Below are 54982 nucleotides of genomic sequence, written 5' to 3'. Positions count from 1 at the left end.
ATATCGCGCACATCACCGGGCTGGTCGCCGCCGGCGTCCACCCCTCGCCGGTCGGCGTCGCCGACTTCGTCACCGGCTCGACCCACAAGACGATCCGCGCCGGCCGCGGCGGGATCGTGATGTGTGACGAGGAGTTCGCCGACGACGTCGACAAGGCCGTCTTCCCCGGCGGGCAGGGCGGGCCCCTGATGCACAACGTCGCGGGGAAGGCCGTCGGGTTCAAGGAGGCGCTCGAACCCGAGTTCGAGGCGTACGCGCAGGCAGTCGTCGACAACGCCGAGGTCCTCGCGGAGACGCTCCAGGGCCACGGCCTCTCGCTCGTCTCCGGCGGCACCGACAACCACCTCGTGTTGGTCGACCTCCGCGAGTCGCACCCGGACCTCTCGGGCGGCGACGCCGAGGACGCGCTCGCGGCCGCGGGTATCGTGCTCAACGGGAACACGGTGCCCGACGAGACCCGCTCGCCGTTCGACCCCTCCGGGATCCGCGCCGGGACCGCCGGCCTCACGACGCGCGGCTTCGACGCGGACGCGATCGAGGAAGTCGGCGACCTCATCTACCGCGTGATCGACGACGCCGAGAGCGAGGACGTGATCTACGAAGTCGGCGAACGCGTCGTCGAACTCTGCCGGGAGTACCCGCTGTACGAATAGCACCCGCCGGATCGTTCCCCGCCGTCCTCCGTCGGCGCGGATCCGTACGTACAAAGTAGGGGCGGTTCCGACGGGGGCGTATGGACGACCAGTCGTTTCTGGCCCGACGTCTCGACCGCGCGGCCGTCCCGCTCGCGGTCGGCGACGTCCTCGTGTTGATGGCGTTCCTGACCGTCGGAACGCTCAGTCATACGACGACCGAGTTCCTCGCGAACGAGCCGACGTACCTGCTCGGCGTGTGGGCTCCCTTCCTGATCGGCTGGGTCCTCGTCGCGCCGCTCGTGGGCGCGTACTCCGCCGGCGCGGTCGAGACGGCGAAGTCCTCGGTCCCGCTCGTCGTGCGCTCGTGGGTCCCCGCGGCCGCCGTCGGGTTCGTCCTCCGCGCGTTCGTGTTCCGCGGCGGCGTCGCCCCGGTCTTCGTCGCGGTTATCCTCGTCACCGGCGCAGTCGCGCTCGGCGGCTGGCGGGCACTCTACTTCCGGGTTCGGTAGTCACGCCGGAGCCGGTAGTCACGCCGGAGCCGGTCGTCGCGCCGGAGCCGGTCGTCCCGTTTTCGGGTCCCGGTCATCCTCCATCGAGCCCGGCCGTCACCTCCATCCATTCTACGGTACTCCCCGGAACCACCCCGTGGTTTCGCCCGTCGTCGGCCGAACGTATCTCCTGTTCGTTTCAATTTCCTACGTTCGCACGAAACTCATAACTTATGGAAACGTTTCGTGTGTTCACGACAGCTACCACCTCGGAGGTACGCGAAAATATTATATGTGGAGATGGTATATGATCGCATGGATTATGAGTAGGTATTACGACTACGTCCTCGGACTCATTCCGGCCGGCCTGATCGGTGTGACTGCCTTCCTGAACCTGGTCGGGCTGTCGTTGACGGCGGCCGTCCCCGTGGGCGCGGGCGTCGCGCTGGCGCTCATGTGCCACGCGATGTTCGTTCGGGCACCCCTCGACGACGCGGACCGGACCGCGGCCGGCCCCACACCCGGTTCCGCCTCCCCGCCGAGCGGCGGCCCGGCGTCCGGCTCCGGACCCTTCGCCGGTTCGGGCTCGGACTGATCGCCGCAGCCTGTACCGTTTAGTCACCCCCGCCCGATGGGCGAGGTATGACCGACACGCTGTTCCTCACGAGCGCCGACGTCGACGACCTGGCGGAACCGGCCGACTACGTCACAGCGGTCCGCGAGGGGTACCGACAGATCGGCGAGGGCGCGCCCGCGGAGCCGCGGACGAAACTCGGCCGCGAGGACCCGCGGGGGATGCTCACCACGTACGTCGCGCTCCTCCCGGAGACCGGCGCGATGGGCGGGTACACCTACTCGTCCGGCTTCGGCGCGGGCGACGCGTGGTTCATGACGCCGCTCTTCGACGCCGAGTCCGGCGAGCCGCTGGCGGTGATCGACGGCGCGTCGATGAACCCGTTCAAGACCGGCGCGGCGGGCGGGGTCGCCGTCGACGCGCTCGCCCGCGAGGACGCGACCGAGGTCGCGGTGATCGGTAGCGGGTCGCAGGCGCGTGGCCAGCTACGGGCGACGGCGACCGTCCGTCCGTTCGAGGCGGTCCGCGTCTTCTCGCCGACCGCCGAGAACCGCGAGTCGTTCGCGACGGAGTTCGACGAGCGCCTCGACGCCGACGTGCGCGCGGTCGGGAGCGCGAGCGAGGCGCTCGCGGACGCGGACATCGTCATCACGGCGACGACCGCGAGCGATCCAGTGATCGACGACGCCGACGTGGAGCCCGGCACCCACGTCACGGCGATGGGCCAGTACGCGCCAGGGAGAAACGAGCTCCCGCCCGAGCTGGTGGCTCGCGCGACGTACGTCCCCGACCTGACCGCCCGCGCGACGCGCGACGCCGGCTCGTACCTCGCAGCGGTCGACGCGGGGCTCGTCGACGCGGAGGCGGGGATCGCCGCCGACCTCGGCGAGGTCGTCGCCGGGGCACACCCAGGCCGGACGAGCGACGAGGAGGTGACCGTCTTCGACTCCGGCGGGACGGGGATCGAGACGGTCGCGGCCGCCCACCTGCTCTACGAGCGCGCCAGCGAGGCGGGGATCGGCGAGACGATCGACTTCGCGCCCGCGAGCGAGGCGCTGACGGGACGCTGAGACCGTCTCGGTGTCGACACCGGCCGCACGCGGTCGCCGGGCGGATCAGTCGTTCACGGCAGTGGAGTCCGGCCGATACCGCCGACTGATCGCCTTCCACCGGCCGGTGGAGAACCGGTGCCGGTTGACGACCGCCGGGACGATCGACTGGCCGAAATACGAGACGTAAAGCCCCCACAGCCCCAGCGTCGTCGTCGCACCCAGGTACGTCAGCGGCAGGGCGACCCCGAACATGCCGGCAACACGGCTGTAGAACGGCCAGCGGGTGTCGCCCGTGGCGTCGAGCGCGCCGGCGTACGTGCCCCCGACCCCGCGGGCGATCACGGCGACGGCCGCCGCGCGAACGAGCGCGGCCGTGACCGGGACGGTCTCGCTCGTCGGGTCGTCGACGAACTGGACGGCGATGGGGTCGGCGAGGAGGAACACGACGGCGGCGCCGACCGCGTACGTCACCACCGAGATCCGCATTATCTCGTGGCCGTACGCCTCCGCGAGGCCCTCGTCGTTCTCGCCGAGCGACTGTCCCACGAGGCTGCTCGCTGCGAGCGCGAACCCCCATCCTGGGGTGTTGATCAGCCCCCAGACCTGCCGACTGATCACGTAGGCGGCGACGACGTGGGAGCCGAACAGCGCGACGAACGCGAGAAGCGGAAAGCGGGCCCCGGTCCACACCGATCGTCGCCCGACTGCCGGGATGCTGATGCGGACCACGTCCCGGATCGTCGCCGTATCGACGTACCGCCCGCGAAGGGAGAAGGAGACGGGAAACGGGCCGAGTCCCGGAAGCCGCCCGACGGCGAACCCGAGCCCGAACACGGCGGTGACGAGCACGTTCGACGCGACCGTGCCGACCGCGGCTCCGACGACCCCCATCCCCGCTCCGAATATCAACGCCGCGTTGATCCCGATGTTGGCGACGGCACCGCCCCCGCGGATGAGCATCGGCGTCCGGGCGTCGTCGGCTCCGATGAGGGCCCGCCCGCCGACGAGGTTGAGCCCGGCGAACGGGATCCCGAGGGCGACGATCCGGAGGTACGCACCACCGAGGTCGATCGCCCGGGCGTCGTCGGTGAGCAGGCCGATCAGTTCGGTCGGGAACGCGAACAGCGCCGCCGTGAGAGGGAGCGTCGTCGCGACGACGAGCAACGCGCTCGTCCGGACCGCCTGGCCGATCCGGTCGAACGCCTCCGCACCGTAGCGTTGGGAGACGAGCGCGATCGTCCCGGTCGCGAGGCCGCCGCCGACGGTGAACGCCAGCCCCCAGAACGGCCCGGCGAACCCGATCCCGGCGATCGCGGCCGGGCCGACGGCGATCCCCACCATCGCGATGTCGACGGCGGTCTTCGACTTCCGAGCCACTCCGGTGAGGATGCGGGGCCACGCGAGGTCGGTCGTTCGCCGAACCCGGCCCTCGTCGGCCAGCCCGACCCGGGCAAGCAGGAGCCCGATGCCCAGAATGAGACGGTGGACGGGGTTCGGAAGCCGGGAGAGGAGTTCCCGAAGCGGGTGGTCGCCTGACACCACCTCTCACCGTGAGCCGGGTCTACGCATAAGGCCACGGGAACCGGCGGACGTGGAGGGATCGCTCACGCCGGAGGTCGGGTGGCCGGACGCCGGCCACGGGACGGGTCACGTCCTCACTGGAGCCGGTACCGAAGGATCGCGGCGATCCCGCCGAGGTTCGAGAGCTGTTCGCCGGGGGCGAAGTCGGCGGAGAAGACGACCACGTCCCCGCCCTGTCGCTCGACCGACTCGATCACCTCGTTGACGTCGATCTCCCAGTCGCCGTCGCCCTGTCGTTCCGTGCGGAGGCGATCGTCGACGACGAGCAGGGTCTCGACCGCGCCGAACTCGGCCGCCTCGGCGACGTCCTCGGGGCCGTAGGTGGCCTTCGCGCCCTGCGCGATGTTCTCGGTCAGCTCGTCGATGAGGTTCGCCTCCTTCGCGATGCGCGTCTCCTTTTGTACCTCGTCGACCGCACCGCGTTTGAGCACCTCGTGGACGCCGCGGTCGCCCGCAGCGGACGTGTCGACCGTGGAGATCCGGTCGTCGAGGTCGCGGTACTCCTCGGCGATGTAGTCGCGGGCGTCCTGCTTCGTGAACCCCGGCCCCGCGAGGATCACCGCGTCGGCGTCGAGGTGGGAGAGCGCCTCGCCGAGGTCGGCGAACAGCTCCTCTCGCGGCCGGGAGTACTCCCCCTTCCCGGTCGGCTTGGTGAAGGAGGCGTACTCCTCGGTGCCGTACTGTTGGACCGTGTGGACGTACGCCGCACCCTCCTCGACGGTCGCGATGGCGACGTCGGGGTTCTCCGCGGCCTCCGTCGCCTCCTCGAGCCGCTCGGTCTGGTCGGGCTTGAAGTGCTTCTCGATCGTGATCTCGTCGTGCTCCTCGACGTTGACCGTATGGTGGGCGTTGAGCTGGTCCTCCCGGGAGCACGCGACGATGACGCCCGAGACGCGGAGCCGGTTGGCGAAGCGCGCGAACTCGACGTCGTCGACCTCCAGCGTGACGAAGATGTGCTCGCGCTGTCCACCCGTGTCCCGCATCCGGTCGTCGTCCCGCTGGATCCGACGGGTGGTGTCGGCCTCGACGCGGTCGCCCGGTTCGAGGACGTGCGCCAGGTGCCAGAGGTCGTCGACGTTCTCGGGGACGAGCGTGAGCCGCTCGCGACCCTCCTCGCCGTACCCCCGCTCGGAGATTCGCATATCGGGGGTTCGATCGGGAGGGTATCAACTCTTGGCTTCCGTCCTCGCCGACCCTACCCGGTATCGAGGACGAGGACGGCTCACGGTTCCACGACGACGGCAGTCCACGGTTCCACGACGACGGCAGTCCACGGTTCCACGACGACGGCCGCTCACGGTCCCCAGTCGAACTCGTCGGCCCCGCCTGCCCCCGATCGGTCGCCGTCGGTGGCGTCGCCGTCAGCGGCGTCGCCGTCGCTGTCGCCGGCGCGGTCGTCCTCACGTTCACCGTCGGCGTCCTCGCCGGAGCCCTCGACGAGGGAGTCGAGATCGACGGTTCCGACTCCCTCGGGGACCGCGGTCGTGGAGTCGACGGGGACGGACCGTCCGGTCTGGACCGCCGGGTCCGGCTCCGGACCGACGGAGCCCGACCCCGAAGCCGAGCCGACGGTTCCGACCCTCGCCCCGTCCGGGGGTTCCGGCTCGGCGTCGACGGCGCGATCGATATCGTCGGACGCGAGCGAGTCGGCGTGCTCGACCGCGTGGCTCGCGCCGAGGCCGTACAGCGTGTGAACGACGACGCGAACCGCGAAGACGCCGGCGACCCCGACGAGGAGCGGGAGGAACGGCCCCGCGAGGACGTAGCCCGTGAGCAACGTGACCATCGCCAGCGACCACGCCACCGCGTACTCGCCCGAGAGCGCGATGCGGCCGACCGCGGTCGGTCGGAGCCCGTCACGGAGCCGGCCGCTCGCGGCGAGCGCGGAGAGCGCCGCCGGCCTGACGTACGCGAACGCGACGAGGTACGCGAGCGAGACGACGACGAGGAACGCGCCGACGATCCCGTAGACGGGCGCCGCGGGCGGTACGGCCGCGTCGACGCCCGCGACTCCCTCCGGGTCGATCCCCGCGACCGACTCCGCGAACGGCGTCGGGTCCACCCGACCGAGCTCGACGAACGCGCCGGCGACCCCGACGGCGGCCAGTCCGACGACGAGCGGGAGGAGGTACGCCACGGTGATCAGCGCGGACGCGAGGCCGTCCCGGTAGAGCCGTCCCCAACGAACGAAGGGTGGCGCCTCCGGGGAGGCGTTCCGCACGTCCCCGGGACCGTCCGCGGTCTCGATCCCGACGGCGATCATCCGCAGGAGGTAGCCGCGGGCGACGAGCGCCGGCGCGAGCGCGAGCGGCGCGGCCACGAGGAGGGCGGGCACGGTGAGCGTCCCGACCAGCCAGAGCGGCGTGACGGTCCACGCGAGGAGCGTCAGGACCGTCCCGATGATCAGCGTACCGGCCGCGTCCTCGGAACGGAGCGGCGTCGCCAGCGCGGCCCGGAGCATACCGAACACTCCGTCGGCGGGAGCATAAATGCTGTCGAGGACGGACGTTCGTCGGGGAACGCCGAAAGAGACGGGGAGGCGATGGAGGCACAATTTATAGGACTACTAACAGAAAACTCGTTCACCGAGCGTTTATCACTCGGGATGGAGTATCCGTTCCTGGCCGCACGGGACAATCGTGTGCCTCTGACAGACTCGATGTCGGCCGTCGGACCCGACGGCCCCCGTCAGCGGCTTTCCGCTCGACAGCTCGGAGAAACCGATCCCGAAGCGGCGCGCCGGTACCGATTTATCCCGTCCCGCCGACCGTCCGGTATGAGCGAGGACGAACCGACGGGCGGGGTCGAACCGACGCTCCGGAGCTACGGGATAAGTGTCGAGTCGATAGACGCCGGCGACCCCCTCGAGGTGACGTACATGACTGCGTTTCCGGGGCGCGAGGTCCATCGTCGCGAGGTCGGACGGGCGCTCAACGCGCTCATCGACCGCGCGGAAGCGGACGCGTGGGACCCCGTCCGCGTCGAGGCGACCGTGATACGGTCGCCGGGCGACCCGCTCGGGACGTGGACGGCCGAACCCGCGTGGTTCGAGGGGCTCCTCGACGACGAGTTGACCGAGACCGAGTTCTCGACGCGCGTGCTGGAGACGCTCACGCACGTCGGGGACGGCGACGAACCAGGCGAGGGGGACGAATCCGGAGACGAACCGAACGGCGGGGAGACCGCGGGGGGCCGGACGCCGTGACTCGACGCGACCCGGTGAACCGCGCCCAGCGGTTGCTCGCCCGGCCGCCGCGCGAGTCCTTCTCGACGCGTGACCTCGCGTTCGACGTCGACGGGGAGACCTGCCGGGGGACGCTCTACCTCCCGGGCGGCGACGACGACGACCCGCCCGCCGTCGTCATGGCCCCCGGGCTCGGGGCCGAACGGAGCTTCGGCTACCCCGCGATCGCCGAACGGTTCGCCGACGCCGGCTACGCCGCGTTCTGTTTCGATTACCGCGGGTTCGGCGACTCCGAGGGCGACTCCCAGCTGGTCCATCCCGGCCGCCAGCGCGACGACTACGCGGGCGCGATCGACCGGCTCTCCCGCGTCGACGCGGTCGGACGCGACCGGGTCCTCTGGGGCGCGTCGCTGTCGGCGGGCCACGTCCTGACGCTGGCCGCGGAGCGCCGGGACGTCGACGCCGTCGTCGCGGTGACCCCCGTGCTCGACGCCCGGTCGATCGTCGTCGATCGCGGCGGTCGGTACGTCGCCCGCGCCGGCCTCGCGGGACTCCACGACCTGCTCGGCCACCGGGTCGGTCGCGGCCGGACGGTCCCGATCGTCGGCGGAACGGACGAACTCGCGGCGGTCACCGAGCCGGGAACGAAGCGGGGCTACCTCGACCTCGTCGACCGGGAGTCGTCCTGGCGGAACGAGACGCCCGCCCGGTCGCTCCTACGGATCGTCACCTACCGACCCGGTGAACGGCTCGCGGAGGTCCGCGCGCCGACGCTGCTTCTGGCCGGCACCGACGACCCGATCGTTTCGGCCGAGTCGGTCGTCGACGCGGCCGCGGACCTCCGGCGAGGAACCGTCGTCTCCATGCCCGCCGACCACTTCTCCCCGTTCGGGACGGACTTCGAGCCGGCCGTCGGCCACCAGCTCTCGTTCCTGCGGGACGCGCTCGACGGCTAGCCGACCGCAACGCCGACCGGGTGCGCCATTTATCCCGTCGACGCGCGTATCCTCGACCATGACCGTCGTCGCCCTGTTGAGCGTCGCACCGGTGATCGAAGGGAGCATGGCCGGGGAGGTCGCGAAGGCGGTGGCCGCCCTCGACGACTTCGACGTGAGCTACGAGACGAACCCGATGGGGACCGTGATCGAGGCCGACGACGTCGACACGCTGCTCGACGCCGTCGGAGCCGCCCACCGGGCGGTCGACGGCGACCGAGTCTCGACGGTCCTGAAGATCGACGACAAGCGGACCGTCGAGACCACCGCCGATCGGAAGGTCGAGGCTGTGGAGGAGCACCTCGGTCGGGAGGCGAAGCGGGAGCGGTGAGACCCAGTCGACCGGCTCAAAGCGGCCGGCGGGCGGCCCCGGCGGCGTCGCCGCGCCCCCGCCCGTCGTCGACGAGGGCGGACCGCACACACCAGCGGCAGTAGCGGTATCCCCGACGGTTCCTCGCGCCGCAGTGCCCGCAGACGACCGTCTCGCCGTCCACGTCGAGCAGCGGCGGGCCGTCGGGCGCGTCGCTGGCCGTCGTGGCGTCGTCGACCGGCGTGGCGTCGTCGTCCGTCGGGACCGCTTCGTCCTCCGACGCGTCTCGGTCCCGTCGCTTGGCGAGTACCGCGTCGAACCCGGTCGGGTCGTCGTCCGCCGACGTCCCCGCGGTGCCGAACGGACCACCGGAACCGCGGTTCCGACGGGCGAGCGCCCACGCGATCGCCACGTTGATCAGGAGCATCCCCGCCAGCAACACAGCGAGCAGTGCCACCGACATGTGTGTAACGTTAGCACTCGACGCTAATATGCCCGGCGGTCGAAGCGGCGGCGTCTCCGGCCGAGGCGGCCGCGTCCCCGACACACTTAGTGGTCCGGGTCGAAGGGGCCGACGCATGACGGACATCATCCACACGAACGCGGCCCCGGAGGCGGTCGGCGCGTACAGCCAGGCGACGACGAACGGCGATCTGGTGTTCACCGCCGGCCAGATCCCGTTGACGCCGGAGGGCGAACTCCTCGCCGACGCCCCGATCGCCGAGCAGACCGAACGGGCGCTCGACAACCTGCTCGCGGTCCTCGCCGAGGCCGGCGCGGAGCCGGAGGACGTGCTGAAGACGACCGTCTTCCTCGCCGACATCGACGACTTCGAGGAGATGAACGAGGTGTACGCCGGCTACTTCGGGGGGGCACCCCCGGCGCGGTCGGCGGTCCAGGCCGGCGCGCTCCCGAAGGGCATCGGCGTGGAGATCGAGGCGGTCGCGAGCGTGGAGTGAGATGAGCGGAGGCGGCGAGGACAGCGAGCACGACGCACCCGGCGTCCCCGCCACGCGGCGGAACCGGCGCCGTTCAGCGGCGTTGTGGGGGGCGATCGGCGGGTTCGCGTTCCTCGTCGCTATACAGGGATACCTCCTCGCCGGCGGGTCGTTCCCCGTCGGCTACGCGTGGCTGTTCGGACTGGCCGTGATCGTCGCCGTCGTCGCCGGCACGCTGGCGTACCTCACCGAACACCGGATCGCGCGACGGGGGGCGAAAAGAAGGACTTAACAGTCCCACCGGGTTACTTCCGGACGAGCCAGGATGGCCGAGTGGTAAGGCGCACGCCTGGAAAGCGTGTTCCCTTGCGGGATCGGGGGTTCAAATCCCTCTCCTGGCGTTTTCGACGAACAACATGGCGAGCGGAGCGAGTAGTTCGTCGAAAACCCAAATGGAGGGATTTGAACCAGGGAGTGGAGCGAGCGGTGCGAGCGAAGCGAGCACCTCGATTGCGAGCGAAACGACTGAGGTTCAAATCCCTCTCCTGGCGTTCTCCGTCGACGCCGACCACGAGCGAGTCCGGCGTCGACGCGGCGAGCGTTTCGGCACTCCGACGTAACCTTGATATGTGTGGGAAGTATTGACACGGGTGACGATGCCAGACACGAAATCGGGTCGCGAACGGAAAGGGAGGGGAAAGCGTCAGCAGCTCGAAGACCACCTCGCCCGACGGGAGCTCGAAGCCGACGAGAAGCCGCCGGAGCCGACGTTCGACGCGACCGACGCGGAGTATCTCGACGAGGGTGGCGAGTCGATCGCGGAGTAGCCACCCGGCGATCCGATCGGACGGTCCTTTTCAATGCTCGCCGAGTATCGATTCGATCTCGCTCAGTCCCGCCCTCGGGTCGTCCGTGATCGCCTCCCGGAGCACCTCGTTGATCCTCGACCGCTCGCGGTGCCACGCCGCCGTCGGCGGCTCGACGACCCCGTTCTCGGCCATGAACCGGATCACCCGCGCGTACGGTTCGTACGGTGACGACGATGCAGCCGAGATCGAGAACGGGTCACCGTCCATCGTAGGGAGCTCTCCCTCGTCGAAGAGAAGCGCTCCGACGGCGGGGGAGCGGAACCCACGGGCGACCGCGAGCGCGTCGCCGAGCAGTTCCGTATTGGGGTTGACGACGACGTACTGGCCGAACACCGTCGTCCGCGAACCCGCCGAACCCGCGGGCACCGGCATCATCCCGATCTCCTCGGCGTCGTCCTGTTCCTGTACGTCGATCGCGATCGACGGCGGAAGCATCGCGGCGATCGCGTCGCCGTCGCGGAACGCGTCCAGAAACTCGGGGAACTCGTACTCGAGCACGTCCTCTGAGGACGCCTGCGCGACCGGCGGGTCCGCGCGGTCGCCGCCGAGCGCGAGGTCGTGGAGGACGTTCGCTGCCCGGATCCCCGGCGTGTCCGCGATCGTCACGGTCGCGTCGTTCGCCGGCGCCGTCTCCCCGGTCTCGTAGTACGACCCGCCGAACCCGGCCAACACGCCGGTGAACGTCGACGAGGGCCGCCTTCCCCACCAGACGAACCCGTCGTTCTGGCGGACGCTAGCGACCGTCTCCGACCACTCCGACCACGTCGGCGGGTCGGTCGTCCATTCGTCGACGTCGAACCCGGCTTCCTCGAACGGCGCCTTCCGATAGACGACGGGGAAGGGAGAGAACGAGTACGGTAGCGCGTGGACCTCGCCGTCCTCGGGGTGACGCGCCGCGACGTCGAGGGCGGGGAACGTCCCGTCCAACACCTCCCCGATCCGGTGGCCGTCCGCGTACCGCGAGAGCGGCTCGGTCGCGCCCCCAGCGAAGAGCAGGCCGAGTTCCTGGACGCTCACGACCAGGAGGTCCGGTTTCGGCTCGCCCGCGTCGACCGCGTCGACGAACGTTTCGACCCGATCGGTTCCGGTGTCCGAGAGCACCTCCACGTCGATCTCGTCGGGGACGTCCGAGTCGGCGATCGCCTCCGGGAGGCCCTCCAGCCAATCGTAGTATCGGGCGTCGACGGTGACGGTCCCGCCCGTGATCTCGGTGGCTTCGCCCCCGTCGTCCGGACTCACGACGTCGTCGTCGACGTCGCCGACCGCGACCGATCCCTTCATTTCGACCGCCTCGTGGGGGACACAGAGGTAATTGAAGACGTCCCTCTCGCCCGCGTCCTCGAAGGTGTACTCGAAGGTGTATCCACCCTCGTCGACCGTCTCGCCGTGCTCGAACGTCCCGTCGTCCGCGACCACGTTGTGTGCGCCACCCCGACCGGTCCACTCCCACACGACGGTCGTCCCGGGGTCGATCAGGACCGCGGCGGGAGCGAACGCCAGGCCGTCGTCACCCGCACCGACCTCGACGCCGACTACCGACCGGCCACGATAGTCGTGGGTCCCGTCGTAGTTGTCGACGCCGTCCAGCCACCCGCCGTACGGGGTCGCCTCGGTTCCGTCGCCGGAGCCGTCGGTCGAGGTCGTCTCGGTCACCGAAAGATCGCCAGTCGAGTCCTCCCGATCGAGTGCGAGGAGGCCGCCGTAGCCGATCCCGGCGACCGTGAACGCGCCGACGCCGGCCTTGAGGAGCGACCGCCGGGACCCGCCCCCGTCCGAGCCGGCCGGGTCCTCGTCGCGCGGTTCTTCGCTGGAGTCGTCCACGCCGGCCGTGGCGGCGGCCGCGGGGCTCGCGTCCTCCCCGTCGTCTCTCGTCGCCGTCCCGGTTCCGGCGGATCCGCCCTCCGACCCGGTGGCTCCCGACTCCGACCCGGTGGCTCCCGACTCCGACCCGGTGGCTCCGGACTCCGACGCCCCGGGTGTCGGCGCGACGGTCACGGCGAGCGCGTCCGCGCGACGGTCCGCCGTGTCGACGAGCGGGACAGCATCGAGCAGGTCCCGCCCGAGTGGGTACGTCGTCGCGTAGCGGTCGGCCGGGTCGACCGCGGTCGCGCGACGTATCGGCCGTATCGCCCCGTCCGGGAGGTCCTCTCCGAGGGCGTCGACATCGACCCCCTCGCGGATCGCGTCGGCCAACGCGGCCGGGTCGTCGGGGTCGACGTCGGGGAACGGGGTGCCGTTTCCGAGGGTGGCGACAGCGAGCGCGCCGATCCGGTAGACGTCGGTCCGCTTCGAGGCGTGGTCACCCTCGAGCTGTTCGGGCGCCGTGTAGGGGGTCGTCGGCGGGTCCTCGACGAGCCGGCTGAGCCCCCAGTCGTCGACGACCGCGACCGGGCCGTCGGCGTCGACGCGGAAGGAGAGACAGTCCGGGTGGAGCGCGAGGTGACACGGCGTCGAACCGTACCGCGAGTAGGTCCGGAGGACCTCACAGACGTCGAAGAGCAGTTCCGCCCGCGTCCGCGGGTCACACGCCCGCGCCGTCTCGAGGGTGGCTCCCGTCGCCCAGGCCTCGAGCTCGTCCGGGACGTACTCGACGGCGACCCACGGCTCCGGGTCCGTCCCCCAGTCGAGGAGGGTCCGGACGGTCCGCCGTTCGTCGACGGTCCCCCACTGACGGGCGAGCGCGTCGAACCGGTCGTAGCGGTCGTCGGGGACCGTCCCCGTCGGCGTCCTGATCGCGACGGGCGTTCCCTCCCCGTCGGTCCCGCGATACGTCGTCCACCGTGCCGTCCTCCCGACGCGGTCGCCGACCGACCACGTTCCACGTGAGCCCTCCACTGGACCCTCGAACCCATCCATGTGTCGACGTTTTCGGCGGACCCTAATATGTGTCGACGTTTTCGGCGGACCCTAATAACGGATTAGCATCGACCTCACGGCCGAGAGTCGAATATAAAAGGTGTTCTCGAGGGCGATATCACACGAGGAGACCCATGAGAATAGTCAACACAATACTCGATCGGTAGCCCTTCCGTCCGGGGGTTTTCCCCACCGACAGCTCGTCACTGCCGATCCGTCCGGGGAACACGGTTGCGATACGTTTATATAGAATCACAATCAATCAAACGCTGTATGAGCCAGCGAATGCAGCAGGGGCAGCCGATGATCATCATGGGCGACGACGCCCAGCGCGTCAAGGACAAGGACGCACAGGAGTACAACATCTCCGCGGCGCGCGCCGTCGCGGAGGCGGTACGCTCGACGCTCGGGCCGAAGGGGATGGACAAGATGCTCGTCGACTCGATGGGCGACGTCACCATCACGAACGACGGCGTCACCATCCTTCAGGAGATGGACATCGACAACCCGACCGCCGAGATGATCGTCGAGGTCGCCCAGACCCAGGAGGACGAGGCCGGCGACGGCACGACGAGTGCGGTCGCCGTCGCGGGCGAGCTGTTGAAGAACGCCGAGGAGCTCCTCGAGCAGGACATCCACCCCACCGCGGTGATCAAGGGGTTCAACCTCGCGAGCGAGTACGCCCGCGAGCAGGTCGACGACGTCGCCACGGCCGTCGACCCCGACGACACGGAGACGCTGAAGAACGTCGCCGAGACGTCGATGACGGGTAAGGGTGCGGAGCTCGAAAAGGACGTCCTCGCGGACCTCGTCGTCCGCGCGGTCCAGGGCGTCACCGTCGAGGCCGAGGACGGCTCGCACGTCGTCGACCTACAGAACCTGAACATCGAGACGCGAACCGGGCGCTCGGCCGGCGAGTCCCGACTGCTCTCCGGCGCGGTCGTCGACAAGGACCCCGTCCACGACGACATGCCCACGGACTTCGAGGAGGCGAAGGTCGTCCTCCTCAACGACCCCATCGAGGTCGAGGAGGCCGACGTCGACACCGCGGTCAACGTCGACTCGCCCGACCAGCTCCAGAAGTTCCTCGACCAGGAGGAGAAACAGCTCCGCGAGAAGGTCGACACGATCGTCGAGAGCGGCGCGAACGTCGTCTTCTGTCAGAAGGGGATCGACGACCTCGCCCAGCACTACCTCGCGAAGGAGGGTATCCTCGCGGTCCGTCGGACCAAGAAGTCCGACATGAAGTTCCTCAAGAACGTCCTCGACACGACGATCGTCACCGACGTCGACTCGCTGTCGGCCGACGACGTCGCGGCCGGGTCGGTCACCCGTGACGCCGAGGAGGAGCTGTTCTACGTCGAGGGCGAGAACCCCCACGGCGCGACGCTGTTGCTGTACGGCTCCACCGAGCACGTCGTCGACGAGCTCGAGCGCGGCATCAACGACGCGATCGACGTGGTCGCGACGACCGTCTCCGACGGGCGCATCCTCCCTGGCGGCGGCGCGATCGAGGTCGAGCTCGCGAGCCGGCTCCGCGACTACGCGGACTCCGTCTCCGGGCGCGAACAGCTCGCCGTCGAGGCGTTCGCCGACGCGCTGGAGCTGATCCCCCGCGTGCTCGCCGAGAACGCCGGACTCGACTCCATCGACCTGCTGGTCGACCTGCGCGCGGCCCACGAGGGCGGCGACGCCCACGCCGGGCTCGACGTCTTCGAGGGCGAGGTCGAGGACACCCTCGAGGCGGGCGTCGTCGAGACCGCCCACGCGAAAGAGCAGGCGATCGCCTCCGCCGCCGAGGCAGCGAACCTCGTGTTGAAGATCGACGACATCATCGCGGCCGGCGACCTCTCCACCTCCGGCGACGACGACGAGGGTGGCGCCGGCGGCATGGGAGGCATGGGCGGTATGGGCGGCATGGGCGGCGCGATGTAACGTCCCGGAAGGACACACCACTCCGCCGACCGTTCCCCCCGCACGAACCGTCCGTCGACCGTCCCGACCGCGCGAGACGCGTTTTTTCAGCCACGTTCGCCGAGCCGTAGGCGTGCTCTCGGAGACGATCGCGCGTCGGGACGTGGGCCGTTCACGCGGAGACGTGGAGACGCCACGGCCACTTCGCGTGAAATAAGTACCCCTCCGGCAAGAGTTGCGGCATGCAGACGTTGCTCCTCAACGGCGACGACGTCGACGAGAACGCACGGATGGATCGCGTCATCGAGGCGGTCGAGGGCGCGTTCGCCGCCTACGAGCGCGGCGACGCCCAGATGCCGCCGAAGTCGTACATCGACCTCCCCGAGTACAACGGCGACTTCCGGTCGATGCCCGCGTACATGGACGCGGGCGACTGGGACGCCGCCGGGATCAAGTGGGTGAACGTCCACACGGACAACCCCGCCGACCACGGCCTCCCGACCGTGATGGGGACGATGGTCTACTCGGACCCCGAGACCGCCTTCCCGCTCGCGATCATGGACGGGACCGCGCTCACGATGAAGCGGACGGGTGCGGCCGCCGCCGTCGCCACCGACCACCTCGCGGTCCCGGACGCGACCTCGATGGGGATCGTCGGCGCGGGCGTCCAGTCGTACACCCAGCTCGAGGCGATCGCCGCGGTGCGCGACGTCGAGGAGGTGGTCGTGAGCGACCTCGACGAGGAGCGGGTGGCGACGTTCATCGACGCCTTCGAGGACCGCTTCGACGTGCGCGCGGGTTCGATCTCGGAGGCGGGCCACTGCGACGTGCTCTCGACGGTGACGCCCGTCGAGGACCCGATCGTCGGCCCCGACGACGTGGGCGACCACACCCACGTCAACGCCATGGGGGCGGACGCCGAGGGCAAACACGAACTGGCCGACGAGCTGTTGCTCGACGCGACGATCGTCATCGACGACCACGCGCAGTGTACCCACTCCGGCGAGATCAACGTCCCGTACGCCCTGGGCGTCCTCGACGACGACGACATCTACGGCGAGATCGGCGAGATCGTCGTCGGGAACCGCGCCGGGCGGGCGGGAGCCAGGGGCACGGGCGAGGACGGCGTCACCGGCGTCACCGTCTTCGACTCGACCGGCCTCGCGATCCAGGACGTCGCGGCCGCCCGCGTCGTCTTCGAGGAGGCCGACGACAACGACAACGGCTACCCGTTCGATCTGCTCGGGCTCGCGGAGTAGGGGGCGGTCGAACCGACGCGGTGTTTTATATCACCGAGCCCGACCGACCGGTATGCGACTCGTCAGCGTCGCGGCGCTCGCGGAGAACCGGGTCATCGGCAGGGACGGCGAGGTGCCCTGGCCGCACATCGAGGCCGACGTCCGGCAGTACCGCGAGCGCGTCGCGGGCTCGCCGGTGATCCTCGGGCGGCGCACCTTCGACTCGATGCGCGACGACCTGCCGGGGAGCCGCCAGATCGTCGTGAGCCGGAGCGTGGACGCCGTCGACGTCTCGAGCGCGGTCGTCGCCGACGGTGTCGAGGCGGCCCTGGACCTGGCCCGCGAGACGGCCGACGAGGAGGGGGTAGAGACGGTCTACGTCCTCGGCGGCGGGGCGATCTACGAGCTGTTCCAGCCACACGTCGACGGGATGGCGCTCAGCCACGTCGAGGGGAGCTACGAGGGGGACACGCGATATCCCGAGTGGGACGAAAGAGCCTGGGAGGTAGTCGAGGAGACCGACCACGACCGGTTTACCCTCCGGGAGTGGCGGCGGTGGGCGAGCGACTGACCCGCCTCACGCCTCGACCCGCCTCACGCCTCGACCCGCTCGGCGAAGCCGAATCGCGGTTTGACGTCCGTGACCTCGATCGTGACGGTCTCGCCGGGGTCGGTGCCGGGAACGAACAGCGTGTAGCCGTCGACGTAGGCGATGCCGTCGCCCTCGTCGCCGCGCTCCTCGACGGTCACCTCGAGCCGGTCGCCCACGGCGACGGTGGCGGTCATCCGGCCCTTCGCGACCAGGTACACCTCCGAGGAGGCGTCCCGCGAGGCCGGCGGCGACGTCGTCTTCACGTACTCGAACGCGTCGGCGACCTCGTCGCGAAACGCGTCGAGGTCCTGGCCCTGGAACACCTTCACGACGAAGTCGCCGCCGGGCGCGAGTAGCTCCTCGGCGACGTCGAACGCCTGCCGGGCGAGGTGGACCGACCGGGCGTGGTCCAGCGAGTACTCGCCGGTCATGTTGGGGGCCATGTCACTCACGACGACGTCCGCGCCGCCCTCGCCGACCGCCTCCCGCAGGTAGTGGCGGGTGCGCTCGTCGGTCATGTCGCCGCGGATCGTCTCGACGTCGTGCTCCTCGACGTCGTCGATGCGCTGGAGATCGACGCCGATCACGGTCCCGCCCGCCCCGACCTCCTCGGCGGCCACCTGGAGCCAGCCGCCGGGCGCAGCCCCGAGGTCGACGACGGTGTCGCCGGGTTCGAAGAGGTCGGCGTCCTCGTCGAGCTGTTTCAGCTTGTAGGAGGCGCGGCTCCGGTAGCCCTGCTGTTTCGACCGGTTGTAGTAGTCGTCCTTTCCGCTCATGTTTCCTGTAGGCCCGCGCCCGGTTTATCGGCGTCGTTCGGGAGCGCTCGGCCGGATCGGCGGGCCGGCTGTACTACCCGAGCGGTTCCGGCGGGTTCCGGACGCTCCCGAGCCGCCGTTAGAGTCAAACGGTCACGCGTGCCAGATCCGGGTATGAGCGTCGAAGGGGAGGAACGGACCGTCCGGTGTCTGGTCGCGAAGGTCGGGCTCGACGGCCACGACCGGGGGGCACACGTGATCGCGCGGGCGTTCCGCGACGCCGGCTTCGAGGTGGTCTACTCCGGGCTCCACCGCGCGCCCGAGGAGATCGTCCAGGCGGCGGTCCAGGAGGACGTCGACGTCCTCGGCATCTCGATCCTCTCGGGGGCCCACAACACCCTCGTCCCCAAGGTGATAGCGGGGTTAAAGGAGTACGACGCGTTCGAGGACACCCTGATCCTCGTCGGCGGGATCGTGCCCGACGACGACGTGGCGGAGCTGAAGGAGCTCGGCGTCGCGGAGGTGTTCGGCCCGGGAACGCCGATGGCGGAGACGGTCGAGTTCGTCCGGAACAACGTCCCGGAGCGCGAATAGATGAACGGACGGGACACAAACGACGGACGGGACCCGAACGACGGACGGGACCCGAACGAGAGGGCGGACTCGACCCGTGAACGGCCGGCCTCCCGCGAACGGGCGGTCGAGCTCCGCGGCCGCGACGCCGAACTGATCGAGGAGTTGCTCGCGGGGAGCCACCGGGCGCTCGCACGGGTCATCACCAAGATCGAGGAGCGGACGCCGGGGTACCGCGGGCTCGTCTCGAGGCTCTACGACCACGCCGGCGACGCGGCCGTGATCGGGGTGACGGGCGCGCCCGGCGCCGGGAAGTCAACGCTCGTCGACAAGTTGGCATCGGCCTACCGCGAGCGCGGCGACACGGTCGGGGTCGTCGCCGTCGACCCCTCCTCGCCGTACACGGGCGGCGCGGTGCTCGGCGACCGGATCCGGATGGCCTCGAACGTCGGCGACATGGACGTGTTCTTCAGGTCGATGAGCGCGCGAGGACGGCTCGGGGGGCTCTCGACCGCGACCGCGGACGCGGTGACGGCGCTCGACGCGTTCGGGAAGGACGTGGTACTGATCGAGACCGTCGGGGCCGGACAGAGCGAGGTCGACGTCGTCCGCACCGCCGACACGGTCGCGGTGCTCGTCCAGCCCGGGTCCGGGGACGACGTCCAGACGCTGAAGGCGGGCATCCTCGAGATCGGCGACGTGTTCGTGGTCAACAAAGCCGACATGGACGGCGCGGAGCGGACCCTCGCCGAGTTGGAGGAGATGGTCCATCGACGCGAGGGACCCACCGCCGGGCTCGACGCGGGCCACCACGGGGTCGGGATACCGAACCACCCGAACGACGGCAGCGAGGACGGCGGATCCGACGCGGCCAGAGACGACGCGTCCGGAGGCGACGCGGCCGGAGACGACGTGTCCGGAGACGACGCGTCCGGAGACGACACCGGCGACGCGTGGACCCCCGAGGTGCTGGCGACCGTCGCGAAGACCGGCGAGGGCGTCGGCGAGCTGATCGACGCGTTCGACGCGCACGGGGGGTTCCTCCGGGAGTCCGGCGAACTGACGCGGACGCGTCGCCAGCGGTACGCCGAAGAGATCCGGACGCTGGTCCGCGCGGACGTCGGCGCGCTCGCGACCGACGCGATCGAGCGTCACGGCGGGATCGAGGCGCTCGCCGACCGGGTGAGACGGAAGGAGGCGGACCCGTACGGCCTCGCAACCGAGATCGTCGACCCGATCGCGGCGTGCGTCGAGGAGCGCGACGGGCCGAGTGAGCCGGACGGGTCGGTGGAGTAGCTGACAGCACGAGGTACGGACCGGGACGGGAGTCCACGAACGCCGACGGCGAGGTCACGTGATATAAGTCGCCAGCGAACCAACGGGATACCATGAGACTCAGGAACCTCGCCGGAACGGCCCTCCTCGGGATCGGCGCGATCGCGGCGACGAACGCCGGCCTCCGCTACGAGGGCGATCTCGAATCGCCGCTCGTCGGCGACGACGGCACCCTCCGCTGGCGCGGGATGGACGTCGCCTACACCGAAGGCGGCGATCCGGACGACCCCGACCTCGTGTTGCTCCACGGGATCAACGCCGCGGGCTCGGCCGGCGAGTGGCGCGAGGTCTTCGGCGACCTCACCGCCGACTACCACGTCGTCGCGCCCGACCTCCCGGGGTACGGTCGCTCCGACCGCCCGCCGCTGCGGTACTCCGCAGCGCTGTACGAGGACTTCGTTCACGACTTCCTCGCCGAGTTCGACGAGCCCGCAGTGGTCGCCTCGTCGCTGTCGGCGGCGTACGCGGCTGTGGCGGCCGCCGGCGACGGATCGGCGGGTAACGACGTCGAGATCGGCGGCTTCGTCGGCGTCTGTCCCACGACCGTCGCCGGACCGACCCCGCCGAAGCCCTGGCTCCGGGAGCTGCTACGGTCGCCACTTCTCGGTTCGACGCTCTTCAACCTGATCGCCTCGAAGCCCTCGATACGCTATTTCAACGCCGACCACGGCTACTACGACCCCGAGAACCCCGGCGAGGAGTGGATCGACTACGAGTGGCGCACCAGCCACGTCGAGAACGCGCGCTTCGCGCCGGCGTCGTTCGTCTCGGGATACCTCAACAGCGACCTCGACCTGGCGGCCGCGCTCGCCGACCTCGGGGTGCCGCCGACCATCGTGTGGGGACGCGAGGCCGAGGTGAGCCCGCTCGCGGACGGCCGCGAGCTCGCCGACGCGTCCGGCGCGCGGCTGGTCGTCTTCGACCGGGCTGCCCTGCTTCCACACGTCGAACACCCGAACCGGTTCCTCGAGACCGTCCGCGAGAGCCTCGTCGCGGGCGCGACGGCCTGACGCAATCGTCCCGTTCCCGAGCGTTCCACCGCTGCCGGAACGGCCCCCGACTCATCGGTCCCGCCGGACGTCTCACCCGTCGCGTCGCACGTACAGCGTCTTTCGGCACGTCGCGTGGACGGTTCCCTCCTCGTCGACGAGCGAGACGTCGTACTCGCGGTCGGTCGACTCGCCCGGTGCGAGCGCCCCGCGGATCGCCTCGGTCTCCGCAGCGTCGAGTTCGAACTCCGCGTACAGCGTCTCGCGGCCGGGCTCGATGAACTCCATCACGGCCGACTTGTCCCAGACCGTGAAGCCGTCGCCGAGGACCCGCCGCAGCATGGTCATGTACACCGGGTCGAGCGCCCCGTAGAGGCTCCCGCCGAAGGTCACGCCGACCCCGTTCCGCGTGCGCCAGTTGAACGGTATCCGCACGCGGACGTACCGCCACTCCGCGCCGATGTGGTCGACCCGCCCGCCGGTTCCGCGATAGGCGGGAAGCAGGTTGAACGCGTGCCGCCACAACTGCGTGCGGCGGCTCTCGGCCGGCGGGTCCGGGTCGATCGGTTGCGGGTCCGGGTCGCGGTCGACCCCGGTCGGGGAGCCCGTCACGTCACGGAGGGGCGCCCGGGCGGGCAAACCCCTATCGGAACGCGGAACAACCCTCCGGGAGTTTCCGGCGCGTTCCTTTTTGTTCGGCCGGTGACGACCGGACGGTATGCGAACCGAACGCGTCGGCGACCCCGACGATCCCGACCTCGTCTGTCTGCTCGGCTGGGGGAACCGGCTGGACCACGCGAACGTCCGCTGGCTGCTGGAGACGCTCGCGACCGACTCGTTCGTCCACGCGATCGAGATCCCGACGGTCGTCTCCTCGTTCGAGCGGGAGTACCTCGATCCGGTCCGCGAGCGCGTCGAGGAACTGGACGAGTATCGGTTCGTCGGGCACTCGACCGGCGGGCTGATCGGCGCGTACCTCCGCGGGACCCACGCCCCGTCGACCCGGACGTACCTCAGCCCGTGGTGGGGGATGTCCCCGGAGTCGACCGGTCCCCTGCTCGAGGCCGTCCGCCGGCTCCCGACGCGCCGCCCGATCGTGCCGACCGGGACGGCCGACCGCGACACGCTCGGCGGGCTGGCCACGGACCGACAGCTCCGGGAGGGACCGGACCGTGCGGCCCCGACGTTCCTTCGAGAGGCACTGCGGGCGCAGGCCGGACTCGACGGCATCGAGCCGGACCCGGACGCGGTGGCGTTCTGTACGCTGTCCGACCGGGTCGTCGACCCGCGGCGCGTCGGCGATCGGGTCCCTGCCGGGCGGACCGTCCTCTACGACGGCGGCCACGAGCTGTTCTCCTCGGAGTCGCGCGAGCGTCACGCCGACACGCTCCGTTCGGTCGTTCGACGGGGGCCGGACGGACTCCGCTGAGTCGGGGTTTCCCGTACCCCGAAACCCGTATCCCCGCGCGTCCGCAACCGGACACCGATGGAGTGTGACAAGTGCGGGGCCGACGCGATCCACCACGCCGCCTACTCGGGGGCGCACCTCTGTGGCGAGCACCTCTGTCGCTCGGTGGAGAAGCGCGTGAAACGCCGCGTGCGCGAGGACGGCCTGCTCGACCCCGACGCGACCCCCGACGAGCCGGACCGCTGGGTGATCGGGCTCTCGGGCGGGAAGGACAGCGTGGTCCTCACCCACGTCCTCGACGACGTGTTCGGACGGGACCCGCGCGTCGAGATGCTCGCGCTCACGATCCACGAGGGGATCGAGGGGTACCGCGACGAGAGCCTCGACGCCTGTCTCGAACTGACCGCGGACCGGTCGATCCGCCACGAGGTCGTCTCCTACGACGACGAGTTCGGCGTCCGCATGGACGACGTGGTCGAGACGGACCCCGAGGACATGGCCCCGTGTGCGTACTGCGGGGTGTTCCGCCGGGACGTCCTGGAGCGGTACGCGGGGGAGTTCGGCGCGGACAAGCTGCTCACCGGCCACAACCTCGACGACGAGGCCCAGACCGCCCTGATGAACTTCCTCGAGGGCGACGTCAACCAGGTCGCGAAACACTTCGACGCCTCGCTCGGACCCTTCGACGAGCGCGGCGAGACCGACGCGTTCGTCCCGCGCGCCAAGCCGCTTCGCGACGTCCCGGAGAAGGAGGTCGCCCTCTACTGTCACGTCCGCGACCTCCCGGTTCACATGGCGGAGTGTCCCCACGCCGCCGAGGCGTACCGCGGCGAGATCCAGTCGCTCATCCACGACCTGGAGGAGAACCACCCCGGCACGCGCCACTCGATCATGGCCGGCTACGAGGAGCTGTCGGCGCTCACCGCGGAGCGATATCGGGAGGGCGGGTCCGCCCGGGCGGGCTCCGACGACGACCGCGAGACCCGGTCGCTTCGCGAGTGCAGCCGCTGTGGGTCGAAGACGAGCCGCGAGGTCTGTCGGAAGTGCCGGCTACTCGACGCGATCGAGACGGCGTCGTAGCTCCGGAGCCGGCCCGACGGATACGAAAGAGACGGAGTACAGCGAACGGTTCCGGGTCGGACGGCCTCAGCGGATGACGTCGAGCCCGTTGTTCGTCTCGACGGGCTCGGTGCCGCCGTCCGACTCCCAGGCCGTGGGTTCGGAGCTGGCGGATCCCTGAACGCCGTTCGTCGCTTCGGTCGCCCGCGAGCGGGAGTCACCGAGGTCGTCCGCGTCGACCGCAGCGCGGGACTTGTCGGCCTGTTTCTGGGTCGACGGGCCGAGCACCTGCGCGCTCTGGACGCCGGTCATGATCGCCATGACGCGGACCTTCCCCTTGTACTCGTCCTGGATGCGCGCGCCCCAGATCACGTTGGCGCTGGCCTCCAGCCGCTCGGTGATGTTGTTCGCGATCCCCTCTGCCTCCTTCAGCGTGAGGTCCGGACCGCCCGTGATGTGGACGAGCCCGCCGGAGGCACCGCGGTAGTCGACGTCGAGGAGGGGATGGTTCATCGCGTCGTTGACCACCTCCTGGGTCTTGTTCTTGTCCTGGGTCTCGCCGACGAGCATCACCGCGACGCCGCCCTGATTCATGATAGTGGACATGTCGGCGTAGTCGAGGTTGATGAGGCTCGGCTGGGTGATCGTCTCGGAGATCCCCTTGACCGTCTCCGCGATGATCTGGTCCATCACGGAGAACGCCTTCCCGATCGGCAGGTTCGGGACGTAATCGAGCAGCCGGTTGTTGTCGAGGACGATGATCGAGTCGGCCTCGTTGCGGAGGCTCTCCAACCCTTCCTCGGCTTTCACCGTGCGGGCGCGCTCGACGTTGAACGGGGTCGAGACCATCCCGACGACGATGGCGCCCTGCTCTTTGGCGATCTTCGAGACGACCGGCGCTGCGCCGGTGCCGGTGCCGCCGCCCATGCCGGCCGTGACGAAGACGAGGTCGGCGTCACCGAGCACCTCCTTGATCGTTCCCTGGGCCATCTCGGTGGCGCGCTCGCCCATCTTGGGGTCGCCGCCGGCGCCGAGCCCCTGCGTGAGCGACTTGCCCACGAGGATCTTGGTGTCGGCCTCGATCATCTTGAGGTGCTGTTTGTCCGTGTTGATGGCGACGGTGTCGGCGCCGTCGACGCCGATGTTGTACAGGCGGTTGACCGTGTTGTTGCCGGCGCCGCCGGCACCGACGATGACGATCCGGGGGTCCCCGAACTCGTCGTCGTCCATGTCGACGTCCATGTCGCGCTTCTCCGCTTCCGCGTTGTCGAGGGCGTCCTGAACGAGATCCTGCATCGATCTACACCTTGGCCCAGCTACGGTTGCGGCCGCGCTCCTCGCGCTCGCCGTCCTGTTCGCTCAACATGTCCCGGACGGCCGACCGGATCGCCTCGCTCCGGTTCGGGAACTCACCCGTCTCGACCATCTGTTCGACCTCGTCTATCTGCTGTTTCGGGATCCGTAGTGTCACACGCTCCATTGTTGTATTCCCCCGGTAAGACGACGTCCACGACACACGCCATGCGTCTTACAGGCCGAAACCGCCCGACAGCGGGGACATCCCCTCGTCGGACGCCGTCTGTAAGACGGTCGTCTTACGCGGTTGTAGTCACCGAGGCTACCCTTATAAAACTAACGACGGGCGTAAGACACAAGAAGAAATCGGTGTATACTCGCCCGATACGGGCGTTTTCGCCGGTTATCGGTCTTTCAGCACGTCCGCAGCGGGGGTTCGTCGCCCACAGCCGGGGCAGAACGCCCAGTCGGTTCGGACCTCGTCGCCGCACTCACAGAACGCACGATGGGATTGCTTTTCACCACAGTTCGGACAGTATACGTGGTCATCCGGGACGTTTTCACCACATCCGCCACAGACGTTTTCGCCCGTTTGCACTCCGGGATCGGCGCGCGTCTTACGCGAATCGGGCTCGATCTCCGTGTCCGTCTCCCGTGTCACACGCACGTCGCCATCGTCGGCACCAGGAGCGTCGAGAGAGACGTTTACGTTGATCTCACCCGGTGTAGACGGCGTATACGCGTCTTCGAGACGACGTCCCGCCGTCCCGAGCCGATCGTCCAACGCCGCGTCGAGCCGATCGGCGATCAGCTCGTCGATACGGTCCGAGAGCGCGTCGTCCACCCCGCCCTCCGGACCGCCCGCCTCCGACCCGCCCGCAGGAGTCGGCGTGCCGTCGAGGTGTGCGCGGAGCGCCTCGCGCATCACCTCGCTTTTCGAGGCCTCACACGCTTCCAGCCGCTCGACGAGGTCGTCGTCGGCCCGGAAGGTGATCTTGCTCATCGGCTACGGATAACCATGGTGGGTACAAGTATTTTCCTCCGTGTCCGACGAGCGACGGACACGCGTCTTCCAGCGGTCCTCGAGGTCCTCCCGTCCCCCCGGCCGCTCCGACTCGTCGGCTCCGACCCGGAGGGGGAGTCGGCCCCGACGTAGAGCGGAACCGGCCCCCACGCGAACTGCCGTGTGATGTGGTCACACGTATGTCTGACACAGGTTTATACGCCTCCCGCGGGCATACGTGTGTATATGGGCAACCGCGTAGAGGACCTCGAACGGCAGGTCGCGGAGCTACAGGCGGCGGTCAACGGGCTCACGGAGGAGCTCGTCGAGATGAAAGAGCGCGTCCGACAACTCGAGGACGCCCAGCAGGTCGCGGTCGACACGGAGGCGGAGGCCGTCGCGGCCGCCGAAGGGCCATCGTCCGACGCGTCCGACACGACGGTCGGCGAACGCCGGACGCACTCCGACGATCACGTCGAGGTCGTCGAGCGGACGGGCGAACCGTCGAGCACGGACGGGCCGAGAGCCGACGGGACCGGAGCCGAGACGACCGACTCGCCCGCCGACGCCGACGGGAGCGATACCGAGACGCCGCCGTCCGACGCGGAGACCGCTGCCGCCGACGCCGACGGGAGCGAGGCCGAGGACGGCGAGTCCGACGACAGCGACATCATCGTCGCGTAGCGGCCTCTCGCACCACCCCGCATGCACATCACTGAAGTAGTCCTGGACGGATTCAAGAGCTTCGGACGGACCACGAGGATCCCCTTCTACGAGGACTTCACGGTCGTCACGGGACCGAACGGCTCCGGGAAGTCGAACATCATCGACGGGGTCCTGTTCGCGCTCGGGCTCGCTCGAACCCGCGGGATCAGAGCCAAGAAGCTCACCGACCTCATCTACAACCCCGGCCACGACGACGGGGAGGCCTCCGGCGGCCCGAAGGAGGCGTCCGTCACGGTCGTGTTGTCCAACGAGGACGGGACGCTCGACCGCTCGCAGGTCGTCTCGGCGGCCGGCTCCGAGAACGTCGGCGACGTCTCCGAGATCACGATCAAGCGACGGGTGAAGGAGACCGAAGACAACTACTACTCGTACTACTACCTCAACGGCCGCTCCGTGAACCTCTCCGACGTGCGGGACCTGCTCGCAGCCGCCGGCGTCACGCCCGAGGGGTACAACGTCGTCATGCAGGGCGACGTGACCGAGATCATCAACATGACCCCCTACCAGCGCCGGGGGATCGTCGACGAGATCGCGGGCGTCGCGGAGTTCGACGAGAAGAAGGAGGCCGCCTTCGAGGAGCTCGACACGGTGAAAGACCGTATCGGCGAGGCCGACCTCCGGATCGAGGAGAAGCGCGAGCGGCTGGATCAGCTCTCCGAGGAACGCGAGGCCGCCCTCGAGTACCGGTCGCTCCGCGAGGAGGCCGAGCAGTACCGCGGCTACCGGAAGGCCTCGGAGCTGGAGGACAAACGCGACTCGCTCGCCGACGTCGAAGGGGAGATCGGCGACGCCGAGGCGGACCTCGAGGAGCTACGCGTCGAACTCGACACCAGACAGGGGACGCTCACCCGCCTCGAGGAGGACGTAGCCGACCTCAACCACGAGATCGAAACGAAAGGCGAGGACGAGCAGATCGCGATCCGCTCCGAGATCGAGGAGATCAAAGGCGAGATCTCCCGGCTGGAGGGGAAGATCGAGACGGCAACGGAGCGCGCCGAGGACGCCGAGACCGAACGCCGGAACGCGTTCGTCCAGATCGACCGCAAACAGGAGACGATAGACGACCTCGAGACGGATATCCGCGAGACGAAGGTTCAGAAGGCGTCGCTCAAATCGGAGCTCGCGACGAAACGCTCGGAGCTGGCGGACGTGGAAGCCGAGATCGAGGGCGCGGACACCGAGTTCGACGAGCTGAAGGCGGAGCTCGGGGAGCGGAAGGAACGGCTCGAGTCACTGCGCGAGGAGAAACACCGCCACCAGCGCGAGAAGGACCGACTGCTCGACGAGGCGCGTCGGCGTTCGAACGCGGTCGAGGGGACCCGCGAGGACCTCGAGACGGCCCACGAGGAGGTCCCCGAGCTGAAGGCGCGGATCTCCGAGCTGTACGGCGAACTCGACAAGGCCGAGCGGAACGAGTCGAAGATCGAGGACGTCGTCGCCGACCTGTTCGCCGAGAAGGCGGAGCGCAAAGAGGAGCTGGAGGCGGTCGAGGACGACCTCCGCGAGAAGCAGAACGAGTACGCCAAGCTGGAGGCGGCCGCGAGCGAGCGTGGAGACACCTCCTGGCCCCGGGCGGTGACCGAGGTGAAGAACGCCAGCATCGATGGCGTCCACGGCGCGGTCGGCGAGCTCGGCTCCGTCGAGGCGGAGTACGCCGAGGCGTGTGAGACGGCCGCCGGCGGCCGGCTGGCGAACGTGGTGGTCGACGACGACGGCGTCGGCTCGACGTGCATCGACTACCTCAAACGGCGGAACGCCGGCAGGGCGACGTTCCTCCCGATCACGAAGATGGACGACCGGGGGCTCCCACGGAAGCCCTCGATGCCGGGTGTCGTCGACTTCGCGCGGAACCTCGTCGAGTACGACGCACGTTACGAGCCGGTCTTCTCGTACGTGCTCGGGTCGACGCTCGTCGTCGAGGAGATGTCGACCGCCCGCGAGCTGATGGGCGACTACCGGATGGTCACCCTCGACGGCGACCTCGTCGAGAAGTCGGGCGCGATGACCGGCGGCTCCGGCGGCGGCTCCCGGTACGCGTTCACGAAGTCCGGCGGCGGCAAGCTCGAGCGGCTCGCCGGGGCGATCAGCGACCTGGAGGACGAACGGCGGGAACTCGAGTCCGAGATCGACGAGCTGGACGCCGACATCGAGGACGCCCGCGAGCGGAAGGCGGACGCCGCCGACCGCGTCCGGTCGCTGGAGGGCGACATCGATCGCGCCGAGGAGGAACTGGAAGGGACCGAAGAGCGGATCGGGACGCTGGAGGAGAAACTCGCGGAGTTGCGTGCGGAACGCGAGTCGGTCGACGAGGAGATGAGCGGGATCGACGAGACGATCGACGCGCTCGACGCTGACGTCGACCGGCTGGAGGCCGATGTCGAGGAGATCGAAGCCGAACTCGCCGACTCGAAGATCCCGGAACTCTCGGAGCGAGCGGACGGGATCCGGGCGGAAATAGACGAGTTGGAGGACCGCATGGATGACCTCGACGCCCGACGAAACGAGCTGGAACTCGAGAAGGGGTACGCCGAGGACGCCGTCGACGACCTCCACGACACGGTCGAGGAGGCACAGAACAAGAAGAGCGAGGCGGAGGAGGCGATAGACGGATACGAGGCGGCCATCGCGGAGAAGGAGGAAACCCTCGAGGAGAAACGCGAGTCGATCGCGGAGCTCGAAGCGGAGATCGCGGACCTGAAGGAGGACCGGGAGGCGCTTCGCGAGGAGATCCGGGAGGCGACCCGGAAACGCGACGAGCAACGCTCGCTCGTCGCGGACGCGGAGTCCGACCTCGAGGACCTGACCGACCGCCGGGATCGCCTGGAGTGGGAGATCGACGAGCTGGAGTCACAGGTCGGCGAGTACGACCCCGAAGACGTGCCCGACATCGACGAGGTCGAGTCGCGGATCGCGGAGTTGGAAGCCGAGATGGAGGCGCTGGAGCCGGTGAACATGCTCGCGATAGACGAGTACGAAGAGGTGGAAGCCGAACTCGAGACGCTCGAGGAGCGTCGGGACGTGCTCGCGGAGGAGCGCGACGCGATCACGGAGCGGATCGAGGGGTACGAAGCCGAGAAGAAGGCGACGTTCATGGAGACGTTCGAGTCGATAAACGACCACTTCAGGGACATCTTCTCGCGGCTGTCCGCGGGGAGCGGCGAGCTCCTCTTGGAGAACCCCGAAAACCCCTTCGAGGAGGGGCTGACGATGAAGGCCCAGCCCGCGGACAAGCCGGTCCAGCGGCTGGAGGCGATGAGCGGCGGCGAGAAGTCGCTGACGGCCCTCTCGTTCATCTTCGCGATTCAGCGGCACAACCCCGCGCCGTTCTACGCGCTCGACGAGATCGACGCCTTCCTCGACGCGGTCAACGCCGAGCGTGTCGGTGAGATGATAGAAGAGCTGGCCGCGGAGGCGCAGTTCGTCGTGGTCGGCCACCGGTCGGCGCTGTTGGAGCGGTCGGACCGCGCCATCGGCGTCACGATGCAGGGCGACAACCTCTCGGCCGTGACCGGGATGCGGTTCGGCGACGGCGAGTCCGACGAGGACACGGAGGTGACCGCCGATGACTGACGACGGCTCCGCCGACGCCGGGGCGGGCGGCGGCGTGCCCGACCTGGACCTGACGAGCGAGCGCGACGGCGCGAGCCCGGCGTTCGGCGGCGACGGGTCGGCGGGAGACGACATCGTCGAGGCCGGCGACACCGTCGAGGACGCGGAGGACGCCGAGGGCCACGGCCCGACCGACGGCGACGAGGTTGAGCCGGTCGAGCTCCTCGTCCAGCTCGCGGAGGAGGGTGAGATCGAGCCGTGGGACATCGACATCGTCCGGGTGACCGACGCCTTCCTCGAGAAGCTCGACGAGACCGACCTCCGGACGACGGGTCGCGCGCTGTTCTACGCGAGCGTCCTGCTCCGGATGAAAAGCGACGGGATGTTGGCCGACGACGACGAGGACGAGGAGGGTCCGGAGCCGTGGGAGCTGGCGATGGAGGGCGGTGCCGACGACCCCGCGGACCCGGCGTTCGACCCGATCGATCGGCTGGAGGCGGAGATGGACCGCCGGCTCGACCGCAAGAACACCCGGGGCTCGCCCGAGACGCTCGACGAACTCGTCCGCGAGCTCCGCGAGGCCGAACGCGACTCGTGGTGGAAGGACTCCCGCGAGTACGACACCTCGGAGTCGCCGCGCGGCTACGGCCGCGGGACGCAGACGCTCGATTACCACGCCGGCGACGAGTTCCGCCGCGAGGGGGAGCCGACCGCGGGCGAGGCGACGGACCGCACCCACGACGAGGACATCGAGGAGGTGATAGCCGAGGTGGAGGCCGCGTTGCGCCCGCACTTCGAGGGCGGCCGCGTGGAGGTGCTCTTCGCCGAGGTGGAGTCGGCCGGCGGCAGGCCGTTCATGACGTTCCTCGCGCTGTTGTTCATGGCCCACCGCGGGACCGTACGGCTCCGACAGGACGACCTGTTCGGCGACCTGTGGATCCGCGACCCCACGGCCGCGATGGGTGAGTCGGAGGCGGTCGCGGACTGACGAACCGGCCGCACTCGCCCAGGGTTAGAGGTACTCGCCGAGCAGCGGCTCGACGCGTTCCCGGGTGTCCTCCGGGATCGCCTCGGTCGGCGTGTTCACGGTCCCCGCGAGCGCGGTGTGTGCCGCACACTCGTGGTCGTCGGGGAGCGTCCGGACCGCCTCCTCGACGACTGCCTCGATCGCCGCCTGGTTCCGCTCGGCGTTCTCCAGGACCTCCTCGAGGGTCACCTCGCTGTCCGCCTTCCAGACGTCGTAGTCGGTGACACCCGCGATCGTCGCGTACGCGATCTCCGCTTCGCGGGCCAGTTTCGCCTCGGGGACCGCCGTCATGCCGACGAGGTCCCACCCCTGGCTCCTGTAGAACTCCGATTCCGCGCGCGTGGAGTACTGCGGCCCCTCGATACAGACGTAGGTCCCGCCCTTCACGACCCGCGTGTCACCGGGGTCGTCCTCGTCGCCCTCGCCGCCGACGACGGACTCCGCGGCCTCGGCGAGGTGGTCGACGAGTTCGGGGCTGTACGGGTCCGCGAAGGGCTGGTGAACGACGACGCCGTCGCCGTAAAACGAGAGGTCGCGACGCTTGGTCCGGTCGTAGATCTGGTCGGGGACGACGAGCGTGCCCGGCGCCAGCTCCTCTTTGAGGCTGCCGACCGCGTTCGACGCGAAGACGTGGGTCACGCCCGCCCGCTTCAGGGCGTACATGTTCGCGCGGTACGGGAGGTCGGTGGGCGAGACGCCGTGGTTCGAGCCGTGTCTGGGGAGGAACGCGACCTCACGGCCCGTGTCGGCGAACTCGCCGATCGTGACCGCGTCGCTGGGCTCGCCGTAGGGCGTGTCGTACTCGACCTCGCGTACGTCGTTCAGGGGAAGCGCCTCGTAGATCCCGCTGCCGCCGATGAAGCCGATCGTGCTCATGGCCGGGATCCGCCCGCTCGCTACTTATAAGGAATGAACTGGGGACGGGGAACGAACTGGCGACAGGGAACGAACTGGCAACACGCGGCGAAACGGGACCTAACTAGGCCGGCGTCGCGGTTTCCGCTTCGATCTCGGCCTCGATGAGATCCCTCGTGTTCTCCAAGTGAGCCTTCAGCTGTCGCTCGTTGTACCGTCTCGCGACGGGCTCCAGGAGGCGGTCGCGCAGCGAGTCGCCCATCTCGTAGTCCGTCCGGTGGAGGATCCGGGTTCCGTCCCCGCTCGCGACGTAGCGGTTGCGCGTCTCGCCGCGCATCCCGTCGCTGTCGATCGTGACCGCCATCTCCGCGTTCGGCTCGACGACGGTCATCTCCATCTCCATCTTCGTCGCGATCCCGAGCAGCTTGTACGTCGCGCGCATCTCCGCTCCGGTTTCGGTCTCGCTCAGCACCTCGAAATCGCGCAGACCGGCCATCGTTCGGGGCCAGTTCTCCGGGGTGCTGTCGAACGCGAAGACGCGCTCGACGGGGGCTGCGATCTCGATCTCGTACTCGAATGTTGTCATATTGCTCAACTCGGTCGTCGAACCGAACGATGCGGTCGCTGCCGTCTCGGAGCGGTCGCCTCGGTCGACTGCCTTATATAGGGGCTCGGAGGTATTAAACGGGCGTTCACCACGCCGAGACCTTCTGCTCGCGGAGAACGCGCACTCCGGAGGTCACAGCAACCACCGCACCGCCGTCAGCGTCAGCGCGCTCACGACGAGCAGGTGGACGAGTACCGCGCCGACCGGCGCGAGGCCGACCGCCCGGAGCTCGCGGACCCGGATCGACAGCCCGAGCCCCACGAAGGCGACGAGGAAGAGCCCGTCGGAGGTCGCGGTGATCGACTCGATCGCGGCGGGCGAGAGCACCCCGACGTTGGCGATCGTGGCGACGAGCAGGAAGCCGAGCAGGAACTTGGGGAACTCCGCCCACAGCTCTCGAGCCTCCGGGTCGGTCGCGGAGCGCGCCGCGTACGCGACCGAGTAGACGACGGCGACGCCGCCCAGAAGCGAGTTGCGCGCGAGCTTCGTCACCGTCGCCCACTGGCCCGCCTCGACCGAGTGGGCGAACCCCGCGGCCGCGACCGGGCCGGTCGAGAACATGCTGAGGCCGGCCCACACGCCGAACTGCCGGCCGGTCAGCCCGAGCCACTCGCCCGCCAGCGGAAACGCCACGAGCGTGACCGCGTCGAAGAGCAGGACCGTCGCGGCCGCGAACGTGAGCGCCGCCCCCCGCGCCTCCAGCACCCGGCCGACGGCCACGACGGCGGAGACGCCGCAGACGCTCGCGCCCGCCGCCAGAAGCGACGGCGTCGTTCCCCCGATCCGGAAGACGCCGCGGGCGATAGCCTCCGAGAGGAGGAGTCCGCCGGCGACGACGACCACCACCAGCCCGATGACCGTCGGCCCGGCGGCCACCAGCTCCTCGATCGCGATCGCCGCGCCGAGGAGGACGATCCCCGTCTCCAACGCGAGCTTGTGGAGGGTCACACCCGGTCCGGCGACGGCCGGCGTTCCCACTGTGTTCGCCACGGCGACGCCGAGGGCGACCGCGACGACGAGCGGCTGGAGCCCCGGAACCGCCCCGCCGACCAGCGTCGCGAGCAGCGCGCCGCCGCCGAGCAACGCCAGCCCGGGGAGGTACGGCCCGAGGTCGTCGAGAAGCGTCATCAGAGGGACTGGACCGCGAGCTGGACCGCGACGATCGAGAGGCCCAGGAGGAGCGCCTGCCAGCCGCGGTCGAGCGCGCGCCACCGGCGAGCGAGACGCGTGTCGTCGACACGTTCCGGACCGTCGACACGTTCCGGACCGTCGACGCCACCCGGACCGTCGCCGTCCTCGTCGGTCATACGGGATCGGGTCCGCGCGTCGGCGCCTTACGCGTGTCGTTCGGCGGGAGGATCGCCGGAGGACGGGTCGCGGTCGATCGGCCGGACCCGGTCAGTCGTCCGCCTCGATGGCGCTCGAGGCGTCCTCGGAGGGTACCGTCCCGTCGCTGCCGGCGTCTTCGTCGCTGCTCTCGCCGGCGTCTTCGTCGCTGCTCTCGCCGTCGCCGAGGCGCGGGAAGTTGTCTATCGTCTCCGCGCGGAACGCCTCCTCGTCGAAGGTGTACGTCGAATCGAGGAACTCGAGGAGGGTCCGCGTGTCGACCATGGCGTTCTTCAGTGCGGTCGACGCGCCGGGCGACGGCGTGATGTTGAACAGGATCCCGTCGCCGTGGATCTTCGCTTCGCCCATGTCGAGCTCCTTCGACTCGGTGTCGACGATCTGCGGGCGGACCCCCCCGTACCCCTTCGCGCGGTCGATGTCCCCGACCTCGACGCTCGGGACGACCTTCCGTACGTGCGGGAGGAACGTGCGCTTCCCGACGACGGGCAGGTCGTACACCAGGTTCCGGACCACGTACGGGAACAGGATCCTGTCGGCGAGGACGTTCGCGTAGCTCAGGAACGACGACAGGGTGAACCCGAAGACGTCGGCGAAGTCGCCGACCGTTGAGAGCTCGCCGCGCTCGAGGGCGGGTACGAGCTTCGCGGTCGGGCCGAACCGGGTGACGCTCGGGTCGTGGACGTCGGCGTCGCCGTGGACCGCTGCGAAGGGTAGCTTCTTCATCTGGAGGGTGTACACCTTCCCGTTCAGCAGGTCGTCGGCGAGGAAGAAGCTCCCCGCGACGGGCAAAAGCGACATGTCCTCGCCGTAGCCCATCTCCTGGGCGAACTGGAGGCTGTGTGAGCCGGCAGCGACGGCGACCGCGTCGGCCGCGAAGTCGCCGTCGTCGGTCTCGACGGTGAACCCCTCTCCGCCCTCGTCGATATCGGTCACTTCCGTACCGAGGTGGACCGAGACGCCCGCCTCGGTGCGGGCGGCCTCGACGAACGACTCCGCGATCATGCCGTAATCGAGGACGTAGCCGTCGGGCGTCTGGAGCGCGAGCAGTTCCGTGTCGGGGTCACGCCCCTCGACGACCTTGGGCTCGATCTCCGCGATCTCCTCGCGGCCGATGGGTTCGAGCTTGGGAAAGAGCTCGCCGAACCCCTCGTCGTGGTAGCGGGCCTCGAGCTCCGCGACCTCCGCTTCGCCCACCGCGAGCACCATCTTGCTACGCCTGTCGTGCATCTCGCGGTCGGGGTCGACGTTCTCGAGGTACCCCGCGAGCAGCTCCGCGCCCTCCTTGACCTCCTCGGCCTTCTCGAGCGTGTAGTTCGTCTCGATGTCGCCGAAGTGGAGCGTCTGGGAGTTGTTCGTGTGGTGGGAGTTCACCGCCGCGATCTCGGACTCCTTCTCGATCAGCGTGACGTCCTCGACGTCGGTGAACTTCGAGACCGTGTACAGAAGCGATGCCCCGCTTATCCCCCCGCCGATAACGAGGAGGTCGGTGTGATCGGACATGCGTGAGGCTCCGTCTCAGAGAGGGTACCGTCTTGGGAGTTAATTTACTTCCTATTCTACGCTGTCGGGACGGGGTTCCACGGGAACGGCCGGTGTACGGCCTCCACCCCGCGACCGTCGCCCTCCGGCGGGCCGGATCAGTCCCGCATCCCCCGATACCGTTCCCGGAGTTGCTCGAAGAGCGCACGTCCGGCATCGGTGCGGAGCCGGGGTTCGGCCGTCGCGAAGAACTCCTCGAGCGCGTCGTACTCCGCGAACGCCTCCGGCGTACCGTCCGTGGGGTCGTACCGGTCGTCGCGCTCGTAGACGACCGCCTGGAGACAGGTGTCGAGCAGGTCACACTCCTTGACGAGGACGGCCTCCGGCGTCTCCCGAGCCTCGTACTCCTCCCACGCGTCCCGGACGCCGTCCGGGAGCGCCCCCACGAGGTCGACCATCACGGCGCGTTCGACCGCCTCCTTCCGCTCGCGGTCGACGCGGTCGGCAGTCGAGTCGGCGCGCGTCGCCACGTCGCCCGTCTCCGCCTCGGCGACGTCGTGGACGACCGCGAGCCGGAGCGCGCGGTCGAGGTCGACGCCGGGCAGGTCCTCGCGGAACCGGTCGCCAAGCGCCAGCACGAGGTACGCGACGCCCCACGTGTGCGCGGCGACCGACTCCGGGGCGTCGACGCCGCGGAGCTGCCACCCCGTCCGCCCCTCGTCCTTGAGCGCGTACGCCCCGAGGATCGCGTCGATGGCGGCGTCCGAATCCGACCCCTCAGCCGGATCGCCGCTGGCATCGACCTCGGCGTCCCCGCTGGCGTCGACCTCGGCGTCCCCGCCACCGTCGCGTCCGTCGGTCCCGTCGGCGACCATCCCGGGCTCACTCCGCGAGCGCCCAGGCGTCCTCCCCGACCGACTCGGTCACCCCGCGGCGCTCCATCTCCGCGAGCACCTCGTCGAGCCGCCCGGGCTGGGCGACCTCCATCTCGATGCGGCCGACCCCGTGGTCCGCCTCGAGGTGGTGCCGGATCGCCTCGCGGTCGAACGTCGTCGCCGCGGCGCGCTCCATCGCGCCCGCGATGATGTCGATCATGTCCTCGATGAAGTTCCACGGGTAGACCACCCACGTCCACGTCTCGAGCCGCTCGCCGACGAAGTCGGGGTCGAACTCCGAGGTGTCGAGCAGCTGGAGCGTCGCGGTGTGGACCGTGGCCGCGTCGCGTTCCTCGACGTACTCCTCTGCGCGGCGGATCGAGCCGCCGGTGTCGGCGATGTCGTCGATGATCAACACGTCCTTGTCCTCGACGCTCCCCTCCGGCATCGGGTAGCGGATCTGCGGCTCGTCGGCCTTGTCGGCCGCGCCGACGTAGTGTTCCATCTTGAGGCTCGTCAGGTCGTCGAGCCCGAGGAAGTCACAGATACAACGGCCCGCGAACCAGCCGCCGCGGGCGAGCGCGACGACGACGTCGGGTTCGAAGTCGTCGCGTTTCACCTCGTTCGAGACGTTCCGGCAGAGGCCGTAGATGTACTCCCAGTTGGTCACGGTACAGTCGAAGTCGTCCGGGAGATCGCTCATGTCTCGGGAGTCGCCCGCGCGAGCATAAGGGTTTGTGGAACCGTCGACGCCGAGGGTTCGTGGAACCGCCGTCGCCGAACCCCCGCGTCCGCCCGTGCCGACACGATTTAGGTGACCCGCCCGCAACGACCCGCTAATGAGTACACAGACCGCGAGCGAGGAGCGGGCGGTCGTGATCGGGTTGGAGGTCCACGTCCAGCTCGAGACCGACACGAAGGTCTTCTGTGGCTGTTCGACGGAGCCGGCCGACGACGAGGAGCCGAACACGCGCACGTGTCCGACCTGTCTCGGGCTACCCGGCGCGCTGCCGGTCCTCAACGAGGCCGCCGTCGAGAGCGCGGTGAAGGTCGGGAAGGCGATCGACGCCGACATCCCGGAGACGACCACGTTCCACCGGAAGAACTACTACTACCCCGACCTGCCGAAGAACTTCCAGCTCACCCAGTACGACGCGCCGATCTGTGCGGACGGCGAGCTCCAAGTGTCCGTCGACGGCGATCGTCGAACCATCGGGATCACGCGCGCGCACCTCGAGGAGGACCCGGGAAGCATCCAGCACGCGGGCGGCTCCATCGAGTCGGCGACCCACACGCTCGTGAACTACAACCGCGCGGGGACGCCGCTGATGGAGGTCGTCACCGAGCCCGACTTCCGGTCGCCGGCGGAGACCCGGGCGTTCCTCGCGAAGCTCGAGGAGGTGCTCGAGTACCTCGGCGTCTTCGACGCGACACGGGACGGCAGCCTCCGCGTCGACGCCAACGTCTCGCTCGTCGACGCCGACGAGATGGCGGCGGACGGCTCCGTCCCCGACGCGGTGCTCGCCGACGTCAACCGTGCCGAGGTCAAGAACATCTCGAGTCACAAGGGCGCGGAGAAGGCGCTCGCCTACGAGATCACTCGTCAGCGGAACGTGCTCCGGCGGGGTCGCGAGATCGAACAGGAGACCCGCCACTGGGACGAGGCGCGCGGCGTCACCGTCTCGATGCGCTCGAAGGAGGCCGAGAAGGACTACCGCTACTTCCGGGAGGCCGACCTCCCCGCGCTCGAGGTGGCCGACTGGAAGGCGGAGATCCCGATCCCGGAGCTGCCGGACGCCCGCCGCGAGCGCTTCCGCGAGGAGTACGGCCTCGACGGGGAGGCAGCCTCGAAGCTGACCTCGACGAAGGAGGTCGCCGACTTCTTCGAGGACGTCGCCGGCGAGTACGACCCCGAGCTGGCGGCGACGTGGGTCGCCGACAACCTCCTCGGCGAGCTCAACTACCGGGAGCTGGCGATCACGGACGTAAGCGACCGGCTCGACGAGTTCAAACGCCTGATCGAGCTGGTGGCCGCCGAGGAGCTGACGGTGAAGAACGCCGAGGAGGTGGTCCTCCGGGAGATGCTCGACGAGGGCGAGGGCCCCGACGCCGTGATCGACCGCGAGGGGCTCGGGAAGGCCGAGGCCGGCGAGGTGGAAACCGCCGTCGACGCCGCCATCGACGACAACCCGGGGGCGGTCGCGGACTACCACGACGGCGACGACGGCGCGATCAACTTCCTCGTCGGACAGGTGATGCAGGCCACCGGCGGGAGCGCCGACCCCGGCCAGGTGAACGGGCTCCTCCGCGAGCGGCTGGACGGGTGACTCGCGTGGACGGTGAGGACGCGGACGTGGGTAAAAACGCATGGACGTAGGCGAGGACGCATGGACGTGACCGTCGACGTCGTCGGCGGCGACGAGGAGGTACACGCCGTCGGGGACGACGCGACCTACGACGACCTGGTCCGCGCGGCCGGCTTCCACCCCCAGGAGGCGTCCGTCCTCGTCGACGGCTCGCCCGTCCCCGGCGACCGCCCCGTCGACGCCGACCGGGTACGGCTGCTCCGGCTGGTCCGGGGCGGATCCGGCTGGTTCGGGGCGGAGCCGACGAGTGACCGGCGAGAGATGAGCGGGGACGTGCCGTCGCTCCCCGACGGGATCACGGTCGAGCCGGCGGCCCCCGACGACCGGCTGGACGTCCTCCGCGTGCTCGACGCCGCGATGCTCGAGACCGACGCGTCGGCCCTTCCGGCACGGATCGACGCCGGGGACGTCCTCGTCGCCCGTTTCGAGCGCACCGGGTCGGTCGTCGGGGCGTTGGTGACGACCCGCCCGGAGCCGGGACAGCGCCACGTCGACGCGGTCGCGGTGCGGCGGGCGCGACGCGGGAGGGGTATCGGGTCCGCGCTCGTCGCGAGCGCGGTTCGGGCAGTCGAGTCGGACCCGGAGGCCGACCGCGTCACCGCGGCGTTCGACGCGGCGGTGGAGGGGTTCTACGCGGACCTCGGGTTCGCGGTCGAGTCGGCGGGCGAGGACGGGGACGGCCGGCTCTCCGGTCGACGCGAAGTGAGGGGGGCGGGCGACGGCGGGGAGTGAGCGGGCCGAGGGACTGACGGTCGGTCCCCGCCCGATCCCGATCCGTTTTACTCCGAGGCGGTCGGGCCGTCCGTATGGACCGCCCCCGAATCGACGCCGACACAGACGCGGGACTGCTCATCCGGCGCGGGGGCGCGGTCGTCGCCGACGCGCTACTCGTCGGACTCCTCCTCGGACTCGTCGGGGTCGCGCTCTCGCTGTTCTTCGGGCTCGCCCCGTCGGGGCGATGGACCCTCCCGATCGCGTATCTCGGCTACCACGTCGCCTTCGAGGGAACGTTCGGGCGAACGCCCGGCAAGCGGCTGTTCGGGCTCGTCGTGACGGGGTCGGAGGGTTCGTCGTGTGGGCCACGCACGGCGCTCGTCCGGAACCTGCTCCGGGTCGTCGACGGGGCCGTCTTCTACCTCGTCGGGGTCGCCGTCGTCGTCCTAACCGACGGGGACCGCCGGGTCGGTGACCACGTCGCGGGGACGCGGGTGGCGCGGTCCGGGGAGTGAGCGGGTCGACGGAACCGGCGGCGTCTCCGGGGAGTGAGCGGGTAGACGGAACCGGCGGCGTCTCCGGAGGGTGGCTGGCTACCGCTCGCCGAACCGCTCGTCGAAGAGCGCGACCACCCGACGTTCGATCTCGTCGCGGATGGGTCGAACCTCCTCGATCGGGCGCTCGCCCGGGTCCTCCAGGTCCCAGTCGTCGGTGTCGACGCCGGGCAGTTCCAGCGTCGAACACCCCATCGTCGCGACGAAGTCCGACGCTGCCAGGGTCGCCTCCGAGACGTGTCGGGGGGTGCGCCCGTTCACGTCGAGGCCGACCTCCGCGAGGGCCTCGACGACCACGCCGTGGACCTCGTCGGCGGGGGCGGTCCCGCCGGTGACGATCTCGACGTCGTCCGCGAGGCCGCGCTCGGCGCGCTCGCGCTCCGCGAAGGCCGTGGCCATCTGGCTGCGTCCGGCGTTCCGGACGCACATGAACGTGAGCGTCGTCTTCTCTCGGTCCACAGCGTCGGTCGGTTCGGCGTCGCCGGTCGGTTCGGTGTCGTCGTCCGCGGTGTGTGTGGATGTCATGGTGTGGTGTCGTATGGCGTCGCCGGCGTCGCGTGTCGGCCTCAGTAGATCAGCTCGTCTCGTTCTAGTAGATCAGCTCGTCGTCGTTCTCGACCATGTACAGCGTGCGCGCGGCGATGTTGACCGCGTGGTCGCCCACGCGTTCGATGTCACGGATCGCCAGCAGTGCGCGGGAGACGTCGTCGATCGCGTCGGCCAACTCGTCGGCGTCCGCCTCCGCGTCCCGGTCCTCGCCGGCCGCCTCGACGCGCGCGCGGTCGGCCTCGAGCAGGTCGCGGACGACCGCCTCGCTCGCCCGCCGGCACCGCTCGTCGAGGTCGTCGTCGCGGGCCGCGACCGCTCGGCAGGCCTCGGCGTCGCCCGCCTCGTAGGCGGCCACCGCGTCGGCGACCATGTCGCCGGCGGCGTCGCCGAGCCCCCGGAACTCGACCGCGGGGTGGAGCCCGCCGTCGTCGCCGCCGTAGCCGGCGAGGTTGGTCGCGAGGTCCGCGACGCGTTCGAGGTCGGTGATCACCTTGAACGAGGCCGCCACCAACCGGAGGTCGCCCGCGACCGGCTGCTGGAGCGCGAGCAGTTCGGTACACTCCTCCTCGAGTTCGAGGTAGCGCTCGTTGACCTCGTAGTCGCCCTCGATGACCTCCCGTGCGAGGTCGTCGTCGCCGGTCTCGGCCGCCTCGAGCGCGGCGTCGTACCGCTCGAGGACGAGCTCGCCCATGCCGACGACGTCCGCTCGAAGCTCCTCGAGCCGCCGTTGGTAGTTCTCTCGGGGCATCTATCCGAACTTCCCCGTGATGTAGTCCTCGACGCGCTGTTCTTCGGGATCCTCGAAGATCTTCGCCGTGTCGTCGTACTCGACGAGCCGACCGCCGGTGAGGAACACGGCGGTCCGGTCGGAGATCCGGGCCGCCTGCTGCATGTTGTGGGTGACGATGATGACGGTGTACTCCTCGGCGAGGTCGTCGATCAGGTCCTCGATCTTCGAGGCCGCGACGGGGTCGAGCGCCGAGGTCGGCTCGTCCATCAGGACCACCTCCGGGTCCGCCGCGATAGCGCGGGCGATACAGAGCCGCTGTTGCTGCCCGCCGGAGAGGTCGAGCCCCGACGAGTCCAGCTGGTCTTTCACCTCGTCCCAGAGCGCGGCGCTCTTGAGCGACTCCTCGACGCGGGCGTCGACGTCGCCGTCGAACCCCTGGATCTTCAGGCCGTACGCGACGTTGTCGCGGATCGACTTCGGGAACGGGTTCGGCTTCTGGAACACCATCCCGATCTTCCGCCGAAGCGCGACCGGGTCGACGTCGTCGTCGTACACGTTCTTGCCGCCGAACTCCACGTCGCCGTCGACCCGGCAGACGTCGATCATGTCGTTCATCCGGTTGATACACCGGAGGAACGTCGACTTGCCACAGCCCGAGGGGCCGATGAGCGCGGTCACCCGCTTTTCGGGTATCTCGATCGACACGTCGTCTATCGCCTGTTCGTCGCCGTAGTAGACGTTCAGGTCGCGCGCGGCGACCGCGGTCCGATCCGAGGGTGTGATTCGGTCGTTCGATCCGGTCTCTACGTCCGTCGTGATGAGCGACTCGCTCGATCGCGTGTCGCTCGATGGTGTGTTGCTCATGTTAGCTCCCCCGTTCCGCGCGGTTCCGTAGCAGGATGGCCGTCCCGTTCATACCGATAAGGATGACCAACAGCGTGATAACGCCTGCGGCGACGACCCCGTACCGGAACTCCGCCTGCGGGAAGTTCGCCCACGCGTAGATCTGCATCGGCATCGCGCTGAACTTGCTGAACAGGCTGCTCGGCGGGCTGAACACCGTCGTCGCGGCACCGACCATGATGAGCGGCGCGGTCTCGCCGATCGCCCGGCCGAGCGCGAGGATCGTCCCGGTGAGGATACCGGGGAACGCCTCCGGGAGGACGATGTTCTTCGTCGTCTGCCAGCGAGTCGCGCCCATCGCGTCCGACCCCCGGCGCAGGTCGTCCGGCACCGACCGGATCGCCTCCTGTGCGGAGATGATCGTGATCGGGAGGATGAGCAGCGACAGCGTCAGCGACACGGTCACCGCGGTCCCGAACCCGAACCCGAGGAGGTTCGCGAACAGCCCCAGTCCGAGCAGTCCGTAGACGACGGACGGGATCGCCGCGAGGTTCGCGATGTTTATCTGAAGCAGCCGCGTCAGCGCGCCGACGACGCCGCTGTCCGCGGTGTACTCCTCCAAGAACACCGACGTCGCGACTCCCAGGACGAACGACAGCACGGCGACCATCGCGATGATGATCACCGAGCCGACGATCGCCGGGTAGAGTCCCGCCTCGGAGGCGGTTCGGGACGGTGCCTCCGTGAGGAACGTCTCGCTGACCCAGGGATTCGGCGCCGGGATCCCGAACGTCTCGACGACGAGCGCGCCGGCGAGCGCGCCGACGGCGAGCAGGACGGGCAGCCCGAGTCCGATGACCCCTTCGCCGACGTCGAACACCCGGTGGAGGTAGACGGCCGTCGGCACCCCGGCGACGGCGAGGACCACCAGCGCGTTCGGGCCGCCGACCGCGAGCCCCGCCAGCTGCCCGCCGAGCCCGACGGCGGTCGCGACGGCGAGCGGCACGCCGCCGGCGGCGAGCGCCGTGGTCCGGCCTCCTCGCGCGGCGACGACGAGCGCCCCGGCGACCGCGACCGGGATCGCCAGCGTCCAGAGGTAAACGAAGACCGTCGTCGGGTACGTGTCGACGATGGGGCGGAGGAGCACGGCCCCGAGTGTGCCGACGATGCCGATCGGGATCACGGCCGTCATCGCGGTCGGGACCTCCCGCACGTACCCGTACCCGTACGCGAGCGTCGCCGGGACGACCCCGAGCGTGTACGCGAGGAACCAGAGCCGCGGATCGAACACCAAAAAGAGGACGGTGAGCGCCAGGCCGACCGCGGTGCCGCCGATCAGTCGCCCGACGAGCCCGAACCCGACCGAGCCGGGTTGACCGCGGGCCCCCATGTACGTGAGGTAGCCGGTCAGGGGGATGCCGACCGCGAAGAGGTACGCGAGCTGCCAGTTGAGTCGCGGAATTTGGCCGACGAACGTCTCGACGAGGGTGAAAACCACGGCGACGGCGACGAGGCCGCCGCCGGCAACGGTGACGGCCCGGCGAGTCAGCGCCCGGTCACGCGCGCTGTACAGGCAGAACCCGAGGAACGGCACGACGAGCGTGAGGAAGTACGTCAACAGCCACTCGGGGCTCGCGTTCGCGAGGTCGAAGGCGTCGATCGTGACGTACACGAGCAACACGGCGAGCGCGAAGATGCCGAAGACGCTCGCCCCAAGCGAGAGGTACTCGAAGGCGATCCCTCGGACGCGGCTCACCTCGCCGAACCCCTCGACACGACCGGTGTCGGTGTCGGTCGCCATCAGTACTCCTCCCGGTACCGTTCCGCGATGATGTCACTCAGTACGTTCATTACGAAGGTCACCACGAACAGCGTGAGTCCGAGCGCGAACATCGCGTCGTACGGGATCGTCCCGCCCGTCAGGTCGCCGCCGGCGATCTGTACCATCGCGACGGTGATCGTCATCCCGGACTCCAGGAGGACGTCGGCGGGGTTGATGTACGGGATCCCGAGAACCGTCTCCCCGACGGTCGGCATCCGCGCCTGCGCGCCCATCGCGACGACGACGATCATCGTCTCGCCGATCGCGCGCGAGACGGCGAGGATGTACGACGAGGCGATCCCTGAGATGGAGGCCGGAACCACGATCCCGGTCGACACCTCGAACTTCGTCGCCCCGAGGCCGTAGCCGGCCTGTCGCAGGTCGTCGGGCACGGCGCTCATCGCGTCCTCGGAGATGGATGACACCATCGGAATGGTCATGATCCCAACCATCAGCGACGCCGACAGCGCGTTGAACGTGCTCATCTCCGGGAACAGCGTCGCCTTCAGCGCCGGGGTGACGTACACGAGCGCGAAGTAGCCGTACACGACCGTCGGAATGCCGGCGAGGATCTCCAAGAGCGGCTTCAGTATCGAGCGCGCGTTCGATGTCGCGTACTCGCTGAGATATATCGCGGTCAGCGTTCCGACCGGAAGCGCGACGAACGCGGCCGTGATCGTCACGGTGAGCGTCCCGATCACCAACGCGACGATGCCGAACGTCTGTCCGCCCCCGCGCGGGTTCGGGCTCCAGCTGGTGCTGAAGAGGAACTCGCGGATCGGTACCTCGGCGAAGAACATCACCGCGTCCGACAGCAGGGTCGCGATGATGGCGACCGTCGTGAGCAGGGTGATCGCCGCGCACGCGGCGAAGAACCCGCCGTAGGTTCCCTCCTTCAGTCGTGTGAGCCCGCTCCGTCGCTGGAGATCCGGACTCTCGGTGCTATCTGTCACGGACGGGCGGAGATCGAACGCTGTCGTAAATCAATACACCGGTTCATGACGCGGGTATCAGCCCTGCGCCTGCTCGATCGCGTCCTCGAGGATCTCCATCTGCTCCTCCTGGGTCTCCTCGGTCGCCGGGACGTATCCGACGTCGCCGGCGACGAGGTCCTCGTTGGTGGTCTGGCTGACGAAGTAGCGGGCGAACTCCGCGATGTGCTCCTCGCCGAGCGCCTCGATCGACGGGTAGGTGAAAAGCGGCCGCGAGAGCGGCGCGTACTCGCCGGAGGACGCCGTTTCGAGGCTCGGCGCGACCGGCCCGTCGCCGTTGTCGATGGCGACCGGCGTGATCTGGTCCTGGTTCTGGAACCAGTAGGCGAACCCGAAGTAGCCGATCCCGTACTGGGTGCCCTCGACCCCCGCGGCGATGGTGTTGTCCTGCTCGGTCGCCTGGTAGTCGTCGGTGTGGCCGTCCTCTCCCATGATGTTCTCGATGAAGTAGTCGTACGTCCCCGAGGTGTCGGCGGCGCCGAATCGCTCGATCTCCTCGTCCGGCCACTCGTCGCGGACGTCGCTCCACATCTCGGCGGCGTCGGACTGCCAGATCTGCGAGAGCTCGTCGACGGTCATCTCCGTCGCCCAGTCGTTGTCGTTGTTGATCACGACGGTGAGCGCGTCGGTCGCGGCGATCAGCTCGACCCACTCGACGCCGTTCTCCTCGCAGAGCTCCTCCTCTTCGGGCTGGATCGGCCGACTCGCGTTGTTGAAGTCGGTCTCGCCGACGCAGAAGAAGTTCGAGAACCCGCCGCCCGAGCCCGTCGAGCTGATGTCGGGATCGACGTCGGGATGCTGCTCGGCGAAGTCCTCCATGACCGCGCTCATCAGCGGGAAGACCGTACTCGACCCCGCGATGTTGATCGCCCCGGAAAGCGAGTCGGATCCCCCGTTCGACCCGTCGTCCCCGGAGCTACCGTCTCCCGACCCGTCGTCCCCGGAGCTGCCGTCGTCCGAGCTGCCGTCCCCCGAACCGTTCTCCGTCTCCGTACAACCCGCGAGCGCCAGCCCGCCGACGCCGGCGAGCGCCGCGAGCGATTGCCGTCGGGTAATACCGTCCGTCTCCAGGTTCTGGCTGGGTGCCATCACCGGATCGTGGACGAAGACGACGTAAATACCATGCTATGAGGTATATACGATGGAGTGTAGTGAGCGGTAGCGCTATATAGCAATAGTGCGACTATATAGAACTACATATAAAAAAGATCTTTCGGCATATTCCGGGCATCAAACGATGGTAGAACGCGAATATATATATCCGTACAGCGTTCTCTACCGGTAGATATACCGCACATATAACCGATTATGATGGATCAACGTATTTCGTGAGTTATGGCGACGACTGACCCCGCTGACGGGGCCGATCCCGATAGCGACGGGAGACTACGTAGCGTCGAATCCTCCCTGTGTGACGCCCGCGACGCCCTCCGCGTGGAACGTCGGCGAACCGTCGACGAACGGGAGGCCTTCGAGGCGTTCCGGTCGCGCGTACGGGAGGTTCCGACGGAGTCGACGCCGACGGCGGGGCCGGGAGCAGTCGCGGGTGCGTCGACGATGACGGGCGCGACCTCGGACCGGTCGCGGTTCCGAGGCGGGACGGGCGGTACCGGATCCGGCCTCGTCGCGGTTCGAAACGCCTACCGGGAGACGGTCATGTCCGTCCCGCACTACGACGAGGAGTACAACGACACCTACGAACGCAGCCTCGCTGCGGAGTTCAGCCCGGAGATCGCGGTCGCACTCACCCGCGAACCGACGCTTCACGAGCGGTATCGCTCGTCGCTTTTGGCGAAGACGACCGAGGCGATCGAGCGCCGCGAGGCGTTCGTCGACGTACTCGAGTCCGAGTCGGCGTCGATCGCCCGCGCGAGATCGGACCTCGCGCCGATCCTCGAGGAGGTCACGACGTTCACACGTCGGGAGTTCGGGGCGGCGGACTTCGGCGCGCTCGACGCCTATCGCGCGCGCTTGACCGTCCTCGCGGAGAAGTGTGACGGGATCGCGGCCCGTCGACAGCGGGAGCGCATGGACGAGGAACGCGCGATAGGCGTCGGCGAGGTCGTCTCCGACGTCCAGACGTACCTCTACCGGGACCTCCCGGTCACGTACCCCGTCCTCGCATCGGTCGCAACGGTCGGCGACCGGATCGAGTCGGTCCGGGCCGACGTCGAGCGGGCGATGAGTTACGCGGGGGCCGAACCGGTCGACGACGGGGGGCCATCGGTGCGGTGACCGTCGAGGCCGTCGCGACGGTCGGTCACGCCTCGACGTGCTCGGCGAGGAGCCGCTCGGCGTGGTCCTTCGAGTCGGCGACCTCCCACCGGACGCGGGTCGCGTCCCCGTACGCGAGCGCCTCCTTCAGCTCGTCGCGGAGGACGCCCGTGCCGAAGCCCACGGTGTCCTTCCCGTCGTCGCCGAGTTCGTAGAGCCCGTACCGGTTCGGGGCGCTCCGGGCGGTCGACCGGTCGAGGTCGCGCCAGGGTTTCGCGAGGCTCACGGTCGGTCAGCGGTGGGCGTCGAGGCCCTCCTCGGGCCCGGAGACGATCTCGTAGCTCTCCTCGGTCCAGCCGTCCTCGACGAAGACGAACACGCGGCCACCGGCCACCTCCGGGTCGGCGGTCACCCGGTTGCGCCGCCCCTCGCGGCCGACGATCACGCCGGGGAACACCTCGTCCGTCTCGTCGGCGTCGACCACGACGCGGCCCACGCCCGAGTCGCGGAGGATCTCCTCGCCGGTGTTGTAGTCGTTCACGTAGGTCATCACGCCCTCGGTCTCGGTCGGGTCGGTGACGAGCACGTGCGTCTCCTTGCCCGGCCCGGCGGTGACCGTCCCCGTCACGGCCTCGGGGACGCCGCGGTACAGCGTGGTTCGGCCGTCGAGGTACTCGACCACGACCCCCTCCTCACGGAGGTCGACGCCGATCGAGGTCGGCGGGACGTCGCCGGGTGCGGATGCGGACATACCGCCCGCTCCGACCGCCGACGTGAAAAGGACCCCGCTCGCGGGGAGGACGGGCGGGTCCGTCCCGACAGGCTCGCCGCGACCGCTAACCCTTTGAGGGCCCTCGGCGCGAGTGCGTGTATGGAGGGACGGGCGGCCGCGCTCGGCGCGGGGACCGTGTTGAACGCCCTGGCGACGGGGACGGGAGCGGCCTTCGGGCTCGACGTCGAGACGCGCGCGACGGTCTATCTCGACCCCGGAGCCGACGCCGTCGAGGGCACCATCGCTGAGGACCCCGACGGCGACACCGCGCTGATCGAACGCTGTGTCGCGCTCGCGACGGACCGGTGGGGCGACGGCGAGGGCGGGACCGTCCGGACCGACAGCGACGTGCCGCTGGCGGCTGGGCTCAAAAGCTCCAGCGCAGCGGCCAACGCGGCCGTCCTCGCGACCTGTGACGCGCTCGGGCTGACGGTCGGCGACGACGCCGACGACCCCGCGATCGACGTGACCCGGCTCGACGCCTGTCGGCTCGGCGTCCACGCGGCCCGCGAGGCCGGCGTCACCGTCACCGGCGCGTTCGACGACGCGTCCGCCTCGATGCTGGGCGGTGTCTGTCTCACCGACAACGGCGAGGACCGCCTCCGCGCCCGCGACCCGGTCGACTGGGACGTCCTCGTGTGGACGCCACCCGAGCGGGCCTACAGCGCCGACGCCGACGTCGAGCGCTGTACAGCCGTCGCGTCCATGGCCCGCCTGGTCGACGACCTGGCTGTGGAGGGGCGATACACGGAGGCGATGACCGTCAACGGGCTCGCCTTCTCGGCAGCGCTCGGCTTCGATACGGACCCCGCAGTCGAGGCGATGCCCCGGGCATCGGGGGTGTCGCTTTCGGGCACCGGCCCGAGCGTCGTCGCCGTCGCGGACGCTGCCGACGCCGACGCCGACCTCGACGCGCTGGCCGACCTGTGGGCCGAGCGGGTGGGAACCCTTCGACGCACGACGACGCGGAACGACGGCGCGTACGCCGGTGATTCACCATGAGCACTGACACATCAGACCCCGAAGAGATGAGCCTCGACGAACTCCGCCGGGAGATCGAGGACATCGACCAGGAGATCGTCGAGTTGATCGCCCGCCGAACGTACGTGGCCGACACGGTCGCGCAGGTGAAAGCGAAGCGGGACCTCCCGACCACCGACGAGTCACAGGAGGCCCGCGTGATGGAGCGCGCCGGGGAGAACGCCGAGCAGTTCGACGTCGACGTCAACCTCGTGAAGGCCATCTTCAGGCTACTGATCGAGTTGAACAAGGCCGAACAGCGGGAGAGTCGGTAGTTCACTCCAGACCGAGACTCAGTTTCAGCGCCTCGTCGACGTCAGCCATCGTGGGTCCGTCGAGTGAACCGACGACGGAGTGAATACGATCGGGAATCGACACCGTTCGGAGCTGGTCAAGGCGAATCGACGAATCCTTTTCGAGCGGTGACCCGTCCGCCTCGACGAACACCTCGAACGGATACTCGCGGTAGGTCCCCGTGACGGGCGCGACGATGGTCGTACTGGAGTTCCGATTTCCGATATCGTTCTGAACGACCACCGCCGGCCGCGTCTTCTTCATCTCGTGTCCTTCGGCGGGGTCGAGTCGAACGATAACGACATCGCCGCGCCGAACGTCGGCTTCACTCATCGAGACTTTCCCACGCTTCCTCCGACGTCTCGCTCCACTCCTCGGCGAGTGCCTCCGCGCTCTCGGAGGCCTCCCGATAGGCGGCCGCCAACTCGTCCTCGTCCGGCCGGTCGGACTCTACCTCGACGACAGCGACGGTTACGCGCTTGTTCGCGTACTCGGTGCCGAGATAGACACGACCCCGGTCGTCCGTCTCGTTCGTTTTGAGGTCTGTCGCGTCGACTTTCATCGACGAACGGTACGGACCCACCGCTGATATGTGTTACCCACTATTGCCCACGGATTCCCCCGTAGCGGGTACAGGGTGTATTACGGATTCCAGCTACCTGAACAAGGCCGAACAGCGGGAGAGCCGGTAGCTCAGTCGAGACCGAGACTGTATTCGAGCGCCTCGTCGACTTCTTCCATACGGGACTCGGAGACAAGATCGATAGCGGTAGCAACTCTCACACGGCCACCGTCTCTTTTGTGTGGAACGACCGTATCCTCCCGTGTGGTCTCCGCAACCGACGTCCGCGCGGTCGTGCTCGGGAGGGAACGTCCGGACACGATCCGTGCCGGACTCATCGCGGTCGGGCTGTTCGTCGTCGCGCTCGTCTCCAGTTCCGCAACCTACCTGCTCTCCGTGTCCGTCGGAGGCCCGTTCCAGTACCTGCTCGTCGTCGTCGGGATCGGGTTCGCCGTCGTGTACGGCTATCGGAACGGTGGCCTCCTCGTCTGCTGGACGCTCGTGTCGGCGCCGACCGCCGGGACGCTCGCGTTCTACACGTGGCTCACGGCACGGGAAGAGACAGCCCCGGTCGCGCTCCCCCTCTCGTTTCACGGACACGGCGCCGTCGCGTTCTGGGTCCCGGCGGTCCTGACGTTCGGGACGCTCGCCTTCGCGCTGGGCGTGATCACGCGCCGGATGGCATCGACCGTCTGAGGGTTACGCGCTCGATCGCTCCCCGTTCGGTCGTCCCCCCAGGGCGACGTCGAGGGGGTCCTCGATCTCGCCCATCACCGCCTCGAGGGCGTCCGTGGCGGTCACCAGTCCAACCACGTTCCCGCCCTCGTCGGCGCTCCCGCCGTCGCCCTCGTCGTCACTCCCGCCGTCACACACGAGCGCGAGCTCCTGGTGTTCCGCCTGGAAGCGGTCGACGACCTCGCTTATCGGCGTGTCCGCACGGAGCGTCATCGGGTCCACAGCGACGTTCTCGAGGCTCGTCGATCCCTCCCGCAGGGCGTCGATCCGGTCGACGACCGCGGGCACGTAGACGATCCCGCGGAAGTCTCCCAGGTCGTCGCCGATGAGCGGGAATCGGGTGTGGGGGCTCCCCCCGATCCGGTCGAGGTTCTCCTCGATCGACGCGGTCGTCGAGAGGAACACGACGTCCTCGCGAGGGGTCATCACCTCGCTCACGGGACGTTCGCCGACGGTGAGGGCGTTGAGGATCTCGGGTTTGCGCTCCTCCGGGAGGTCGCCCCGGTCGAGGACGGAGCCGAGCCGGTGTCTGAGCCCCGCCCGCGACTCGATCCGGTCGGACTCGGCCTCGAGCCACGCGCCGGTCATCTCGACCCCGAAGAGCCCGAGCGTCCACTTGGCGACGCCGTCGCCGACCGTGATCATCGGGGAGATGACCTTCGCGAACCAGTAGAGCGGCGTCGCACCGTAGCGGGCGACGAACTTCGTCCGCTCGACGCCGAGGTACGTCGGGGTCTGCTCGCCGTGTGTCAGATGAAGCAGATTGATGATCAGGAAGCCGACGATCCCGCCGGCGCCGATCGACGCCAGAAGCGTGTTCTCGAAGACCGGTTCGATCAGCGTCGCCAGCGCCGGCTCCGCGACGATCCCGACGGCGATGCTCGTCGCGGAGATGCCGACCTGGCAGCTCGTGAGGTAGATCTCGAGGTTCTCGGTCATCTCCCAGGCCCGACGCAGGCCCGGCGTGTCGAACGCCGACTCGGGGTACTGGCGGACGCGGGTCAGCGCGAACTCGATCGCCACGAAGAAACCGTTGGCCAGGATGAGGAGGACCCCGGCGAGCAGTCGGAGACCGATCTCGAGCCCGTTCACGTCGGAGGTCTCTCGTGTGCTCTCAAGGGTCTTTCCGTCGAGCCCGTCCCGGGCGACCGTGAACGTCCCGACTACGTCGGAAGCGTCGCCGACGTTATCGCTTCGCGGTCACGTCGCGGTCACTTCGCGGTCGGCGTCACGTCGCCGACGGCGTCCATGACTTGGATCGCGGCGCTGGCGGCCAGCCCGCGGGCGACCTCGTCGGCGTCGGAGTCGGCGATCCCGGCCTCGAGTTCGTCGAGGTCCGGCGTGAACCCCGCGGTGACGGGGTGGCCGGCCGGGGGGTTGACGGCGACGGTCGCCTGTGGCCCGTCGGTGCCGACCGAGAGCTCCGAGCCGACCGCGTAGCCGTCCGGGAGATACGATTCGGTACGGGAGACGATCCCCGCCACCGTCCGCCTGAGTCGCCGTTCCTGTTCCGGGGAGAGGTCGACCGGCGTGGGTTCGCCAGCGTCGGTCACGCCCGGCGGTCCGGCGTACGGGTTGTTGCCGTTCATCGAAGACATCCGGTGTACGCGGACCCGGCTCAAAAAGGCGTCGGCGACGGCGATCACTCCACGTCGGCGACGGCGATCACTCCACGTCGGCGACGATGACTCACCCGATGTCGCCACGAACGCCGGAGCCGATCACCCCCCGGCGTCCGTCCCTGCGGGGAGAACTACAACACTGGTTTCGACTCGCCGTACGCCGCGATCACGACCGCCGTGGTGTACCGGTCGGGCTCGGCCGTCGCGGTCTCGACACGGGTCTCCCGGTCGGTGAGGTCCCAGTCCCGCAACGACGACCCGGCGTCCAGTCCCGCGTGGATCCGATCGCGGACGTCTGCCGGGTCCTCGCCGGTCACCTCGTAGAAGATCCCCGGCCCGGGGCCGGTCGCCCAGCCGAGCCCGGCGGCGACGTCCGGCCGCCGTCGAGGGGCGCGCTTGTCGGCGGCGTCCTCCGCGCCGGCTCGGCCTCCCTCGCGGAAGTCAACCTCGTCGCCGGGCCCGACCGTTCGACGCGCCTCCACCACGGTGAGCGCGTTCCCCGCGGGGCCCAGATCCGTAACCGTCCCGACCGCTCGAACCGTCGCCTCGGCGGGTATCACCGAGGAGACGGCGACGAGGTTGTAGTTGTGGAGGTTCGCGTCCGCGAGCGCGATGTCGTAGGAGGCCATCGCCGTGTCGGCGACGCCGACGCCGCCGGCGACGTGGATGGTGCTCATACCCGGCAGTCGACGACGGACCGGCTAATGGATTGCGAAGCGGGGTGGACGAAGCGGCTCGAACGCGGAAAAAACGGCGGTCAGTACTGGTAGTGGATGACCTGCTCGTCGGTCCCCTCGACGTCCTGGAGCTTCTCTCCGGCCCGCTCGAAGTCGGACTGGATCACCTCGGTGCGGCCCTCGCGGATCGCGAACATCCCCGCTTCGGTCGCCAGGGAGGCGATGTCCGCGCCGCTGTATCCCTCCAGGTCGCTCGCGATCGCCCCGACGTCGACCCCGTCGGCGACGTTCATCTCCTCGGTGTGGATCTCGAGGATGCGCTCGCGTCCCTCGGCGTCGGGTTCGGGCACCTCGATGAGCCGGTCGAAGCGGCCGGGCCGGAGGATCGCCTCGTCGAGCATGTCGAAGCGGTTGGTGGCGGCGATGATGCGGATCTCCCCGCGCTCGTCGAAGCCGTCCATCTCCGAGAGCAACTGCATCATCGTGCGCTGGACCTCGGCGTCGCCGCTCGTCTTCGAGTCCGTCCGCTTGGAGGCGACCGCGTCGATCTCGTCGATGAAGATCACCGCGGGCTCGCGGTCGGCCGCCAGCTCGAAGAGGTCGCGGACGAGCCGGGAGCCCTCGCCGATGAACTTCCGAACCAGCTCGGAGCCGGCCATCTTGATGAACGTGGCGTCGGACTCGTTGGCGACCGCCTTCGCCAACATCGTCTTGCCGGTTCCCGGCGGGCCGTGGAGGAGGACGCCGCTCGGCGGCTCGACGCCGACGGCCTCGAACTGCTCGGGGTTCTCGAGGGGGTCCTCGACGGCCTCGCGTACCTCGCGGATCTGCTCGTCTATCCCGCCGATGTCGGCGTACTCGACGTCCGGCGACGCCGTGACCTCCATCGCCTGCGCTCTGGAGTCGGTCTCGTCGTCGAGCACCTGCTGGATCGCGAACGAGTCGTTGATCGCGACGCGGTCGCCGGGGCGGAGGTCGGCCTCGAGCCGCGTGGCCGTCTGCGTCAGCACCTCCTGGTTGTTGCCGTGCTGTTTGATCACGACGCCGTCCTCTGTGATCTCCTCGACGGAGGCGATGTACAGAGACGAGGTCTTCAACACCTCGTTTTCGCGTTTTAGCTCGTCGACGTCCGTTTTGAGGTCGCCCCGGCGTCCCTGCGCGTCCTCGAGGCGGTCCTCGAGCTCGTCGTTCACGTGGACGATCCGCCGGTAGTGTTGCCGGATCGCCTCGAGCCGTTCGGCCTCGCTCATCTCCGGATCGAGCTCGAGACGGGGGCGGTCCGGCAGTGAGGGGCTATGAGACATTCGTTGTCCCCGGTATGGCACGCGCGTAAATGTGCCTTTGGGTCACGGTGGTTCGACGATCGCACGGAGAAGGTTTCCGACACCGGATCCGGAGTCCCACTCCACACGGAGATTATCTTCTTTGATAATTTTCGGATGGTTTTATGTTGTCACGGCCCGTCCCGTCTGGTATGAGTGGACGTACCGTTTCGGGACGCGTCGCGTCGGCGGGCGTGGATCGGAACCGCCTCGACGCGTCCGTTCGACCATGACGGACGGAGCGTCCACCGACGGGTCGTCCGCCGATGGACCGTCCACCGACGGGTCGTCCCCGACCGTCCTCGCCGTCGACGACGAGCCCGACTTGGCCGAACTGTACCGTATCTACCTCGATGAACGCTACGACGTCCGGATCGCGACGAGCGGCGAGGAGGCCCTCGAAGAGATGGACGAGGACGTCGACGTGGTTCTCCTCGACCGGCGGATGCCGGAGCGCACCGGCCACGAGGTGCTCTCCGAGATCCGGGGGGCGGGATACGACGCGCGGATCGCGATGTTGACCGCGGTCGAGCCCGACGTCGACATCGTCGACATGCCGTTCGACGACTACAAGACCAAGCCCGTCACCCGCGAGGACCTCGTCGCGCTCGTCGAGGTGCTCCTGGAGCGTGCGGCCTTCGACGAGCGGAGCCAACGCTTCTTCGCGCTCGCCTCGAAGAAGGCGGCACTCGAGGCCGCTCAGTCGACGGACACCGAGGAGTACGACGAACTCGTCGAGCAGTTGGAGGCGGTGCGTGCCGAGGTCGACGAAACGCTCGACCGGCTCTCCGCGGAGGACGCCTTCGTCGAGGTCTCGACGAACGTTTCCTGAGGAACCGGCTGACCCTCTTCCCTCCCCAGCCGCTACTCGATCTCGAGTTCGCCCCCGGCGTCGCTGTCGTCGTCGCCGGCCTCGTCCCACTCGAGTTCGAACTCGACGCTCAACTCGCCGGGGGCGCCCGCCGGCCCCGCCCGTTCGGCTTTCACCTCGAAGGTCGGCCGCGCGGGCGGCTCCATCGTCACGGACTGGTTACACGAGATCGAGGAGAAAGCCCACGACTTCAGTCGTGGGATGAATCTGACCA

The 54982-nt window shown here is 69.2% G+C and carries 61 protein-coding genes, 1 tRNA gene and 1 pseudogene (1 of these 63 cut by a window edge); 31 read left to right on the top strand and 32 right to left on the bottom strand.

Going from position 1 to position 54982, the window contains the following annotated elements; translation table 11 throughout:
* The 4 genes from glyA to DQW50_RS04075 form a co-directional block, all read left to right on the top strand.
* On the top strand, positions 1–653 hold the 3' portion of the coding sequence (gene glyA, locus DQW50_RS04090; RefSeq protein WP_112078033.1) for a serine hydroxymethyltransferase. It extends 595 nt beyond the left edge of the window; the window shows 653 of its 1248 coding nt (coding positions 596–1248); the start codon falls outside the window, past its left edge; the stop codon is at positions 651–653.
* 80 nt (positions 654–733) lie between these two features.
* A complete protein-coding gene (locus DQW50_RS04085; RefSeq protein WP_112078032.1) occupies positions 734–1144 on the top strand; it encodes a DUF3054 domain-containing protein in 411 nt (136 codons plus the stop codon).
* A gap of 301 nt (positions 1145–1445) precedes the next feature.
* The gene (locus DQW50_RS04080) at positions 1446–1718 is read left to right on the top strand and encodes a hypothetical protein (RefSeq protein WP_112078031.1); all 273 of its coding nucleotides are present in this window, start codon (positions 1446–1448) and stop codon (positions 1716–1718) included.
* A 47-nt stretch (positions 1719–1765) separates the two neighbouring features.
* Positions 1766–2767 carry an ornithine cyclodeaminase family protein gene (locus DQW50_RS04075; RefSeq protein WP_112078030.1) on the top strand — a complete coding sequence of 334 codons (1002 nt, stop codon included), beginning with the start codon at positions 1766–1768 and terminating at the stop codon, positions 2765–2767.
* A gap of 45 nt (positions 2768–2812) precedes the next feature.
* Here the strand turns inward: DQW50_RS04075 and DQW50_RS04070 are convergent, their stop codons facing one another.
* The 3 genes from DQW50_RS04070 to DQW50_RS04060 all read right to left on the bottom strand — a co-directional run bounded on the left by DQW50_RS04070 (position 2813) and on the right by DQW50_RS04060 (position 6791).
* On the bottom strand, positions 2813–4288 hold the full coding sequence (locus DQW50_RS04070; protein ID WP_112078059.1) for an MATE family efflux transporter: 1476 nt from the start codon (positions 4286–4288) through the stop codon (positions 2813–2815).
* Between the two features lie 116 nt (positions 4289–4404).
* On the bottom strand, positions 4405–5472 hold the full coding sequence (locus tag DQW50_RS04065; RefSeq protein ID WP_112078029.1) for an mRNA surveillance protein pelota: 1068 nt from the start codon (positions 5470–5472) through the stop codon (positions 4405–4407).
* A 152-nt stretch (positions 5473–5624) separates the two neighbouring features.
* A complete protein-coding gene (locus DQW50_RS04060) occupies positions 5625–6791 on the bottom strand; it encodes a DUF4013 domain-containing protein (RefSeq protein WP_112078028.1) in 1167 nt (388 codons plus the stop codon).
* Positions 6792–7106: 315 nt separating this feature from the next.
* Between DQW50_RS04060 and DQW50_RS04055 the strand changes: the two genes are divergently transcribed.
* The 3 genes from DQW50_RS04055 to DQW50_RS04045 are packed head-to-tail and all read left to right on the top strand — an operon-like array spanning position 7107 to position 8840.
* Positions 7107–7535 (top strand): hypothetical protein, encoded by a 429-nt coding sequence (locus tag DQW50_RS04055; protein WP_112078027.1) that lies wholly within the window; start codon positions 7107–7109, stop codon positions 7533–7535.
* Entirely contained in the window at positions 7532–8470 is a 939-nt protein-coding gene (locus tag DQW50_RS04050) for an alpha/beta hydrolase (RefSeq protein ID WP_112078026.1), read from the top strand. Before DQW50_RS04055 ends, DQW50_RS04050 begins: the two co-directional genes overlap by 4 nt.
* Before the next feature lie 58 nt (positions 8471–8528).
* Positions 8529–8840 carry an MTH1187 family thiamine-binding protein gene (locus DQW50_RS04045; RefSeq protein ID WP_112078025.1) on the top strand — a complete coding sequence of 104 codons (312 nt, stop codon included), beginning with the start codon at positions 8529–8531 and terminating at the stop codon, positions 8838–8840.
* Between the two features lie 16 nt (positions 8841–8856).
* Here DQW50_RS04045 and DQW50_RS04040 read toward each other — a convergent pair whose 3' ends face one another.
* On the bottom strand, positions 8857–9282 hold the full coding sequence (locus DQW50_RS04040) for a zinc ribbon domain-containing protein (protein ID WP_112078024.1): 426 nt from the start codon (positions 9280–9282) through the stop codon (positions 8857–8859).
* 115 nt (positions 9283–9397) lie between these two features.
* Here DQW50_RS04040 and DQW50_RS04035 point away from each other — a divergent pair, with 115 nt between their 5' ends.
* From DQW50_RS04035 to DQW50_RS18075, 4 genes are all read left to right on the top strand, one after another.
* The gene (locus tag DQW50_RS04035) at positions 9398–9778 is read left to right on the top strand and encodes a Rid family detoxifying hydrolase (RefSeq protein WP_112078023.1); all 381 of its coding nucleotides are present in this window, start codon (positions 9398–9400) and stop codon (positions 9776–9778) included.
* Between the two features lies 1 nt (position 9779).
* Entirely contained in the window at positions 9780–10049 is a 270-nt protein-coding gene (locus DQW50_RS04030; protein ID WP_112078022.1) for a hypothetical protein, read from the top strand.
* Positions 10050–10076: 27 nt separating this feature from the next.
* Positions 10077–10158, top strand: a tRNA-Ser gene (locus DQW50_RS04025).
* Positions 10159–10413: 255 nt separating this feature from the next.
* On the top strand, positions 10414–10584 hold the full coding sequence (locus tag DQW50_RS18075) for a hypothetical protein (RefSeq protein ID WP_198664595.1): 171 nt from the start codon (positions 10414–10416) through the stop codon (positions 10582–10584).
* A 30-nt stretch (positions 10585–10614) separates the two neighbouring features.
* Here the strand turns inward: DQW50_RS18075 and DQW50_RS17800 are convergent, their stop codons facing one another.
* A complete protein-coding gene (locus tag DQW50_RS17800; RefSeq protein ID WP_157964840.1) occupies positions 10615–13482 on the bottom strand; it encodes a halocyanin domain-containing protein in 2868 nt (955 codons plus the stop codon).
* Between the two features lie 285 nt (positions 13483–13767).
* Between DQW50_RS17800 and thsB the strand changes: the two genes are divergently transcribed.
* The 3 genes from thsB to DQW50_RS04005 all read left to right on the top strand — a co-directional run bounded on the left by thsB (position 13768) and on the right by DQW50_RS04005 (position 17205).
* Positions 13768–15417, top strand: a complete 1650-nt coding sequence (gene thsB, locus DQW50_RS04015; protein ID WP_112078058.1) for a thermosome subunit beta — start codon at positions 13768–13770, stop codon at positions 15415–15417.
* 221 nt (positions 15418–15638) lie between these two features.
* A complete protein-coding gene (locus DQW50_RS04010) occupies positions 15639–16655 on the top strand; it encodes an ornithine cyclodeaminase family protein (RefSeq protein WP_112078021.1) in 1017 nt (338 codons plus the stop codon).
* Positions 16656–16707: 52 nt separating this feature from the next.
* The gene (locus tag DQW50_RS04005) at positions 16708–17205 is read left to right on the top strand and encodes a dihydrofolate reductase (protein ID WP_112078020.1); all 498 of its coding nucleotides are present in this window, start codon (positions 16708–16710) and stop codon (positions 17203–17205) included.
* A 23-nt stretch (positions 17206–17228) separates the two neighbouring features.
* Here DQW50_RS04005 and DQW50_RS04000 read toward each other — a convergent pair whose 3' ends face one another.
* Positions 17229–18002: an RlmE family RNA methyltransferase gene (locus tag DQW50_RS04000; protein WP_112078019.1), complete on the bottom strand. Its 774-nt coding sequence runs from the start codon at positions 18000–18002 to the stop codon at positions 17229–17231.
* A 153-nt stretch (positions 18003–18155) separates the two neighbouring features.
* Here DQW50_RS04000 and DQW50_RS03995 point away from each other — a divergent pair, with 153 nt between their 5' ends.
* The 3 genes from DQW50_RS03995 (at position 18156) to DQW50_RS03985 (ending at position 20899) form a co-directional block, all read left to right on the top strand.
* Positions 18156–18575: a cobalamin B12-binding domain-containing protein gene (locus tag DQW50_RS03995; protein ID WP_112078018.1), complete on the top strand. Its 420-nt coding sequence runs from the start codon at positions 18156–18158 to the stop codon at positions 18573–18575.
* Positions 18576–19850 (top strand): methylmalonyl Co-A mutase-associated GTPase MeaB, encoded by a 1275-nt coding sequence (meaB, locus tag DQW50_RS03990; protein WP_112078017.1) that lies wholly within the window; start codon positions 18576–18578, stop codon positions 19848–19850.
* Positions 19851–19942: 92 nt separating this feature from the next.
* Positions 19943–20899: an alpha/beta fold hydrolase gene (locus DQW50_RS03985; protein ID WP_112078016.1), complete on the top strand. Its 957-nt coding sequence runs from the start codon at positions 19943–19945 to the stop codon at positions 20897–20899.
* Positions 20900–20971: 72 nt separating this feature from the next.
* Here the strand turns inward: DQW50_RS03985 and DQW50_RS03980 are convergent, their stop codons facing one another.
* Entirely contained in the window at positions 20972–21490 is a 519-nt protein-coding gene (locus tag DQW50_RS03980) for a DUF4442 domain-containing protein (RefSeq protein WP_112078015.1), read from the bottom strand.
* Positions 21491–21596: 106 nt separating this feature from the next.
* Between DQW50_RS03980 and DQW50_RS03975 the strand changes: the two genes are divergently transcribed.
* Positions 21597–22307: an alpha/beta fold hydrolase gene (locus DQW50_RS03975; protein WP_112078014.1), complete on the top strand. Its 711-nt coding sequence runs from the start codon at positions 21597–21599 to the stop codon at positions 22305–22307.
* Between the two features lie 57 nt (positions 22308–22364).
* The gene (locus DQW50_RS03970) at positions 22365–23366 is read left to right on the top strand and encodes a TIGR00269 family protein (RefSeq protein WP_112078013.1); all 1002 of its coding nucleotides are present in this window, start codon (positions 22365–22367) and stop codon (positions 23364–23366) included.
* A 66-nt stretch (positions 23367–23432) separates the two neighbouring features.
* On the opposite strand, the gene ftsZ is transcribed toward DQW50_RS03970, so the two are convergent.
* From ftsZ to DQW50_RS03955, 3 genes are all read right to left on the bottom strand, one after another.
* On the bottom strand, positions 23433–24641 hold the full coding sequence (ftsZ, locus tag DQW50_RS03965) for a cell division protein FtsZ (protein WP_112078012.1): 1209 nt from the start codon (positions 24639–24641) through the stop codon (positions 23433–23435).
* Between the two features lie 4 nt (positions 24642–24645).
* On the bottom strand, positions 24646–24825 hold the full coding sequence (locus DQW50_RS03960; RefSeq protein ID WP_066411425.1) for a ribbon-helix-helix domain-containing protein: 180 nt from the start codon (positions 24823–24825) through the stop codon (positions 24646–24648).
* Between the two features lie 219 nt (positions 24826–25044).
* Complete coding sequence (locus DQW50_RS03955; RefSeq protein WP_112078011.1) at positions 25045–25644, bottom strand: zinc ribbon domain-containing protein; 600 nt, start codon at positions 25642–25644, stop codon at positions 25045–25047.
* Positions 25645–25890: 246 nt separating this feature from the next.
* Between DQW50_RS03955 and DQW50_RS03950 the strand changes: the two genes are divergently transcribed.
* From DQW50_RS03950 to DQW50_RS03940, 3 genes are read left to right on the top strand one after another with little or no spacing between them, the layout of a single operon-like run.
* Positions 25891–26328 (top strand): bZIP transcription factor, encoded by a 438-nt coding sequence (locus tag DQW50_RS03950; protein WP_112078010.1) that lies wholly within the window; start codon positions 25891–25893, stop codon positions 26326–26328.
* 21 nt (positions 26329–26349) lie between these two features.
* A complete protein-coding gene (gene smc / locus DQW50_RS03945; protein ID WP_112078009.1) occupies positions 26350–29940 on the top strand; it encodes a chromosome segregation protein SMC in 3591 nt (1196 codons plus the stop codon).
* The gene (locus DQW50_RS03940; protein WP_112078008.1) at positions 29933–30907 is read left to right on the top strand and encodes a ScpA family protein; all 975 of its coding nucleotides are present in this window, start codon (positions 29933–29935) and stop codon (positions 30905–30907) included. Before smc ends, DQW50_RS03940 begins: the two co-directional genes overlap by 8 nt.
* Before the next feature lie 24 nt (positions 30908–30931).
* Here DQW50_RS03940 and mtnP read toward each other — a convergent pair whose 3' ends face one another.
* The 7 genes from mtnP to DQW50_RS03905 all read right to left on the bottom strand — a co-directional run bounded on the left by mtnP (position 30932) and on the right by DQW50_RS03905 (position 36812).
* Positions 30932–31822: an S-methyl-5'-thioadenosine phosphorylase gene (mtnP, locus tag DQW50_RS03935; RefSeq protein WP_112078007.1), complete on the bottom strand. Its 891-nt coding sequence runs from the start codon at positions 31820–31822 to the stop codon at positions 30932–30934.
* A 103-nt stretch (positions 31823–31925) separates the two neighbouring features.
* Positions 31926–32387 carry an SRPBCC family protein gene (locus tag DQW50_RS03930; protein WP_112078006.1) on the bottom strand — a complete coding sequence of 154 codons (462 nt, stop codon included), beginning with the start codon at positions 32385–32387 and terminating at the stop codon, positions 31926–31928.
* Between the two features lie 153 nt (positions 32388–32540).
* A complete protein-coding gene (locus DQW50_RS03925; RefSeq protein WP_112078005.1) occupies positions 32541–33536 on the bottom strand; it encodes a YeiH family protein in 996 nt (331 codons plus the stop codon).
* Positions 33536–33715 (bottom strand): hypothetical protein, encoded by a 180-nt coding sequence (locus DQW50_RS03920; protein ID WP_112078004.1) that lies wholly within the window; start codon positions 33713–33715, stop codon positions 33536–33538. Before DQW50_RS03920 ends, DQW50_RS03925 begins: the two co-directional genes overlap by 1 nt.
* 91 nt (positions 33716–33806) lie before the next feature.
* The gene (locus DQW50_RS03915; RefSeq protein ID WP_112078003.1) at positions 33807–35255 is read right to left on the bottom strand and encodes an FAD-dependent oxidoreductase; all 1449 of its coding nucleotides are present in this window, start codon (positions 35253–35255) and stop codon (positions 33807–33809) included.
* 137 nt (positions 35256–35392) lie between these two features.
* A complete protein-coding gene (locus tag DQW50_RS03910; protein WP_112078002.1) occupies positions 35393–36109 on the bottom strand; it encodes an HD family hydrolase in 717 nt (238 codons plus the stop codon).
* 7 nt (positions 36110–36116) lie between these two features.
* The gene (locus tag DQW50_RS03905; RefSeq protein ID WP_112078001.1) at positions 36117–36812 is read right to left on the bottom strand and encodes a phosphoribosyltransferase; all 696 of its coding nucleotides are present in this window, start codon (positions 36810–36812) and stop codon (positions 36117–36119) included.
* Between the two features lie 136 nt (positions 36813–36948).
* Between DQW50_RS03905 and gatB the strand changes: the two genes are divergently transcribed.
* From gatB to DQW50_RS03885, 4 genes and pseudogenes are all read left to right on the top strand, one after another.
* The gene (gatB, locus tag DQW50_RS03900) at positions 36949–38436 is read left to right on the top strand and encodes an Asp-tRNA(Asn)/Glu-tRNA(Gln) amidotransferase subunit GatB (protein ID WP_112078000.1); all 1488 of its coding nucleotides are present in this window, start codon (positions 36949–36951) and stop codon (positions 38434–38436) included.
* Between the two features lie 60 nt (positions 38437–38496).
* Positions 38497–38700: pseudogene (locus DQW50_RS03895) on the top strand (ubiquitin-like small modifier protein 2); the annotation flags it as partial.
* A gap of 36 nt (positions 38701–38736) precedes the next feature.
* On the top strand, positions 38737–39207 hold the full coding sequence (locus tag DQW50_RS03890; protein WP_112078057.1) for a GNAT family N-acetyltransferase: 471 nt from the start codon (positions 38737–38739) through the stop codon (positions 39205–39207).
* A gap of 74 nt (positions 39208–39281) precedes the next feature.
* Positions 39282–39704: an RDD family protein gene (locus DQW50_RS03885; protein WP_112077999.1), complete on the top strand. Its 423-nt coding sequence runs from the start codon at positions 39282–39284 to the stop codon at positions 39702–39704.
* Positions 39705–39782: 78 nt separating this feature from the next.
* On the opposite strand, the gene DQW50_RS03880 is transcribed toward DQW50_RS03885, so the two are convergent.
* The 6 genes from DQW50_RS03880 to DQW50_RS03855 all read right to left on the bottom strand — a co-directional run bounded on the left by DQW50_RS03880 (position 39783) and on the right by DQW50_RS03855 (position 45768).
* Complete coding sequence (locus DQW50_RS03880) at positions 39783–40268, bottom strand: ArsC family transcriptional regulator (RefSeq protein WP_198664594.1); 486 nt, start codon at positions 40266–40268, stop codon at positions 39783–39785.
* Between the two features lie 64 nt (positions 40269–40332).
* Positions 40333–41040 (bottom strand): PhoU domain-containing protein, encoded by a 708-nt coding sequence (locus DQW50_RS03875; protein WP_112077998.1) that lies wholly within the window; start codon positions 41038–41040, stop codon positions 40333–40335.
* Entirely contained in the window at positions 41041–41886 is an 846-nt protein-coding gene (pstB, locus tag DQW50_RS03870; RefSeq protein WP_112077997.1) for a phosphate ABC transporter ATP-binding protein PstB, read from the bottom strand.
* A 1-nt stretch (position 41887) separates the two neighbouring features.
* The gene (gene pstA / locus DQW50_RS03865) at positions 41888–43666 is read right to left on the bottom strand and encodes a phosphate ABC transporter permease PstA (protein ID WP_112077996.1); all 1779 of its coding nucleotides are present in this window, start codon (positions 43664–43666) and stop codon (positions 41888–41890) included.
* On the bottom strand, positions 43666–44640 hold the full coding sequence (gene pstC, locus DQW50_RS03860) for a phosphate ABC transporter permease subunit PstC (protein ID WP_112077995.1): 975 nt from the start codon (positions 44638–44640) through the stop codon (positions 43666–43668). The genes pstA and pstC overlap by 1 nt, the downstream gene beginning before the upstream one ends.
* 57 nt (positions 44641–44697) lie before the next feature.
* Positions 44698–45768, bottom strand: a complete 1071-nt coding sequence (locus DQW50_RS03855) for a PstS family phosphate ABC transporter substrate-binding protein (protein WP_112077994.1) — start codon at positions 45766–45768, stop codon at positions 44698–44700.
* Between the two features lie 246 nt (positions 45769–46014).
* Here DQW50_RS03855 and DQW50_RS03850 point away from each other — a divergent pair, with 246 nt between their 5' ends.
* Positions 46015–46914, top strand: coding sequence for a hypothetical protein (locus tag DQW50_RS03850; RefSeq protein ID WP_112077993.1), 900 nt, complete (start codon positions 46015–46017; stop codon positions 46912–46914).
* Positions 46915–46939: 25 nt separating this feature from the next.
* Here the strand turns inward: DQW50_RS03850 and DQW50_RS03845 are convergent, their stop codons facing one another.
* Positions 46940–47179, bottom strand: a complete 240-nt coding sequence (locus DQW50_RS03845; RefSeq protein ID WP_112077992.1) for a hypothetical protein — start codon at positions 47177–47179, stop codon at positions 46940–46942.
* Between the two features lie 6 nt (positions 47180–47185).
* A complete protein-coding gene (locus DQW50_RS03840; protein ID WP_112077991.1) occupies positions 47186–47644 on the bottom strand; it encodes a DUF5796 family protein in 459 nt (152 codons plus the stop codon).
* Between the two features lie 120 nt (positions 47645–47764).
* On the opposite strand from DQW50_RS03840, the gene DQW50_RS03835 reads away from it, so the two are divergent.
* Positions 47765–48667, top strand: a complete 903-nt coding sequence (locus DQW50_RS03835; RefSeq protein ID WP_112077990.1) for a shikimate kinase — start codon at positions 47765–47767, stop codon at positions 48665–48667.
* Positions 48664–48960, top strand: a complete 297-nt coding sequence (locus DQW50_RS03830; RefSeq protein ID WP_112077989.1) for a chorismate mutase — start codon at positions 48664–48666, stop codon at positions 48958–48960. Before DQW50_RS03835 ends, DQW50_RS03830 begins: the two co-directional genes overlap by 4 nt.
* A gap of 1 nt (position 48961) precedes the next feature.
* On the opposite strand, the gene DQW50_RS03825 is transcribed toward DQW50_RS03830, so the two are convergent.
* Both DQW50_RS03825 and DQW50_RS03820 read right to left on the bottom strand, forming a co-directional pair.
* Positions 48962–49312 carry a type II toxin-antitoxin system PemK/MazF family toxin gene (locus DQW50_RS03825; protein ID WP_112077988.1) on the bottom strand — a complete coding sequence of 117 codons (351 nt, stop codon included), beginning with the start codon at positions 49310–49312 and terminating at the stop codon, positions 48962–48964.
* Entirely contained in the window at positions 49305–49541 is a 237-nt protein-coding gene (locus DQW50_RS03820) for a hypothetical protein (protein WP_112077987.1), read from the bottom strand. Before DQW50_RS03820 ends, DQW50_RS03825 begins: the two co-directional genes overlap by 8 nt.
* A gap of 264 nt (positions 49542–49805) precedes the next feature.
* Between DQW50_RS03820 and DQW50_RS03815 the strand changes: the two genes are divergently transcribed.
* Entirely contained in the window at positions 49806–50237 is a 432-nt protein-coding gene (locus tag DQW50_RS03815) for a hypothetical protein (protein ID WP_112077986.1), read from the top strand.
* Between the two features lie 3 nt (positions 50238–50240).
* On the opposite strand, the gene DQW50_RS03810 is transcribed toward DQW50_RS03815, so the two are convergent.
* From DQW50_RS03810 to DQW50_RS03795, 4 genes are all read right to left on the bottom strand, one after another.
* Positions 50241–51368 (bottom strand): CNNM domain-containing protein, encoded by a 1128-nt coding sequence (locus DQW50_RS03810; protein WP_112077985.1) that lies wholly within the window; start codon positions 51366–51368, stop codon positions 50241–50243.
* Positions 51369–51487: 119 nt separating this feature from the next.
* Positions 51488–51865 (bottom strand): DUF5811 family protein, encoded by a 378-nt coding sequence (locus DQW50_RS03805; RefSeq protein WP_112078055.1) that lies wholly within the window; start codon positions 51863–51865, stop codon positions 51488–51490.
* Positions 51866–52029: 164 nt separating this feature from the next.
* A complete protein-coding gene (locus DQW50_RS03800; protein ID WP_112077984.1) occupies positions 52030–52575 on the bottom strand; it encodes a pyruvoyl-dependent arginine decarboxylase in 546 nt (181 codons plus the stop codon).
* An 80-nt stretch (positions 52576–52655) separates the two neighbouring features.
* Positions 52656–53879, bottom strand: coding sequence for a proteasome-activating nucleotidase (locus tag DQW50_RS03795; RefSeq protein ID WP_112077983.1), 1224 nt, complete (start codon positions 53877–53879; stop codon positions 52656–52658).
* Positions 53880–54126: 247 nt separating this feature from the next.
* Between DQW50_RS03795 and DQW50_RS03790 the strand changes: the two genes are divergently transcribed.
* On the top strand, positions 54127–54729 hold the full coding sequence (locus DQW50_RS03790; RefSeq protein ID WP_112077982.1) for a response regulator: 603 nt from the start codon (positions 54127–54129) through the stop codon (positions 54727–54729).
* Positions 54730–54761: 32 nt separating this feature from the next.
* Here the strand turns inward: DQW50_RS03790 and DQW50_RS03785 are convergent.
* The coding region (locus DQW50_RS03785) for an amphi-Trp domain-containing protein (protein WP_303645496.1) at positions 54762–54982 on the bottom strand (221 nt) is incomplete at its 5' end.

The organism is Halorubrum sp. 48-1-W, assembly GCF_003287355.1.
Lineage (GTDB): Archaea > Halobacteriota > Halobacteria > Halobacteriales > Haloferacaceae > Halorubrum.
The sequence above is the reverse complement of the archived record's forward strand: the minus strand, read 5'-3'. Positions and strand labels throughout refer to the sequence as shown.

Bases quoted from the DNA above. Each gene is read 5' to 3' on its own strand.
- DQW50_RS03985 (WP_112078016.1), top strand. From the start codon at position 19,943: ATGAGACTCAGGAACCTCGCCGGAACGGCCCTCCTCGGGATCGGCGCG.
- smc (WP_112078009.1), top strand. From the start codon at position 26,350: ATGCACATCACTGAAGTAGTCCTGGACGGATTCAAGAGCTTCGGACGG.
- DQW50_RS03905 (WP_112078001.1), bottom strand. From the start codon at position 36,812: ATGAGCGATCTCCCGGACGACTTCGACTGTACCGTGACCAACTGGGAG.
- DQW50_RS03855 (WP_112077994.1), bottom strand. From the start codon at position 45,768: ATGGCACCCAGCCAGAACCTGGAGACGGACGGTATTACCCGACGGCAA.
- DQW50_RS04075 (WP_112078030.1), top strand. From the start codon at position 1,766: ATGACCGACACGCTGTTCCTCACGAGCGCCGACGTCGACGACCTGGCG.
- DQW50_RS03835 (WP_112077990.1), top strand. From the start codon at position 47,765: ATGGAGGGACGGGCGGCCGCGCTCGGCGCGGGGACCGTGTTGAACGCC.
- DQW50_RS04010 (WP_112078021.1), top strand. From the start codon at position 15,639: ATGCAGACGTTGCTCCTCAACGGCGACGACGTCGACGAGAACGCACGG.
- DQW50_RS04065 (WP_112078029.1), bottom strand. From the start codon at position 5,472: ATGCGAATCTCCGAGCGGGGGTACGGCGAGGAGGGTCGCGAGCGGCTC.
- DQW50_RS04000 (WP_112078019.1), bottom strand. From the start codon at position 18,002: ATGAGCGGAAAGGACGACTACTACAACCGGTCGAAACAGCAGGGCTAC.
- pstB (WP_112077997.1), bottom strand. From the start codon at position 41,886: ATGAGCAACACACCATCGAGCGACACGCGATCGAGCGAGTCGCTCATC.
- DQW50_RS03940 (WP_112078008.1), top strand. From the start codon at position 29,933: ATGACTGACGACGGCTCCGCCGACGCCGGGGCGGGCGGCGGCGTGCCC.
- DQW50_RS04040 (WP_112078024.1), bottom strand. From the start codon at position 9,282: ATGTCGGTGGCACTGCTCGCTGTGTTGCTGGCGGGGATGCTCCTGATC.
- DQW50_RS03830 (WP_112077989.1), top strand. From the start codon at position 48,664: ATGAGCACTGACACATCAGACCCCGAAGAGATGAGCCTCGACGAACTC.
- DQW50_RS04080 (WP_112078031.1), top strand. From the start codon at position 1,446: ATGAGTAGGTATTACGACTACGTCCTCGGACTCATTCCGGCCGGCCTG.
- DQW50_RS03800 (WP_112077984.1), bottom strand. From the start codon at position 52,575: ATGAGCACCATCCACGTCGCCGGCGGCGTCGGCGTCGCCGACACGGCG.
- DQW50_RS03975 (WP_112078014.1), top strand. From the start codon at position 21,597: ATGCGAACCGAACGCGTCGGCGACCCCGACGATCCCGACCTCGTCTGT.
- DQW50_RS03820 (WP_112077987.1), bottom strand. From the start codon at position 49,541: ATGAAAGTCGACGCGACAGACCTCAAAACGAACGAGACGGACGACCGG.
- DQW50_RS04045 (WP_112078025.1), top strand. From the start codon at position 8,529: ATGACCGTCGTCGCCCTGTTGAGCGTCGCACCGGTGATCGAAGGGAGC.
- pstA (WP_112077996.1), bottom strand. From the start codon at position 43,666: ATGGCGACCGACACCGACACCGGTCGTGTCGAGGGGTTCGGCGAGGTG.
- DQW50_RS03930 (WP_112078006.1), bottom strand. From the start codon at position 32,387: ATGACAACATTCGAGTACGAGATCGAGATCGCAGCCCCCGTCGAGCGC.
- DQW50_RS03955 (WP_112078011.1), bottom strand. From the start codon at position 25,644: ATGAGCAAGATCACCTTCCGGGCCGACGACGACCTCGTCGAGCGGCTG.
- DQW50_RS03885 (WP_112077999.1), top strand. From the start codon at position 39,282: ATGGACCGCCCCCGAATCGACGCCGACACAGACGCGGGACTGCTCATC.
- DQW50_RS04085 (WP_112078032.1), top strand. From the start codon at position 734: ATGGACGACCAGTCGTTTCTGGCCCGACGTCTCGACCGCGCGGCCGTC.
- DQW50_RS03995 (WP_112078018.1), top strand. From the start codon at position 18,156: ATGAGCGTCGAAGGGGAGGAACGGACCGTCCGGTGTCTGGTCGCGAAG.
- DQW50_RS03880 (WP_198664594.1), bottom strand. From the start codon at position 40,268: ATGACATCCACACACACCGCGGACGACGACACCGAACCGACCGGCGAC.
- DQW50_RS04035 (WP_112078023.1), top strand. From the start codon at position 9,398: ATGACGGACATCATCCACACGAACGCGGCCCCGGAGGCGGTCGGCGCG.
- mtnP (WP_112078007.1), bottom strand. From the start codon at position 31,822: ATGAGCACGATCGGCTTCATCGGCGGCAGCGGGATCTACGAGGCGCTT.
- DQW50_RS17800 (WP_157964840.1), bottom strand. From the start codon at position 13,482: ATGGATGGGTTCGAGGGTCCAGTGGAGGGCTCACGTGGAACGTGGTCG.
- DQW50_RS03910 (WP_112078002.1), bottom strand. From the start codon at position 36,109: ATGGTCGCCGACGGGACCGACGGACGCGACGGTGGCGGGGACGCCGAG.
- DQW50_RS03925 (WP_112078005.1), bottom strand. From the start codon at position 33,536: ATGACGCTTCTCGACGACCTCGGGCCGTACCTCCCCGGGCTGGCGTTG.
- DQW50_RS04055 (WP_112078027.1), top strand. From the start codon at position 7,107: ATGAGCGAGGACGAACCGACGGGCGGGGTCGAACCGACGCTCCGGAGC.
- DQW50_RS04005 (WP_112078020.1), top strand. From the start codon at position 16,708: ATGCGACTCGTCAGCGTCGCGGCGCTCGCGGAGAACCGGGTCATCGGC.
- DQW50_RS03805 (WP_112078055.1), bottom strand. From the start codon at position 51,865: ATGAACGGCAACAACCCGTACGCCGGACCGCCGGGCGTGACCGACGCT.
- DQW50_RS03950 (WP_112078010.1), top strand. From the start codon at position 25,891: ATGGGCAACCGCGTAGAGGACCTCGAACGGCAGGTCGCGGAGCTACAG.
- DQW50_RS03875 (WP_112077998.1), bottom strand. From the start codon at position 41,040: ATGCCCCGAGAGAACTACCAACGGCGGCTCGAGGAGCTTCGAGCGGAC.
- DQW50_RS03915 (WP_112078003.1), bottom strand. From the start codon at position 35,255: ATGTCCGATCACACCGACCTCCTCGTTATCGGCGGGGGGATAAGCGGG.
- DQW50_RS04060 (WP_112078028.1), bottom strand. From the start codon at position 6,791: ATGCTCCGGGCCGCGCTGGCGACGCCGCTCCGTTCCGAGGACGCGGCC.
- DQW50_RS03795 (WP_112077983.1), bottom strand. From the start codon at position 53,879: ATGTCTCATAGCCCCTCACTGCCGGACCGCCCCCGTCTCGAGCTCGAT.
- DQW50_RS03960 (WP_066411425.1), bottom strand. From the start codon at position 24,825: ATGGAGCGTGTGACACTACGGATCCCGAAACAGCAGATAGACGAGGTC.
- DQW50_RS03920 (WP_112078004.1), bottom strand. From the start codon at position 33,715: ATGACCGACGAGGACGGCGACGGTCCGGGTGGCGTCGACGGTCCGGAA.
- ftsZ (WP_112078012.1), bottom strand. From the start codon at position 24,641: ATGCAGGATCTCGTTCAGGACGCCCTCGACAACGCGGAAGCGGAGAAG.
- gatB (WP_112078000.1), top strand. From the start codon at position 36,949: ATGAGTACACAGACCGCGAGCGAGGAGCGGGCGGTCGTGATCGGGTTG.
- DQW50_RS03790 (WP_112077982.1), top strand. From the start codon at position 54,127: ATGACGGACGGAGCGTCCACCGACGGGTCGTCCGCCGATGGACCGTCC.
- thsB (WP_112078058.1), top strand. From the start codon at position 13,768: ATGCAGCAGGGGCAGCCGATGATCATCATGGGCGACGACGCCCAGCGC.
- meaB (WP_112078017.1), top strand. From the start codon at position 18,576: ATGAACGGACGGGACACAAACGACGGACGGGACCCGAACGACGGACGG.
- DQW50_RS04030 (WP_112078022.1), top strand. From the start codon at position 9,780: ATGAGCGGAGGCGGCGAGGACAGCGAGCACGACGCACCCGGCGTCCCC.
- DQW50_RS03840 (WP_112077991.1), bottom strand. From the start codon at position 47,644: ATGTCCGCATCCGCACCCGGCGACGTCCCGCCGACCTCGATCGGCGTC.
- DQW50_RS18075 (WP_198664595.1), top strand. From the start codon at position 10,414: ATGCCAGACACGAAATCGGGTCGCGAACGGAAAGGGAGGGGAAAGCGT.
- DQW50_RS03970 (WP_112078013.1), top strand. From the start codon at position 22,365: ATGGAGTGTGACAAGTGCGGGGCCGACGCGATCCACCACGCCGCCTAC.
- DQW50_RS03850 (WP_112077993.1), top strand. From the start codon at position 46,015: ATGGCGACGACTGACCCCGCTGACGGGGCCGATCCCGATAGCGACGGG.
- DQW50_RS03890 (WP_112078057.1), top strand. From the start codon at position 38,737: ATGAGCGGGGACGTGCCGTCGCTCCCCGACGGGATCACGGTCGAGCCG.
- DQW50_RS03825 (WP_112077988.1), bottom strand. From the start codon at position 49,312: ATGAGTGAAGCCGACGTTCGGCGCGGCGATGTCGTTATCGTTCGACTC.